General features: G+C 39.6%; 36 protein-coding genes and 1 tRNA gene (1 of these 37 running past the window's edge). 25 read left to right on the forward strand and 12 right to left on the reverse strand.

Features of this window, described 5'->3' with window-relative positions; translation table 11 throughout:
• The 3 genes from HY841_01610 to HY841_01620 form a co-directional block, all read left to right on the forward strand.
• A partial coding sequence (locus tag HY841_01610) for a PKD domain-containing protein (GenBank protein MBI4929429.1) occupies positions 1-9,492 on the forward strand: 9,492 nt, incomplete at its 5' end.
• 12 nt (positions 9,493-9,504) lie between these two features.
• Positions 9,505-10,608, forward strand: coding sequence for a PorP/SprF family type IX secretion system membrane protein (locus tag HY841_01615; GenBank protein ID MBI4929430.1), 1,104 nt, complete (start codon positions 9,505-9,507; stop codon positions 10,606-10,608).
• 347 nt (positions 10,609-10,955) lie between these two features.
• Positions 10,956-15,182, forward strand: a complete 4,227-nt coding sequence (locus HY841_01620) for a gliding motility-associated C-terminal domain-containing protein (GenBank protein MBI4929431.1) — start codon at positions 10,956-10,958, stop codon at positions 15,180-15,182.
• Between the two features lie 100 nt (positions 15,183-15,282).
• On the opposite strand, the gene HY841_01625 is transcribed toward HY841_01620, so the two are convergent.
• Complete coding sequence (locus HY841_01625; GenBank protein MBI4929432.1) at positions 15,283-18,024, reverse strand: 2-oxoglutarate dehydrogenase E1 component; 2,742 nt, start codon at positions 18,022-18,024, stop codon at positions 15,283-15,285.
• A gap of 350 nt (positions 18,025-18,374) precedes the next feature.
• Here HY841_01625 and HY841_01630 point away from each other — a divergent pair, with 350 nt between their 5' ends.
• The 9 genes from HY841_01630 to HY841_01670 all read left to right on the forward strand — a co-directional run bounded on the left by HY841_01630 (position 18,375) and on the right by HY841_01670 (position 29,959).
• Positions 18,375-19,607, forward strand: a complete 1,233-nt coding sequence (locus tag HY841_01630; GenBank protein MBI4929433.1) for a site-specific integrase — start codon at positions 18,375-18,377, stop codon at positions 19,605-19,607.
• A 32-nt stretch (positions 19,608-19,639) separates the two neighbouring features.
• Positions 19,640-20,032: a HEPN domain-containing protein gene (locus tag HY841_01635; GenBank protein ID MBI4929434.1), complete on the forward strand. Its 393-nt coding sequence runs from the start codon at positions 19,640-19,642 to the stop codon at positions 20,030-20,032.
• Positions 20,008-20,322 (forward strand): nucleotidyltransferase domain-containing protein, encoded by a 315-nt coding sequence (locus tag HY841_01640; GenBank protein ID MBI4929435.1) that lies wholly within the window; start codon positions 20,008-20,010, stop codon positions 20,320-20,322. The genes HY841_01635 and HY841_01640 overlap by 25 nt, the downstream gene beginning before the upstream one ends.
• A 99-nt stretch (positions 20,323-20,421) precedes the next feature.
• Positions 20,422-20,970 carry a hypothetical protein gene (locus HY841_01645; protein ID MBI4929436.1) on the forward strand — a complete coding sequence of 183 codons (549 nt, stop codon included), beginning with the start codon at positions 20,422-20,424 and terminating at the stop codon, positions 20,968-20,970.
• Between the two features lie 223 nt (positions 20,971-21,193).
• Positions 21,194-22,246, forward strand: a complete 1,053-nt coding sequence (locus HY841_01650) for a hypothetical protein (protein MBI4929437.1) — start codon at positions 21,194-21,196, stop codon at positions 22,244-22,246.
• 101 nt (positions 22,247-22,347) lie between these two features.
• The gene (locus HY841_01655; GenBank protein ID MBI4929438.1) at positions 22,348-22,638 is read left to right on the forward strand and encodes a helix-turn-helix domain-containing protein; all 291 of its coding nucleotides are present in this window, start codon (positions 22,348-22,350) and stop codon (positions 22,636-22,638) included.
• A complete protein-coding gene (locus tag HY841_01660) occupies positions 22,635-24,605 on the forward strand; it encodes a PriCT-2 domain-containing protein (protein MBI4929439.1) in 1,971 nt (656 codons plus the stop codon). The genes HY841_01655 and HY841_01660 overlap by 4 nt, the downstream gene beginning before the upstream one ends.
• 891 nt (positions 24,606-25,496) lie before the next feature.
• Entirely contained in the window at positions 25,497-27,398 is a 1,902-nt protein-coding gene (locus HY841_01665) for a site-specific DNA-methyltransferase (GenBank protein ID MBI4929440.1), read from the forward strand.
• A 2-nt stretch (positions 27,399-27,400) separates the two neighbouring features.
• Entirely contained in the window at positions 27,401-29,959 is a 2,559-nt protein-coding gene (locus HY841_01670) for a DEAD/DEAH box helicase family protein (protein MBI4929441.1), read from the forward strand.
• 80 nt (positions 29,960-30,039) lie between these two features.
• On the opposite strand, the gene HY841_01675 is transcribed toward HY841_01670, so the two are convergent.
• Both HY841_01675 and HY841_01680 read right to left on the reverse strand, forming a co-directional pair.
• Positions 30,040-30,111, reverse strand: a tRNA-Glu gene (locus tag HY841_01675).
• A gap of 118 nt (positions 30,112-30,229) precedes the next feature.
• On the reverse strand, positions 30,230-30,922 hold the full coding sequence (locus tag HY841_01680; protein ID MBI4929442.1) for a hypothetical protein: 693 nt from the start codon (positions 30,920-30,922) through the stop codon (positions 30,230-30,232).
• A gap of 85 nt (positions 30,923-31,007) precedes the next feature.
• Between HY841_01680 and HY841_01685 the strand changes: the two genes are divergently transcribed.
• A complete protein-coding gene (locus HY841_01685; GenBank protein MBI4929443.1) occupies positions 31,008-33,398 on the forward strand; it encodes a T9SS type A sorting domain-containing protein in 2,391 nt (796 codons plus the stop codon).
• Here HY841_01685 and mtgA read toward each other — a convergent pair whose 3' ends face one another.
• From mtgA to HY841_01720, 7 genes are all read right to left on the reverse strand, one after another.
• A complete protein-coding gene (gene mtgA, locus HY841_01690) occupies positions 33,399-34,115 on the reverse strand; it encodes a monofunctional biosynthetic peptidoglycan transglycosylase (protein ID MBI4929444.1) in 717 nt (238 codons plus the stop codon).
• 36 nt (positions 34,116-34,151) lie between these two features.
• On the reverse strand, positions 34,152-35,123 hold the full coding sequence (locus HY841_01695) for a PorP/SprF family type IX secretion system membrane protein (protein ID MBI4929445.1): 972 nt from the start codon (positions 35,121-35,123) through the stop codon (positions 34,152-34,154).
• Positions 35,124-35,133: 10 nt separating this feature from the next.
• Complete coding sequence (locus HY841_01700; GenBank protein MBI4929446.1) at positions 35,134-35,928, reverse strand: gliding motility-associated C-terminal domain-containing protein; 795 nt, start codon at positions 35,926-35,928, stop codon at positions 35,134-35,136.
• The gene (locus tag HY841_01705) at positions 35,925-36,650 is read right to left on the reverse strand and encodes a tetratricopeptide repeat protein (GenBank protein ID MBI4929447.1); all 726 of its coding nucleotides are present in this window, start codon (positions 36,648-36,650) and stop codon (positions 35,925-35,927) included. Before HY841_01705 ends, HY841_01700 begins: the two co-directional genes overlap by 4 nt.
• A 2-nt stretch (positions 36,651-36,652) precedes the next feature.
• On the reverse strand, positions 36,653-38,884 hold the full coding sequence (purL, locus tag HY841_01710) for a phosphoribosylformylglycinamidine synthase subunit PurL (protein ID MBI4929448.1): 2,232 nt from the start codon (positions 38,882-38,884) through the stop codon (positions 36,653-36,655).
• A gap of 75 nt (positions 38,885-38,959) precedes the next feature.
• A complete protein-coding gene (locus HY841_01715) occupies positions 38,960-41,044 on the reverse strand; it encodes a DUF2225 domain-containing protein (GenBank protein ID MBI4929449.1) in 2,085 nt (694 codons plus the stop codon).
• Positions 41,045-41,096: 52 nt separating this feature from the next.
• Positions 41,097-42,215, reverse strand: a complete 1,119-nt coding sequence (locus HY841_01720) for a glycosyltransferase (GenBank protein MBI4929450.1) — start codon at positions 42,213-42,215, stop codon at positions 41,097-41,099.
• Positions 42,216-42,308: 93 nt separating this feature from the next.
• Between HY841_01720 and HY841_01725 the strand changes: the two genes are divergently transcribed.
• The 5 genes from HY841_01725 to HY841_01745 are packed head-to-tail and all read left to right on the forward strand — an operon-like array spanning position 42,309 to position 48,709.
• Positions 42,309-43,817: a DUF2142 domain-containing protein gene (locus HY841_01725; GenBank protein MBI4929451.1), complete on the forward strand. Its 1,509-nt coding sequence runs from the start codon at positions 42,309-42,311 to the stop codon at positions 43,815-43,817.
• A 36-nt stretch (positions 43,818-43,853) separates the two neighbouring features.
• Positions 43,854-45,593 carry an amino acid permease gene (locus HY841_01730; protein MBI4929452.1) on the forward strand — a complete coding sequence of 580 codons (1,740 nt, stop codon included), beginning with the start codon at positions 43,854-43,856 and terminating at the stop codon, positions 45,591-45,593.
• Complete coding sequence (locus HY841_01735) at positions 45,590-46,348, forward strand: SDR family NAD(P)-dependent oxidoreductase (protein MBI4929453.1); 759 nt, start codon at positions 45,590-45,592, stop codon at positions 46,346-46,348. The genes HY841_01730 and HY841_01735 overlap by 4 nt, the downstream gene beginning before the upstream one ends.
• On the forward strand, positions 46,348-48,057 hold the full coding sequence (locus HY841_01740) for an amidohydrolase (protein MBI4929454.1): 1,710 nt from the start codon (positions 46,348-46,350) through the stop codon (positions 48,055-48,057). The genes HY841_01735 and HY841_01740 overlap by 1 nt, the downstream gene beginning before the upstream one ends.
• A 7-nt stretch (positions 48,058-48,064) precedes the next feature.
• Entirely contained in the window at positions 48,065-48,709 is a 645-nt protein-coding gene (locus tag HY841_01745; protein MBI4929455.1) for a CAP domain-containing protein, read from the forward strand.
• Here the strand turns inward: HY841_01745 and HY841_01750 are convergent.
• Positions 48,702-50,483 carry a tetratricopeptide repeat protein gene (locus HY841_01750; GenBank protein MBI4929456.1) on the reverse strand — a complete coding sequence of 594 codons (1,782 nt, stop codon included), beginning with the start codon at positions 50,481-50,483 and terminating at the stop codon, positions 48,702-48,704. The two genes, HY841_01745 and HY841_01750, sit on opposite strands and share 8 nt — an antisense overlap.
• On the reverse strand, positions 50,480-51,142 hold the full coding sequence (gene mqnB / locus HY841_01755) for a futalosine hydrolase (GenBank protein ID MBI4929457.1): 663 nt from the start codon (positions 51,140-51,142) through the stop codon (positions 50,480-50,482). The genes HY841_01750 and mqnB overlap by 4 nt, the downstream gene beginning before the upstream one ends.
• A gap of 92 nt (positions 51,143-51,234) precedes the next feature.
• Between mqnB and HY841_01760 the strand changes: the two genes are divergently transcribed.
• The 7 genes from HY841_01760 to HY841_01790 form a co-directional block, all read left to right on the forward strand.
• Positions 51,235-51,648, forward strand: coding sequence for a 6-carboxytetrahydropterin synthase (locus tag HY841_01760; GenBank protein MBI4929458.1), 414 nt, complete (start codon positions 51,235-51,237; stop codon positions 51,646-51,648).
• Positions 51,649-51,650: 2 nt separating this feature from the next.
• Positions 51,651-52,253, forward strand: a complete 603-nt coding sequence (gene folE / locus HY841_01765; GenBank protein MBI4929459.1) for a GTP cyclohydrolase I FolE — start codon at positions 51,651-51,653, stop codon at positions 52,251-52,253.
• 3 nt (positions 52,254-52,256) lie between these two features.
• Positions 52,257-53,969: a hypothetical protein gene (locus HY841_01770; GenBank protein ID MBI4929460.1), complete on the forward strand. Its 1,713-nt coding sequence runs from the start codon at positions 52,257-52,259 to the stop codon at positions 53,967-53,969.
• Positions 53,970-54,082: 113 nt separating this feature from the next.
• Positions 54,083-55,381, forward strand: coding sequence for a caspase family protein (locus HY841_01775; GenBank protein MBI4929461.1), 1,299 nt, complete (start codon positions 54,083-54,085; stop codon positions 55,379-55,381).
• Positions 55,382-55,506: 125 nt separating this feature from the next.
• On the forward strand, positions 55,507-56,391 hold the full coding sequence (gene fabD / locus HY841_01780) for an ACP S-malonyltransferase (GenBank protein MBI4929462.1): 885 nt from the start codon (positions 55,507-55,509) through the stop codon (positions 56,389-56,391).
• Positions 56,392-56,400: 9 nt separating this feature from the next.
• Entirely contained in the window at positions 56,401-57,054 is a 654-nt protein-coding gene (locus HY841_01785) for a hypothetical protein (GenBank protein MBI4929463.1), read from the forward strand.
• A 44-nt stretch (positions 57,055-57,098) separates the two neighbouring features.
• Positions 57,099-57,671 carry the 5' portion of a hypothetical protein gene (locus tag HY841_01790; protein ID MBI4929464.1) on the forward strand. It continues 1,155 nt past the right edge of the window, so the window shows 573 of its 1,728 coding nt (coding positions 1-573); its start codon is at positions 57,099-57,101; its stop codon lies beyond the right edge, outside the window.

Genomic DNA, 57,671 nt, shown 5'->3' on the forward strand with positions numbered 1-57,671 from the left:
ACTTTATCGCTCACCTCCAATACCATTGCCAGCGCTTCTTATAACTGGACAGGACCGAACAGTTTTACTTCCACGCTGGAAGACCCGGTCATTGCCGCTGCCACTGTTGCCGCTACAGGAACGTATTCCGTGAACGTTACCGTGGCCGGTTGTGCGGGTCCTTCGGCTACCACTTCGGTAACCGTCAATCCCATTCCGGCCGCGCCTGTGCCGGGCAGCAACACTCCTATCTGCGCGGGACAAACTTTATCGCTCACCTCCAATACCATTGCCAGCGCTTCTTATAACTGGACAGGACCGAACAGTTTTACTTCCACGCTGGAAGACCCGGTCATTGCCGCTGCCACTGTTGCCGCTACAGGAACGTATTCCGTCAATGTGACTGTGGCTGGCTGTGCGGGTCCTTCGGCTACCACTTCGGTAACCGTCAATCCCATTCCGGCTGCCCCTGTGCCGGGCAGCAACACTCCTATCTGCGCGGGACAGACTTTATCGCTCACTTCCAATACCATTGCCAGCGCTTCTTATAACTGGACAGGACCGAACAGTTTCACTTCCACTTCGGAAGACCCGGTCATTGCTGCTGCCACTACTGCCGCTTCCGGAACGTATTCCGTCAATGTGACCGTGGCCGGCTGCGCGGGGCCTTCGGCTACTACTTCGGTAACCGTCAATCCCATTCCGGCCGCGCCTACTCCGGGTAGCAACACTCCGGTTTGTTCAGGAAATGATTTGAGTTTGACAGCTAGCAGCACCGGAACAACTTATTCATGGAGCGGACCAAATAGTTTTACTTCCGCTTCCCAAAATCCTACGATAGCAGGAGTAACCACTGCTGCTTCGGGAACTTACTCGGTTACCGCAACTACCAGCGGCTGCACAAGCACAGCAGCAACTACAAGTGTTACAATAAACCAAACTCCGGTTGCACCTGTTGCAGGAAACAACAGCCCGATTTGCGTGGGAATTAATTTAAGTTTAACAGCATCTTCGACAGGAAGTACTTATAATTGGAACGGACCTAACAGTTTCACTTCCACTTCTCAGAATCCTGTTATTGCTGCAGCGGGAACAATTAATTCAGGCACCTATTCTGTAACTGCAACTTCTGCCGCAGGATGCGCAAGCCCTGTTGCAACAACCAGCGTTGTGGTGAATCCTCCGCCTTCAGCGCCAACAGCAGGAAGCAACTCTCCTGTGTGTTCGGGACAAACTCTTTCTCTTACTTCAAGCACAGTTGTGGGAGCAACTTATTTCTGGAGCGGGCCGAACAGTTTCACTGCTGCTTCTCAAAATCCTACGATAATAGGAGTAACCACGGCTGCTTCGGGAACTTATTCACTGATTGCAACTGTTGCGGGTTGTCCGCCTCTTACCACTCAAACAATTTCTGTAACGATAAATCAAACTCCAACTGCGCCAACGGCAGGAAGCAATTCTCCTGTTTGCTTGGGAGGAAATATCAGTTTAACAGCAAGTGCAACAGGAGCAACTTATAACTGGACAGGACCCAACAGTTTTACTTCTACTTCTCAGAATCCAGTTATCACCCCTGCGGCAACGATTAATGCAGGCACCTATTCTGTAACTGCCACTTCGGCTGCGGGATGCATAAGCACAGTCAGCACTACAAGTGTTGTTGTAAATCCTCCACCTCCGCCTCCTGCTGCCGGCAGCAACAGTCCGGTTTGTTCAGGTCAAACTATTTCACTTACTGTTGCCACCATTATAAGTGCCACGTATTCATGGACGGGACCGAACAGTTTTACTTCCACGGTTCAAAACCCCATAATCGGAGCTGCCACAACTCTCGCATCAGGAACTTATTCTATTATTGCTACTGTACCAGGATGCGGTCCAAGTTCTACCGGAACAGTGGCTGTAACTGTAAATGAAACACCTGTTGCTCCTTCTGCCGGAAGTAATTCTCCTGTTTGTTCAGGCAACGATATCAGTTTGACAGCAAGCGGAACAGGTGTTTCTTATACTTGGACAGGTCCGGGCGGATTTACTTCCACTACGCAGAATCCTGTAATCACTCCTGCAACAACAAGTAATTCCGGAACCTACTCTGTTACCACTACTTCTGCTGCCGGATGTACAAGTGTGCGAAACACAGTTGCTGTTACCGTAAATCAAACACCTGCTCCCCCTGTTGCGGGTAGCAATTCACCGGTTTGCTCAGGGCAAATATTAAGTTTGACTGCATCGAGCGTTGGAACTTCTTATTCATGGAGCGGACCAAATGGATTTACTTCCACTTCACAAAATCCAACAATAGGAGGTGTTACAACTTTAGCTACAGGAACCTATTCGGTTATTGCAACAGCAAGCGGATGCACGGGACCTGCGGGAACAGTTTCAGTTACCATCAATCAAACTCCTGTCGCGCCCGCTCCGGGAAGCAACAGCCCTATTTGTGCGGGAACTGATTTGAGCTTGACAGCAAGTTCAACTGGAACTTCTTATAATTGGAACGGACCCAATAGCTTTACTTCTACTTCTCAGAATCCGGTTATCACTGCTGCCGGAACTGTTGCTGCAGGAACTTATTCGGTCACTGCTACTGAAAACGGATGCACATGTCCTGCCGGAACTGTTTCGGTTACCATCAATCCTGCTCCTGCTACTCCCACAGCGGGAAGCAACAGCCCTGTTTGTGTTGGAAATACTATTTCTCTCACGGCAAGCACCATTGGCGGCACAACTTATTCATGGAGCGGACCAAATAGTTTCACTTCCACATCACAAAATCCAACTATACCAGGCGTAACCACGGATAATGCAGGCACTTATTCTGTAAGCGTAACATCCATTGCAACCGGCTGTGTAAGCACGGTAAACACAACTACCGTTATAGTGAATCCTCCGCCTTCTGCACCAACAGTAGGAAGCAATTCTCCTGTGTGTTCGGGGCAAACGCTGAGTTTGACTTCAAGCACGGTAGCAGGCGCAACGTATTCATGGACAGGACCGAATAGCTTTACCTCCTCTTCGCAGAATCCGGCAATCGGTATCGTAACTACTTCCGCAACGGGAACCTATTCACTGATTGCAACTGTTGGAGGATGTCCGCCTTTGCCAACACAAACAGTATCTGTTATTATTAATCAAACTCCCGCAGTGCCGGTAGCAGGAGGCAACACACCTGTTTGCGTTGGAAATGATATTTCACTTACAGCAAGTGCTACAGGAGCAACCTATAACTGGAGCGGACCAAACAGTTTTACTTCCACTACTCAGAATCCTGTCATCACTCCTGCTGCAACAACAAACTCCGGCACTTATTCTGTAACTGCCACTTCGGTTGACGGCTGTACAAGCACCGCGGGCACTGTTGCTATTGTTGTCAATGCTCCGCCATCCACACCAATTGCGGGAAGCAACAGCCCTTTCTGTTCAGGGCAAACACTTTCACTTACTTCGAATACTATTTCAGGAGCAACTTATTCCTGGAGCGGACCGAACAGTTTCACTTCTACTTCTCAGAATCCTATTATAGCAGGTGCGACCACTGCGGCATCCGGAACGTATTCTGTTGTCGCCATTGTTCCCGGATGTAGTACAAGTCCTGCGGGAACTGTTTCCGTAACAGTTAATGAAATTCCATCTGCGCCAACTGCCGGAAGCAACAGCCCGATTTGTTCGGGACAAGATTTAAGTTTGACAGCAAACACAGTTGGTGGAGCGACATATTCATGGAATGGACCAAATGGATTTACTTCGACTTCTCAAAACCCTGTCATCTCTCCTGCCTCCACAACAGATGCCGGAACTTATACGGTGAACTTAACCGCAAGCGGATGTACAAGTCCGGATGCAACTGTGAGCATTACCATCAATCAAACTCCTGCCATACCTGCAGCGGGAAGCAACAGTCCGATTTGCGAAGGACAAAATCTTAGTTTGACAGCTACCGCTGGCGGAAGCCCGACTTATTCATGGAATGGACCGAACAGCTTTACTTCCACTTTACAAAATCCTACCATCGCTGGAGCAACAACTGCTGATGCGGGTACATATACTGTGAACGTGACGGAAAACGGATGTACCAGTGTTGATTCAACAGTCAACGTTATTATCAATCAGACTCCGGCTGCTCCTGCCGCTGGCAGCAACACTCCTGTTTGCTCCGGGCAAACTTTATCGCTTACAGCAAGCACCATTGTGGGAGTAACTTATTCGTGGAGCGGACCAAACGGATTTACTTCCACTGCGCAAAATCCAACAATCATAAATGTTACCGTTGCTGCTTCGGGAACTTATTCTGTATTTGCATCCATTGGCGGATGCACAGGACCTGTGGGAATAACTTCTGTAACGGTGAATCCAACACCTAATCCCGCTGTAGGAAGCAACTCGCCTGTTTGCGAAGGAAATATTTTATCACTCACTTCAAGCGCTGTAGCAGGGGCCACTTACAGTTGGAGCGGACCGAATGGATTTACTTCCACTTCACAAAATCCAAGCATTGCGGGAGTCACTTCGTCAAATGCCGGAACATATACACTTACAGTTACTTCCTCTCTCGGATGCGTAAGTAATCCTAAAACAACTGTAGTTACAATTACACCTCCAATCCTAGTAAGTGCGGGTGCGGACCAAACTGTTTGCGCGAACAATGCAACAGTTACCTTGAATGGTTCTGTTTCGGGAGGAACAACCACAGGCAACTGGACAACTTCAGGCACCGGAACTTTCGTACCAACCAGCACAACGCTTAATGCTGATTACATTCCAAGTTCATTAGATACAGCAACCGGAATTCTAACGTTTACACTTACTTCAACCGGCAATGGCGGATGCACAGCGCAAACTGCTGTAATGACTCTTACAATTACGGACGCTCCAACTGCCAACGCTGGCGCTGACCAGACTCTTTGTGCAAACAATGATACGGTTATCCTCAACGGTTCTGTGAATGCGGCTGCATCTGGTGGAATATGGATTTCCTCCGGAACAGGAACTTTCTCTCCTGATAATTTATCACTCAGCACAACTTATATTCCTGATGCAACTGATACTCTTAACGGAAGTGTTACAATCGTACTGGTTACAACCGGAATCGGAACATGCCTTGCTGATACTGATACGGTTATTGTGACAATCACTCCCGCGCCCATCGTCAACGCTGGCATCAGCACAGTGGCTTGCAAGAACAATGCAAATGTTCCTCTCAACGGAACTTCTTCCACAGGTTCCGGAATATGGACAACATTGGGAACAGGAACTTTTGTGCCAACTCCAACAACACTGAATGCAATATATAATTCAAGCACTCCAGATACAATTTCCGGCTCGGTGATTTTGATTCTTACTTCCACAGGAAACGGAGGATGCAATCCCGTTACTGACACCATTGTCATCACTTATATTGACAAGCCGATTGTAAATGCAGGCGCGGATGTTACCGTTTGCGGAAACAATGCGAGCGTTGCTCTCAGCGGAACTTCCAACACTGGAAGCGGAACATGGGCAGCCATTGGCGGAGGCGGTACATTCGTCCCGAATTCGCTGAACTCCACTTTCACTCCGAGCGGGGCTCAAATCACTGCCGGAACAGCAACCCTTATTCTTACTTCCGCAAACAACGGAACATGCAATTCAGTAAAAGATACGTTGATTGTTACCATAACTCCTGCTCCTACTGTGAATGCAGGTGCTGACCAAACTGTTTGCGCAAACAATTCTGTTGTTACACTCAGCGGTTCATTCACCACTTCAACCGGTGCAGGATGGACAACTTTGGGAAGTGGAACATTTTCGCCTGATACATTCTCAATGGGTGTAACCTATACTCCAAGTCCTGCGGATACTTTTGCCGGAAGTGTAACAATTATTCTTACTTCAACAGGAAACGGGCTTTGCAATGCTGTTACAGACACAATGATTATTACAATTACTCCTGCTCCTGTTGTAAATGCGGGACCTGACATAATTCTCTGCTTCTCAAATCTCGTAGCAACGCTTAACGGAACTTCTTCCACCGGAAGCGGAACATGGTCAACTCCCAACGGAAGCGGAACATTCGGCAATGCATCTTCCCTTGTTACAACTTATACTGCAACTCCTGCCGACACGACTGCGGACAGTGTAATCATTGTTCTTACTTCTGCAGGAAATGGACTTTGCAATCCGGTTACCGATACGATGATTATTACTTTCGACAACTTCCCTTCTGTGAATGCGGGCAGCGATGTAACTGTCTGTGCGAATGCAGATACAGTTTTCCTCAATGGAAGTTCAACAACCGGTTCGGGCGTGTGGACAACAAGCGGAACAGGAACTTTCTCTCCTGATTCCATCACCTTAAATGCTTTTTATATTCCGAGCGATAGTGATACGATTGCCGGAACTGTTACGCTTACGCTGACATCCCTCAATGGATGCGCGCCTGTTGCCGATTCCATCATCGTAACTATCACTCCTGCTCCTGTTGTAAATGCGGGTCCCAACCAAACTATTTGTGCAACTCAAAATACAGTTTCCCTCAATGGTTCTGTTTCATCAGGCGCTACTACCGGACAATGGACAACACTTGGTTCCGGAACATTCTCTCCGGATGATTTAACATTGAATGCAACTTATAGTATAAGTACGACTGACAGTGCTGCCGGAAATGTTACGCTCATACTTACTTCTACCAACAATGGAAATTGTCTTGCCGTTTCCGATACTGTTAAATTATTTTTCTTGCAACCTCCCGTTGCAAATGCGGGAGCCGACCAAACTGTTTGTGCAAACAATGCCGCTCAACTGAATGGAACAATTACCGGAGGAAGCGGAACCGGAATCTGGACAACTCCTAATGGCAGCGGAATATTTGCTCCGGGCAATACCTCACTCAACGGAACTTATACGCCAAGCATCAATGATGCATTAACAGGAAATATTATTCTTGTTCTTACATCTACAAACAATGGCGGCTGTACTCCATCAACAGATACTGTAATAATATATGTAAATCCAGGCCCCATAGTGGGTGCCGGTACGGATCAGTTTGTATGCTCAGGCAGCGACTCAATAACTCTTAATGGAACTGTATTGAATTCAACTGGTGGTCAATGGACTACTTCCGGAAACGGAACATTCTCTCCCAATGATTCCACCCTTAATGGAAATTATATTTTCGGAAGCAATGACACAAGCACTGTAACGCTCGTGCTCACATCCACCGGAAACGGACAATGCGTTGCGGTAACAGATACGATGATTCTCATTATCGGAAGAACTCCTGTTGCGGCATTCTCCGGTTCTTCGGCTTGCACAGGGCAAACGGTTACATTCACTGATGCTTCCACTATTGTAAATGATACGATCGTTTCATGGGACTGGATAATTGACGGAGGAACAGATACACTTCAAAATCCAATTCATACGTATACTATTTCCGGCACAGATACTGTCACTCTTATTGTAACCACAAATATCGGCTGCACGGATACTGTGGTGCATGTAATAAATATAAATCCAACTCCTGCCGCATCATTCAGTTTCACGGTTGATTGCGTGAAGGATTCTGTATTCTTCACTGATAATTCTTCCATCGCCTCCGGAAATATTATTTCATGGAACTGGAATTTCGGTGACGCTACTACAAGTCCATTGCAAAATCCCGTTCACTCCTACTCCACTTCAGGAACATTTACGGTAACGCTTACTATTTCTTCCGATTCAGGATGCACGGCAACCGCTGTTGATACAGTTGTTTCATGCACAAATGTAATTGCCGGTTTTGTTTCTTCGGATTCTTCTGTTTGCACAGGGCAGACAATAGCATTTACCGATACATCCACCGTAATGGCTGGTGACAGTATTATTTCATGGATCTGGAATTTTGGAGATGGCGGAACAGATACAGTAAAGAATCCTTCCTACTCTTATTCTCTGGCAGGAACATATACCGTAACGCTTATTGTTGGTACAAATGCCGGTTCATCGGATACAGCGGTGCATATAATAAATGTAAATCCAACACCTGTTGCTTCGTTCAGTTACATCACAACTTGCCTGAGTGATTCTGTTTACTTCAACGACCTTTCTGCTATTTCTCTTCCCGGAAATATTATTTCATGGAGTTGGGATTTCGGTGACGCAACTACAAGCACACTCCAAAACCCTGTTCACTCCTACACCACTTCAGGTACTGTTACCGTAACGCTTACAGTCACTTCTGATTCCGGCTGTACTTCAACCTATATTGATTCATTGATTCCCGGCAAACCTGTCATCGCATTGTTTGCATCGGCTTCTTCCGCTTGTGCCGGGCAGACAATTATATTTACAGATACCTCTATAGCAATTAATGATACTATCATTTCATGGAACTGGAACTTTGGTGATGGTGGAATAGATTCCATACCGATTGTAAACTATACCTACACGCTTGCAGGAACCTACAGCGTAGCATTAATTGTTACAGATAGTGTGGGATGTTCTGATACGTTAACAAAAATAATTACCATTAACCCAACACCTGTTGCGTCATTCACAGTTCTTACAACCTGCTCGCTTGATTCAGTTTTCTTCTTCAGCACATCAACCATCTCCAGCGGAACTATTAGTTCATGGAGTTGGAACTTTGGCGATCCTGCTTCCGGTGCAAATAATATTTCTTCTCTTGCGAATCCTTCTCACTATTATGATTCTCTCGGAGTATATGTTGTTTCGCTCACCGTTACTTCTGATTCAGGATGCACTTCCGCATTTAGCGATACCATTATTCCTGTCAAAGGAATTATTCCCGGATTTAATTATTCAGGCGATTGCTGGTTCGCATATACATTCAGCGATTCTTCCGGTGTGGGAACGGGAGACAGCATCACAACCTGCTTCTGGAATTTTGGAGATGGCACCACTGATTCTACATGCAATCCTATACACTCATATTCCGTTGCCGGCACATATACCGTAACACATATTGTAACCAATGCAGGCGGATGTTCAGACACGCTTACAAATGTCATCACCATTCTGCCGCTCCCGATGGCTGATTTCAATCCTACGAACGGAATTTATTATACCACACAGGCAGTTGCCTTCACTGACCTCTCCACCAATGCGGTATCATGGGTATGGAATTTTGGTGATGGAGTAAGTGATAATGCGCAAAACCCCTCTCATAGTTTTAACGACAACGGATCGTTTGATGTAATGCTCATCGTAACAAACACGGATGGCTGTCTGGATACTGTGAAGCATTCATTTACTGTTAAAACATTTGTAGTATCCGTTCCCTCTGCATTCACACCCAATGGTGACGGGCAAAATGATGTGCTGTCCGTTCGCGGTGGACCTATGAAAGAAATGGACTGGAGAATTTACAATGAATGGGGCAACGAAATCTTCCATGCAACTTCACAAGACAACGGATGGGATGGAACGTACAAAGGAAAACTTCAGCCCTCGGCAAGATATGTTTACATACTTACAGGAATAACTTATGGAGAGGATGTAGTAGATATTCATGGAGATGTAACCATCCTTAAGTAAAAAAAGAAAAACATGAAAACTAAAAAAGAAGTTTACGGTTTATGGTCTGCTGTTTACGGTTTTTTCAACTATAAACTTATTTTGTTTTTATTTGTAGTAACTGCAAACTGCAAACTGGAGACTGCAAACTGTTTTGCGCAGGACTTCCACCTCACGCAGTTTGATGCCGCTCCGCATTATTATAATCCCGCAATAACCGGAGTCTATTTCGGAGAGCAAGCCAACTATAAAATTTATGGCGATTACCGCTCACAATGGAAGGCGTTCGGAACAAAACCCTATTCAACAACCTATCTGGCGTATGATATGCCATACAATAACTGGGGCAAAGAATTTGGAGTGGGCGGTTATTTAATTCACAGCCGAAACGGCAAAGGCGGCTTGAACACACTCAACTTCATGCCATCAATTGCTTATAAAATCACAAATGATGTGAGCGGACCTCACAACCTTTCTGTTGGTTTGCAAATGGGCATTCTTTATAAAAGCTTTGACCCGAACAATTTCACCTATGACAATCAGTATAATCCTGATGCAGACGGAGGTTTTGATGTCAATACTTCAAGCGGAGAGAATTTTGAAAAAACAAGCTGGCTGAAATTTGACGCCAACATGGGTGTCTTTTACAAATACAAAAAACCGGAATGGAAAGCGCAGCCATGGGGTGGCTTTTCAATTTATCATGCAACAAAACCAAAACAAACTTTTACAAACGTTACAAAAGACCGCATGCCCATGCACTTCATCTTGCAGGCAGGCGCTGATTATAAAATAAATGAGGATATAAAAATTATTCCATCCCTCCTTTTTATGAAACAGGCAAAAGCGTATGAGTTTACTATCGGCAGTCTTGGTTTTTATAAAATGAAAGAAACCCCCTACGAAATTATCGGTGGATTAAATTACCGCTGGAAAGACGCCTTCATTATCCAGGCAGGAATGAAATACGAACAGCATATCTTTAAACTTTCATACGATATTAATACATCCTACCTTAATAATTACACCAACGGAAGAGGCGCGTTTGAATTTTCTCTGGTGCTTACCGGCATAAACGGCAAACCCCTCTTCAATCCAAAATTCTTTCAGGGAAAAGGAACGAACAAATCGCTCTGAGATTTCCTTTCCTCTCCTGTGGGAGAGGGGCAGACCTGTCCCGATCGAACTTGTCCCGACCGGAGCGTCAGGAGCATCGGGGGCTGAGGGCTTCTGGAGTTAACGCCACTTTTATTTCTCCCCACTTTGAAGAGTGCCCTCCTCCCATCCTTGTGCAAGGAGGGGACACAGGGGTGGTTGCTTTCTCCGTAGGAGAAAAATAGTAAAAAGAATTCCCACACAAAACATTCCCCTCTCTTCCCCTAAAATCTCCTGCACACGGGCAAGCGCGAAAACCGTTTCCATAGAAACCTAATCTTTAAATAATAATAATAAAATCTACGATAAATTAATTTAACTTTGTACCGATGAAAGTACATTTACTTTTTATTTCTTATTTGTTTTCTGCAATCATACTCCCCTCTCTTTCAGGAGAGAGATTAGGGAGTAAGGTCTCCGCCCAGCAATGCGATATTATTTATGTAACGGTTAATGGCGCAGCAAGCGGAGCAGCAGGCACGCAAGCCAATCCCGCTGACTTAACGTACGGATTAACTCTCGTCACCGCCACCGCCAACCAACTCTGGCTCGCCACAGGAACTTATACCATTTCAACTCCGCTTTTTATTCCTTCCAACGTAACCATCGAAGGCGGGTTCAATGCAGTAACATGGGCAAAAAGCAACGGTACGCCAAGTATTATTTACCGCGATGCGAATAACCCTGCCGGTCCTCCTGCCAATGCGTTGTTCGCACTGGTAGGAACAAGTGTTTCAGGTTTTCGTTTGCAGGATTTGACCATCAACACTGCCAACGCTCCCGGAAACGGAACCACTGTCTACGGAATTTATCTCGATGGATGCTCAAATTATAATATCACCCGTTGCGAAGTATCAACCGGTTCAGGCGCACCCGGTTTTCCAAGCGTCAACGGAACTCCCGGAACTCCCGGTGGAAATGGTTCTCCCGGTAATGCCGGAATGGCAGAGCCCGGTCCAATACCCGGAGGAGCAGGAGGAATCGGCACACTTTACAATGGCGGCAACGGAGCAAACACCACCGGATACGATAACCAATCTGCCGGTGCAGCAGGTGCAGGAGCATGCGGAGGTGCGGGCGGTGCAGGTGGAACAGGTCCATCCTGTTCTGCCGGATGTTTTTTTGGTCCTCCAAGTTGCGGTAGCACAACACCCGGTCAGCCCGGTCAGCCCGGAGGAAACGGAACAGTTGGAACAACAGGTACAGTAGGAACACCGGGAAGTATTGCTGGATGTTATTTTGTTCCTGGCGGTGCAGGAGGAAACGGAGGAAACGGAACGGATGGATGCGGTGGAGGCGGTGGTGGTGCAGGAGGAGGAAGACAGGAAAACGGAGCGGATGATTGGGGCGGATCTGGAGGTGGAGGCGGTGGCGGTGGCAGTGGCGGAACAGGAGGAACGGGCGGCACCGGTGGCGGAGGAAGTTTTGCGGTGTTCCTTTGCAACAACGGAGCAGGAGGAATTATACAAGATTGTTTTCTTAATCCCGGTGCGGGAGGAACAGGCGGCTTCGGCACAGGAGGAGCAGGTGGTGCAGGTGGAATTGGCGGTGCGGGTGGTGCTGCTGGAGTTTGCTCTAACGGTGTAGGAGGAAATGGCGGCAACGGAGGAAACGGTGGTGCAGGTGGAGACGGAGGTCCCGGAGCAACCGGACTCAGCATAGTACTCAGCGAAAACGGAGGAACACCCGTTACAAATCTTGGCGTTACTTCTGTGCCCGGAAACCCTCCGGTCATCACAGTGATGAATCACGGATGCACCAATTCAGAAGTTGTGTTCACTGCGGCAAGTTCTGCCACATGGAATTTCGGAGCAGGCGCATCTCCGGCAACAGGCAACGGAGCAGGACCCATTTCAGTTTATTACTCTTCTCTCGGAAGAAAAACCATTTCGTTCTCAGGAACAAACTTTACCGACTTCATAAATATTTTTCAGAACGGACCGGCTCTTCCGAGCATCTCTACTGCCAGCACAACAATTGCCTCAGGATGTCCTACCCTCTTCAGCACTTCTTTAACCGGAACGTATTACCAATGGTATTTCCCTTCTTCCGCAAATCCTGATTCAGTAGTGGGAGCATCGGCAACCAGCGCAAACAATATTATTTTCTTTTCTACCGGAACGTACACGATTTATTTGTATGTAACCACCGCCTGCTGCGGAAGAGTGAAAGATTCGTTAACGGTCACTGTTCTTCCAAGCGCACTGAATATTTCTTTGAACCCCTCCCCTGCTTCTGTTTGTGCGGGAAGTTCTCTTACGTTCACTGCCACTCCTCCGGGATATACGGGGTACAACTTTTTTCTTAACGGAGTTTCTGTTCAGAACGGTGCAGGCAACACGTTCACTTCTTCCACACTTCTGAATGGAGACAGCATAATGGTGATGGTAACGAACGGAACTTGCTTCAACGGTACAAATGCAATGGTGGTTACTGTCAATCCTGTGCCGGTCGCAAACATTTCTGCACAGGCAAATGTACTCTGCTTCGGAGGAAACAATGGTTCAGCAACTGCATCAGTTACAGTCGGCGGTTCCCCGTTCACTTATTTGTGGAGCAATTCACAATCAGGAGCAACCGCAAGCAATCTTACAGCAGGAAATTATTCAGTACTCATTACGGATGCGAACGGATGCACCACTTCTCAAAGCGTATCCATCACGCAACCGGCAGCATCACTTTCGTCTTCGGTTACTTCAACAAATATTACCTGCAATGGAATGAATGACGGAACAGCATTTGTTAATGCAAACGGAGGAACCGGAAGTTATACGTACAACTGGTCGCCCAGCGGAGGAAGTGCTGCTTCTGCTACAGGATTAATTGCCGGAAATTATACTGCTACTGTGACCGATGCGAACGGCTGCACAAACACAAATACATTTACGATTACTCAACCCGCAGTGCTCACGGCTTCGGTAACATCAACAAATGTTACCTGCTTTGGATTTAATAACGGAACAAGTACAGTAACCGCAGCAGGAGGAACAGGTGCTTATACCTACGCATGGTTTCCATCAGGAGGAAATTCTTCTGCAGCTTCAAATCTGTCTCCCGGAAATTATACAATAACCGTAACGGATGTGAACGGATGCACAAATACAAATTCAATAACCATCACACAACCGGGAGCAGCGCTCACTGCTTCGGTAACGTCCACAAATATTTCCTGCAACGGGGCGAATGATGGAACTGCATCTGTGAATGCAAATGGAGGAACTGTTGGTTACACCTACAACTGGTCGCCAAGCGGAGGAACTTCTTCTTCAGCATCAGGATTAACTGCCGGAAATTACACAACAACTGTAACAGATGCTAACGGATGCACAAACACAAACACATTTACTATTATTGAGCCACCGGCAATTACTGTAATCACATTTCAAAACAATGTTACCTGCAACGGGTTGAGTAACGGGCAATCCTTTGCTGTTGTGAATGGGGGAACTCCCGGTTATTCTTATTTGTGGAGCAACGGGCAAACTACTCAAACTGCTACGGGTTTTTCTGCGGGAAATTATTCTCTTACCGTTACTGATGCAAGCGGATGTACAACCACATTTGCCCTCACTATCACTCAACCCTTAGTAATTTCACCCAACACCTCTCAATCAATTGCCACCTGCGGAAATAATGATGGAACCGCAACTTCAAATACATCAGGAGGTACTCCGGCTTATACTTATTCATGGAACAACGGACAAACCACACAAACAGCAAGCGGGCTTACTCCCTATACAATTTACACCGTCACAATTACTGATTCGTATGGATGCACTGCATCAGATACTGTTTCGGTGGGACAGGCAGGTCCACCGGTTGCAAACATCACAGGCAATACAATTATCTGCAATGGAAACAATACAGCGCTTACTGCATCGGGCGGATTAACATATGTCTGGAATACGTTTGCCACCACAACATCCATTACCGTTTCTCCCAACGCTTCAACAAATTATTCTGTGGTTGCGACAAACGGTGCCTGCTCAGATACTGCTTTTATTTCCGTAACCGTAAATCCTACGCCAACCGCAAGTGCAGGAACAGACACCACCATTATGCAGTTTGAATCTACAACGCTTAATGGAAATGGCGGAACAAGTTATCAATGGTTTCCTCCAACTGATTTGTCATGCCTGAATTGTCAAAACCCATCTGCTTCGCCAAACGCTACCACTACTTATATAGTCATTGTTACGGATGCAAACGGATGCACAGCGATTGACTCTGTAACAATTTTTGTTACACCGATAGAATGTAATGATCCGTATTTGCCAAACGCTTTTTCACCAAATGGCGATGGAGAAAATGATGTGTTGAAAATTTACAGCAAAGTTCCCGAATGTATTGTTGATGTAAAACTTGTGATTTACAACCGCTGGGGAGAAAAAGTTTTCCAGACCGAAGATCCCACCTTTGAATGGGACGGAACGTATAACCGAGCCATTCTGAATAACCACCTGGCGGGAACAGAAGTGTTTGTTTACAAGTTGGAGGTGACGGTTTTTCCAGACAAACAATTTAAGAAAACCGGAAATATTTCACTGGTACAATAAATTCGGAATCTATAACATTGTTGAGTCCCAGCCTGCTTTAGGAAGTTAGGTGTGATGGTTATTCTATTAGGATTAAAATTATAGCTGCGAGAGGGGGAATTTAATTCTCAAATTCTTTTGAAAAACTTCTTTCCATTAAGGCAGATTGTTCGCGCTCATGTGCAAGATGAGATCCTGTAGCAGGGCTTGCACTTGCATGTCTTGAAATTAATTTTAACGAAACACCCTTAACCGTGCGAAGTATATAGTTCCATGCTCCCATATTCTCAGGTTCTTCCTGAGTCCAAACCCATTCTGAAACATTTTTGTATTTTGAAATCACTTGCTGGAATTGTTTTTCCGGAAAGGGATATAATTGTTCCAGACGTATAATGGCAATATGATCTGCTTTATCTTTCTCTTTACGTTCAAGTAATTCGAAATAAATTTTTCCCGAACAAAAAATCACGCGGGATATTTGTTTTGCATCGGTAGAAACATCATCAATGATTTCTTTAAAGCTACCTTTCACCATATCCTCCATGGTGGAAACGCAACGCGGGTGGCGCAACAAACTCTTCGGGGTAAATACAATCAGCGGTTTTCTGAAATCTCTTTTCATTTGCCTTCTCAAAACATGAAAAAAATTAGCGGGAGTAGTACAGTTTACTATCTGCATGTTTTCTTCAGCGCATAATTGCAAAAATCTTTCCAGCCTTGCGCTTGAGTGCTCAGCTCCCTGGCCTTCATAACCGTGCGGAAGCAGCAAAACAATACCGTTCATCAGTTTCCATTTATCTTCTGCATTACTTATGTATTGGTCAATGATTACCTGGGCACCATTGTTAAAATCTCCGAACTGCGCTTCCCAGATAACGAGTGTGTTTGGAGAAGACAATGCATATCCATATTCAAAACCGAGCACGGCATATTCGCTAAGCAAGCTGTTGCAGATATAAAAAGCCGCTTGCCCTTTTTTTACATTGTTCAAGGGGCTGTATTGTTCTTCGCTGTCTTCCACAGGAACCACAGCATGACGGTGAGAAAATGTTCCTCGCTCAACATCCTGCCCGCTGAACCAAACAGGAAATCCTTCGGATACCAAAGAACCGTAGGCTAGCAGTTCAGCCATAGCCCAGTTTATATTTTCCCCCTTCTGAATCATTGCTTTTCTGTCAGCAAATAATTTGGTCGTTTTGTTAAAGAATTTTTTTTCTGAAGGCAAATCGGTAATGCGTTCTCCTATTTCAAGCAACGTATTTTTATCCACTCCTGTTTCGGGCGAAGCTTCAAAATCTTTTTTCTCCGCCACACGAAATCCTTTCCATTTCCCTTTTGGGTATTCTTCCGAATCGGGGCTGCTCATTTCCTTTGCTAATTTGGCAACTTCCATATTTTTCTGAAGCAGTTTTTTAAACTCCAGTTCTATCTCTTTCACCTGATCAGCTTCAATGTCGCCTTGTTGCAATAATTTTTTGGAATATATCTCCAAAAGATTCGGGTGTGCAGCAATGGCTTTGTACAATAAGGGTTGTGTGAAGCGCGGCTCATCGTTTTCATTGTGCCCATATTTCCGGAAACCCAAAATATCTATGAACACATCGCGATGAAATTTCTGTCGGAATTCCATCGCCAGTTGAATGGTATACACCAGCGCTTCCACATCATCACTATTCACGTGGAAGACAGGCGATAAGGTTACTTTTGCCACATCGGTGCAATAGGTGGATGAGCGTCCATCAATGTAATTGGTCGTAAAACCAATTTGGTTATTCACTACAATGTGAATGGTCCCTCCTGTTTTGAATCCGCGAAGTTGCGACATCTGAATAACTTCATACACAACGCCCTGAGCTGCGATGGCGGCATCGCCATGAATGAGAATAGGCGCAATCCATTTCTCATTCCCGCCCTCTGTGTTATCCATTTTGGAACGAACGATTCCCTGCACCACAGGATCAACAGCTTCCAGATGTGATGGATTGGGCGCTAAACTTAAATGAACTTTCTTTCCTGTATTTGTAAGAACATCGCTGGAAAATCCCAGATGATATTTTACATCTCCGGCAAAAGTGATGTTGTCGTATTCCAATCCTTCAAACTCTGTAAATATTTCTTCGTATGATTTGCCTAAAATATTTGCCAGCACACTCAATCTTCCGCGATGCGACATGCCGATAACAAATTCTTTAATACCCATTTCAGCACCGCAATCAATCACAGCATCCAATGCGGGAATGAGTGCTTCGCATCCTTCAAGTGAAAAACTTTTTTGACCTACAAATTTTGTGTGAATAAAACTCTCGAAAGCTACCGCCTCGCTCACCTTTTTCAGAATGCGTTTTTTTTCTTCGGCAGAAAAGTTTTTTGAATTACGCGTGCTTTCCATTTTCTGCTCCAGCCAATCCACCACTTCGGGTGTGCGGATGTATTTATATTCGGCACCAACACTTTCGCAATAGGTTGCGTCCAGATGAGCTATGATATCTTTCAGCGTTGCGTCCCCAATGCCGAGCATTGAACCCGCATGAAAAACAGTTTCAAGGTCGTTAGGTGTAAGTCCGAAATTTTCTATTTCGAGTGTGGGAGAATATTTTCTGCGTGTTCGAACCGGATTTGTTTTGGTGAATAAATGTCCGCGCGAACGATATCCGTTGATGAGGTTAATGACTTTAAATTCCGCCTGAATATTTTTTCCACCCGATGACAAAGTATCAGGAGGATGTTTTAATTGTGCAAATTCAAAGCCTTCAAAAAATATACGCCAGTTATCATCTACTGATTCAGGGTTTTGAAGATATTGTTTATACAACGATTCAATCTTTGAATTTTCATCCATGCTTAGGTTATTATATTCCTCCATGATGCAAAGTTAATTATCGCGCAGAATGTTCGTTAATCATTATTCTGCACCCCATCGGGCAAGAACAGGAATTACATCCTCTCCATATACCGAACTAAAAACAAAAAACACCTGTAAGTATTAAACTCACAAGTGTTTCTGTGATGGATTCGTAGCCCGTAGGGGACTTTTAAATGTCTTTTCTGCCTTTTCTTCTTTTGCCTTCATTTGTTGTATTACACTATGGTTTTAGAGTGAAATTTGTTGATTAAGCACAAAGTAAGATAAAGAGCAAAGAACTAAAAAGTGTCCCCCAAAGTGTCCCCCAATATAAGTTTCTTTTACCTTTACCATAACTAAATAATATTATCATGGCAAAAGTAAACTTTTATTTAAAAGACAAAAAGGCAAAAACAGAAACTTTGGTTTATCTGTTTTTTAGTTACAACAATGAACGCCTGAAATATTCCACAGGCGAAAAGATACATCCTAAGAATTGGAACTTTGACAATCAAAGGGTGAAAAAATCTTTTTCAGGCAGTTTAGAGATGAACAATTTATTTGACCGTATAGGAGAAGGGGTACAAAAAATACACAGAGTTGCAATAACTGAAAATCACAATCTAACAAACGAATATCTCAAAGGAAAACTTGATAAACAAATTAACCCCGATAGAAATTTGCCAAAGGATTTTTTTGATTTCCTGAGTGAATTTATTGAAGTAAACAAAGTATCTAAGACACATCGCACCATTCAGAAATACAAAACATTAGAAAATCACTTGAAAGATTTTCAAACCAAGAAAAATTTTAAACTCTCCTTTGAAAAAATTGATGCAAGGTTTTACGAACAATTAACAGCATACTTCATAGGTGATTTAAAACTTTTAAACAATTCAAGTGCCAAATACATAAAAACACTAAAAACATTTTTGCATTGGGCAACTGAAAGAGGGTATAACGCAAATCTTTCTTTCGTAAAATTTAAAGCACAGGAAAGGGACGCTGATATTATTTATCTCACAGAAGAAGAACTTTTACGCCTATACAATTTTGACCTTTCTAAAAAAACTGCACAGGAAAATGTAAGGGATGTATTTTGTTTTGGTTGCTTTACTGGATTAAGATACTCAGATATTATTCGAGTAAAAAAGGAACACATTAAAGGGGATGAATTGCATTTTATATCTGAGAAAACAACCGACCGTTTAATTATTCCTTTAAGTAACTACGCAAAAGCAATTCTCAAAAAGCATAAATATTCTTTACCAGTTGTTTCAAATCAAAAAACAAACGAACACTTAAAAGAAATAGGCAAGTTGGAAGGGATAGAGATAGACGAACCCATTGTCTTGACAAAGTTTCGTGGTGTGGAAGAAATTCAGATTAGAAAACCGAAACATGAATTTCTTTCTTCGCACACAGCAAGACGAACTTTTGTAACTCTTTCACTTGAAAAAGGAATGAGACCTGAAACGGTGATGAGCATAACAGGACACAAGGAGTACGCTACTTTCAAAAAGTATATTAAAATTACAAGCAAGGTTAAACTTGTTGAAATGAAAAGGATTTGGAACAGACCGCAACTAAAAGCAGTATCCTAATCTTTACCCTTTTTTATTTACCTTTGCTCTAATTGAGCAAGCAGAAACATATTGACCATTGGTTAGCAAGCGCAGACAAGGACTGGGATGTGTTGCTCCACTTGATAAAAGGCAAAAAATATGTTCATGCTTTGTTTTTCGGACATCTCTATTTGGAAAAACTTTCTAAAGCATTATGGGTACAAAACAATTCTGAAAACCATCCACCGAGAACACACAATTTGTTAAAGTTGCTGAATGAAGCAAATGTTTCACTGGGTGAAAATGACCAACTGTTTTTACTCAAACTCAACAAATATCAGATTGAAGGACGTTACCCCGAAGACATTGAAAAACTTTATGCCATCACGCACAAAGAATTAGCAACCGAATACATTAAAACAATTAAACAACTTCAACTATGGCTGCGAAAACAACTGCGATAAACTATTCAAAAAGATTTTTGAACGCCTGCAAGGAACTACCCATTAAAATTGACAGGGCAATTCTTTTCGGCTCTGTGGCGCGGGGTAAAGCAACTTCCGATTCAGATATTGATTTGGCTTTATTTTCGGATAGTTTTTCAAATAACATTCTGAAAAATATTGACTTGCTCGGCAAGGTGCTGATTCATTATCCCGAATTAGATGTGCATACTTTCCCTTCACACAGCCAGAAGAAAGATAGCATGATGGAAGATGAAATAAAACAAACAGGCATTGCAATAAAAGTTTGAAGTCAGTTGAGTAGATAAGTTGCACAGCATTTTCACAGATAAAAGTTTTGATGTAAATAGAAAACTTCACTTTTCTATACAACTTTTTTATTTTTTTGCATGAAACAACAACAAACATCAGGATTGTTAAACTGGAATCCGACAAAAGGAAATCCATTTGATTATCAAATCCACAATTACAAAGACACTATTTCAAATGATACGGAATGGAAGATTGAAAAGCGAACAAACACCAAAGAGAAACCAATCAAACAAATTTATTTTTTTCATCATTTGAAAACTCTTGCAAGTTTGAATTTAAAATTTATTGAATTGCTGAATGGCGTTGATAAGGGTAATATAGTTACGCTTCTTGATAAGCAATACATTGATTGCACAAAACCGATAGTGGTATGGTTTACTTATCCCTTTAGCCAAAACGTAAAAGCAACCATCTATCCGCTTGTAAGAACATTTGATGAAAGCAAACAACAAATCATATCTGAACACGCAGGATATTTAATATGGCAGATTGCAAGAGTATATGCCGAAATTTATCAAAATCATTGGGAAAGTGTTGGCATATATGGACACGGATTTGCAGATTTATATTTGGAAGGACTTGAGTTCTTCAAAAACAATGAAGTTGAATTGCTGATGGGCGCATAGATTTTTTTCTTGCTTCTTTGTTGGTGAAAATATTTTTTTCACGCAAAAGAAAACAAAAACGAAAAAAAATAAAAACTTGAAAACTTGAAAACTTGAAAAAAATAAAAAAACACAAGAAACAGCATTGTATTGAAAAAAAAGCAAAAAAAGAAACATAGAAACGAAAAAAAGAAACAGAAATAAAAAACTAAAAAAAAGAAAATCCAAAAATAAAAAATTTAAAATGCTTAGAAAAGTTGATAAGCCAGACCAATTTGATGAGTTTATGGAAGCAATCATGCTTCTTGGCAAAGCATCAGTTGAAAATTCTAAGTATTACGAAACAAAAAGAAAAACACTTTACACAGAATTAGAAAAACTTAAAACACCAGAAGAAAAAATAAAGTTTTTGGAAAACGAAAAAATAAAAAACCATGACGACCTAATTGAAAAAAAGAAAAAATATTACAATAATGAAAATGTAAACATGGTAAGTATTGAACATTTGTATAAAAGGTTTGATAAGGAAATTTCAGGCGAGATTGCTAAATATGAACCTTTAATAAAAACAAAACAAAAAAATACAATGAATCCTCTTTCTAATGACGAAATTATTTCTTCTGGTCTTTTAAATAAAGCAATAGAGAATCATAAATTCTATTTAGATGAAAAACAAAAACGATTTCAGGAATTAAAAAAGAGAAAAACATACTATGAAAAATGCGAATATTTAATGACGAACAAAGCAAACCTAATTGAACTTGCACAGGAACATCAAAACGAAATATTAAAAACTTCAACCGCAGACGAAAGGGCTTATGATATTGATGTAATGGCAGGAGTGTTGGAAAGATTAAAATACGAAAATGAATCCTTATTACAGGAATACAAACCCTTCCTTGCTTTAGAAATCGAAAATAATAAACAAAAAGAAAAAAAGGAAAATTCAGAAAACGAGAAAAATAAAAATGCAGATGAATTAGATTTAACGGAACAAATTTTACTTATCAGTTATTTGCAGGACGAGGGATTATTTGTTAAACGCAAACCACAGCAAACCGAAAAAAATATACAGGATTTAATTGCACTTCTTTTGAACCAAAATTATGAAACTATAAAATCAAAATTTCAAGATATTAAAACCATAAAAGAAGGTAGAATTACCTCCGCACAAGCAAGACATAAAATAAAAAATCTAAAAAATATTTCCGAAATTTTTAAAACAATTAGCGCAGATAATACCTACAAAAAAATAAACGAGCGAATAACAGAATTAGAAAAAATTGCTAATTCTTAACTCATTTTTTCTTTTCTTAAAGTTCGGGGCTACCCCGAACCCTACCCCCGCAGTTAAGCAGACATACCTTTGGCAAAGAATTTCAAAAAATACTTTGTCAAATGGAAAACCAATTAATCGTTACCCTGAAAGTTGATGAACTGAAAGGAATCATCAACGAAAGCGTGTCAAACGCTATCTCAAAAATCCCACACCAACCCAAAGAAGATGATTCTTTGTTACGAAGAAAAGACGTAGCAAAATTATTTTCTGTTTCGCTTGTAACTATTTCCGCATGGATGAAAAGTGGAAAGTTGCCGTATCACCGCATCAATTCCAGAATCTTCTTTAAAAGGAAAGAAGTAATGGAAGCAATGCAATCCACACAAAAATATAAACGCTTACATAAATGAAAAAGCCCCATCTCGACAACGGGGCTTCAATCACGGAAAATAATTTTCCTTTGGAAATTCAGCAAGACAAAGGTAAAGATTTCCCGATTAACGCCAAGCCGTTTGTTTCCATTTATGAAACAGTAACGGATTCGGCCCCGAAACAAATTTCCATTTACGAAGCCCTGAGTAAAGTTTCTTCGGGCGAACTGGAAAAACAAATACTTGCGATACGCGAATGTAAAATCAAAGAAGAAAGAGATAAACTGAAACGGAACTTACCTTCTATTACTGTTTCGGGAACTTTCAGCAAGGGACACGCGAAAGAAAACATTACAGAGCATAGCGGATTAATTCAAATTGATTTTGATTCGGTAGAAAATCCTGCCAAGACGAAAGAAATTTTTAGGAATGATGTTTTCACATTCGCAACCTTTATCAGCCCATCGGGAACAGGTGTAAAAGTTATTGTAAAAGTTTCTCCTGAAAAACATTCTGAAAGTTTTTTGTTACTGAAAAAGTTTTATGCAGAAAAATATGGTCTAAAACTTGACGAAAAATGCAAGGACGTAAGCCGTTTGATGTTTTTAAGCCATGACAAAAATATTTTCGTCAATCCGAACTCTGTTTTATTCGATTCTGTTAGCCGAGATGTAGAAAAAATTATTTTGCATATAGAAAAAAATAAAATTGATATTAGCCCTGATTATGATAACTGGTTAAAAATTGGCTTTGCTTTTTCTTCTTACTTTGGAGAAACAGGAAAAAACTTTTTTCACCGCATAAGTAAATTTTATACGAAATACTCTTTTTTAGATTGCGAAAAACAATATAATAACTGTTTGCGGGAAGAAAAAACCGCAAAGACGCAAGAAAAACGAGGGGTTTCTATAAAAAGTTTCTTCGCAATAGCAAAAAGTTTCAGTATAAACATTTCTTCAGAAACGAAGAAAACAAAACCAGAAGAACCAGAAACAGAAAAGACAGAAGAAACAACAAAAGGAAGAAACGAAACAAAAACTAAAAACGAAACATCAAAGTTTTTTCTTGTAGAAAAGTTTATCAGTAGTCGTTACGAAATTCGATATAACGAGGTATCAAATGAAGTAGAATGTAAAACGAAAAATGAAACAGAGTATAAAGCCCTAAATGAAAATAATCTTTTCAGAGAACTACAATTAAACAATATTTATTTCCCGCAAAACAATTTACTTGCTTTGCTTCGTTCTGATTTTGTTTCGTCCTATAATCCAATAAAAAAATATTTTGATGAATTGCCTGAATGGGATAATACTACCGACCACATCAAAAAATTATGCAGTTATATCACAGTAAAAGACCAAGAAAGATTCAACAGGCAGTTCAAAAAAATGCTTGTTCGCTGTATTGCTTGCGCCCTGCATGGTATTTTCAATAAACACGCTTTTATCTTAATTGGCGGGCAGAGTAGCGGAAAAACAACCATTACACGCTGGTTATGTCCGCCAAAATTGAAAAACTACATGGCGGAAAATATTTCTACTGATAAGGACAGTTTAATTGCGCTATCAGAAAATTTTTTCATCGTACTGGATGAAATTGCTTCCCTGCATAAGACGGAACAAACCGCGCTGAAAAGTGTTTTCACGAAAGACAAAATAAAAATCAGGCGACCATTTGACCGAAAACCAACTGTAAGTATACGAAGGGCAAATTTTATCGGTTCAACAAATAAATATGAATTTCTAAATGATGAAACTGGCTCTGTGCGCTGGCTTTCTTTCGTGATTGAAAAAATTGATTTTAATTACTCACAGGAAATAAATATTGATTTGGTCTGGGCGCAGGCGTACACACTTTTTAAAAGCGGATTCAAATACGAATTAACGCTTGATGAAGTATTTGAAAACGAAAATTCAAACTCCGAACATCAGCAAACTTCAGTCGAAGTGGATTTGATTCAAAAACATTTTGCACTGCAACAAAAGAGGGCTACGATAAATATTTAACGGCAACCGATATTCTTAGTTGTCTTGCCCAGCAATATCCGCATTTATTAAAACAAAGCAATAAAATAGGAATCGGGAAAGCACTTACCTATCTCGGTTTCAAAAAAATTTCTTTTCGGGAAGCGAACAGGCAACCGAAGTACGTTTATTATATAAAAATTGTAGAAGCACTACCTACACTTACTACAATAACGCAACACATTCAAACTGATAATTTAGAGATGTAGTAAGATATATTTATTTTATCTTACTACATCTAACTACTTACTACTATATGACATTTTTTGTAGTCAGTAGTAAGAGTAGTAAGAGGTTTCCGCATCGTTACAACAACGCTACAACACCGTTACAACATGGCTACAACATGGCTACAACATGGCTGCGGACTGGTTAAATAACGTAAAATAACAGTTGCAACACAGTTAATAATGTCTGTAAATCTTTAACTGCTCCTTATCCTTATCAAATCAAATCTTCAAAAATTCAAATCTTCTTCAAATCATTCCCATATCTTTTCCTTGACTTTATCATGTCGGTTGTAGAAACGCCTTGATACTTCTTTGATACTTCCTTGATAATGCTTTAATAATCCTGAAAGCACACGCCTTACTTTACTTTACAAAACTTATCCGTGAAAAGAATATATTTGCTCTCAACAAAAATAAAAACCATTAAAGTATAGAAACATAATACAGTTCAAATAAAGAATTTGCGTTAAGCCAATTTTCGTATCAGGAAACTGCTAATTTTCAAAGTACACGAAAGAAAGGTGAAACGCTCACGCAATGCGTGGGCTTTTGCTTTTTTCGTGTACTGGGATAGCAGTCCCTCTGATACGGATTAGTAGAATGTCCCACGCAGGTTTTTTTGTGGCTGCTAACACAAAAAAATATGACTGAACTTATTTGGGAAGGAAAGTACAAGGACAATAAAAAAGTTGCGCCTGTACGGATTGCCCTTCCATTTCAAACGATTGAAACAGTAAACGAGAGCGCACAGCAACGGCAAAAGACACTTGATTTTTTCGCAAGCGGAAAAACTACCGAGTGGCGCAACCGACTTATTTGGGGCGACAAAAAATATGTTCTCCCTTCTTTGTTGCCAGAGTTTGCAGGAAAAGTAAACCTCATTTACATTGACCCTCCGTTTAATGTTGGTTCTGATTTTTCTTTTACCGCTACAATTCCCGATAATCCTGAAACAGAACAAGACGAAACAATTTCGTTTACAAAAGAGCCAAACGTTATAGAACAAAAAGCATACAGAGATACTTGGGGTAGAGGTCTTGACAGTTACTTGCAATGGTTTTACGAAACAATATTATTGTTGAGGGAATTACTTTCTGAAAACGGAAGTATTTATGTTCATCTTGATTGGCGTTTGGCTCATTATGCTAAAACGGTTTTAGATGAAGTCTTTGGCTACGAAAATTTCAGAAATGATTTACGATGGAAAAGGCAACCAGTAAGAGGTGCAAAAGCAACAGGTAATCAATATGCAAGAAATTCTGATATTATTCTTTTCTATTCTAAATCTGAAAAATATATTTGGAATAACGCATACAAACCTTATGACCCTAATTTTATTAAGGAAAAATTTAGACCTGATAAAAAAGGTCGTTTATATCGTGATTCAGATTTAGGAGATTATTCGGAAGAATCCATTGCTGAATTTGAAAAGCAAGGGAAAATATATCTCACAAAAAATGGCAATAAAAGATTGATTCGCTTTCTTGATGAAGAAAAAGGTGAAGCACTTGGTGATATGTGGGTTGATATTCCAGAAGTAAATTCACAGGCAAAAGAAAGAGTAAATTATCCTACACAAAAACCCGAAGAACTATTAGAAAGAGCGATTAATGCAAGTAGTAATCAAAATGATTTAGTCTTAGATTGCTTTTGTGGAAGTGGAACTACTGCAACTGTTTCTGAAAAATTAAATCGCAGATGGATTACTTGCGACTTAGGTAGATTTGCGATTCACACAGCAAGAAAAAGATTTTTAGAAATAAAAGATGTAAAACCTTTTGTAGTACAGAATCTCGGCAAGTATGAAAGGCAACAATGGGTGCAGGCAGAGTTTGAAAATACAGAGAACCGCACCGCACAGGAAAAAGCATATCGCAATTTTATTCTCGACCTCTATCACGCAAAATCCATTACTGGCTATGTATGGTTGCACGGCTCAAAGGCAGGTAGAATGGTTCACATTGGCAATGTGGACTCCCCTGTTTCAAATGGAGATGTAAAAGCAATCGTTCAGGAACTTTGGAAATCAGTTGGCAAAAAATCAGATATTAAAAATAACGGAATAGATATTCTCGGATGGGATTTCGCATTTGAACTGAATGAAACCGCAAAAGAATTTGCTTCAAAAAATAAAGTTGATTTGAAATTCAAAAAAATTCCTAACGAAGCGTTGGAAAAGAAAGCAGTTGAACAGGGAGATGTAAAATTTTATGAGTTGGCATATCTTGATGTGAAGGTGAAAAAAGAAAAGAAAAAAATTTCCCTCACGCTGAATAATTTTGTTGTCCCGCCTGACGATATACCAGAAGAGGTCTTGAAAAACATAACTCATTGGAGTCAATGGATTGACTATTGGGCTGTGGATTGGAATTACGGCAATGATACATTTCATAATGAATGGCAGAGTTACCGCACAAAACAAAATTCAAAAATTGAATTGAGCGCAACAAATACCTACGAGAAAACAGGAAAATATACTGTGATTGTAAAAGTGATTGATATACTCGGAAATGATACAACAAAGGCAGTAGAAATAGAAGTATAAAAATGGGAAGAAAGAAAAAACAAATAGCAAACGCTCCTGAACTATTTAATATTCAGGAACGGCTTTCAACTGCGCCCTGTGTTCCTGCAATCCGCAGTGAAATAAAAAAATGGAGAGATAACGGCTACAAAGGGATTACAGATACTACCAGAGAACTATTGAATTACTGGTTTTATACTGACCACCCGAACCGTTTTAAATATCACCTTGCCCAACAAGAAGCGATTGAAACGCTGATTTACATTTACGAAGTAAAAAAGATTCGCACACGAAAAGAGTTGCTTGAAAAATATGCTATCAATCAAAAGGACTTGCGTTTGCCTCCTTATGACAATTTTGCTCGGTACTGTATTAAAATGGCAACTGGCAGCGGAAAAACAAAAGTGATGTCATTAGCAATCGCTTGGCAGTATTTTAATGCAGTAAGAGAAGATGAAAAAGAATACGCAAAGAATTTTTTGATTATTGCCCCGAATATAATTGTGTTTGACCGATTGAAAACTGATTTTGAAAGTGGACGTATTTTTAAAACCGACCCTCTTTATCCCCGACACTTTGAACTATTTTGGAATTTTGATTTTTATATGCGTGGAGATGGAGAGCGTACTAATAGTGATGGCGGATTATACCTTACAAACATTCAGCAATTTTATGAAAGAGATAACGGAAAATCGGATGAGCCAGATGTTATGACACAAATGCTCGGCAGTAAACCACCCGCAAGCAAATCTGAAATATCCGATTTCGCAAGCAGAATAGTTAAGCGCGATGGATTAGTAATGCTATTGAACGATGAAGCGCACCACACACACGAAGAAGATAACGAATGGAATAATTTTATCCGCACACTTAACGAGAAGAAAACACTTTCAGCGCAAGTAGATTTTTCCGCTACTCCACGATATTCTAAAGGTTCTCTTTTCGCTTGGACAATTTTTGATTACCCCCTTAAACAAGCAATAGTGGACAGAATAGTTAAACGTCCGATAAAAGGAATTTCAAAAATTGATGAAGCAAAATCTACTACTGCAAGTATCAGATACAAAGGATTCTTAACCGCAGGGGTTGAGCGATGGAAAGAATACACAGAGCAACTTTCTCCCCTAAAGAAAAAACCGATTCTGTTTGTAATGATGAACAATACGGATGAAGCGGATGAGGTTGGCGACTGGTTAAAGACGAAATATCCTTCGCATTTTGGAGGAGATAAAACACTTATCATTCATACTGATAAATCAGGGGATGTATCAAAAAAGGATTTGGAAGAAGCGAGAAAACTTGCTCGTGAAGTAGATGATGAAAAATCACCTGTGAACACAATTATTTCCGTGCTAATGCTTCGTGAAGGTTGGGACGTGCAGAATGTAACAGTAGTAGTAGGATTGCGCCCTTATTCAGCAAAAGCAAACATACTTCCAGAGCAAACCATCGGCAGAGGACTTCGCCTTATGTTCAGGGGATTAGTAGATGATTACCAAGAGCGTGTAGATATTATCGGCAATAAGGCATTTATGGATTTTGTTTCCGAACTTGAAAGATTAGAGAATATAAAATTTGAAACCTATGACATCGGAAAAGACAAATTAAAGATTATCACCATTGAGGCAGACGAAAAAAAAATAAAAATGGATATTGGTATTCCCGATATTTCGCCTTTGCTTGAAAGAAAAAAATCTTTAGCGGATGAAATAGGAAAACTTGACGTAACAAAATTCAATATTCCAAAACTTCCTTTGCGCGGAAAAGATATTGAGGACTTAAAAACTTTTATTTATGAAGGGAAAGACATTTTAACCGATGAAAAATTATTTGAACGTACATACACCATTCCACCTGTACAAACTCCAGAGGAAGTAATAGGATATTATGCCCGCAGGATTGCTAAGGATATTAAATTGCCTTCGCAGTTTGCCTCACTTGTACCGAAGATTAGAGATTTTTTTGAAGTGAAAGCATTTGGAAAAAAAGTTGATTTGAATGATGAAAATGTAATAAAGGCAATGAGTAGCAACGTAGCAAGTTTTGTAGTCATAAAAGAATTTGAAAAAGCATTACGAGATATTGTTGTAGAAGTAAGAACACCCGAACTCATAACAGAGAAACGGCAACTATCTTCAACCGCACCTTTTCCGTTCTCTCGTTTGGCGTATGAATCAAAGAAAACAGTATTTAATTACGTTGCTTGCAGTAATGAATACGAAAGAGACTTTGCAAAATTTCTTCATGGCGCAGGTGATGTAAAAGCATTTGCAAAACTCCCAGAGCAATTCGGATTTTGTATTCAGTACACCGATAAGTTGGCAAACATCAGAAATTACTATCCTGATTTTATTGTTGTCTTAAAAGACGGCTCACATTGGATTGCAGAAACGAAAGGCAGGGAAGACGTAGAAGTTGCGTTAAAAGATAACTCTGCGCTTCTCTGGTGCAAGAACGCAACGGAACTCACAGGAACAAATTGGAATTACATTAAAGTTCTGCAAAAAGAGTTTGAATCACTCAACCCAAGTGAGTTTGAAGATTTGAATGTGCTTTCTGCACAGACGGAAATAGAGTATTAAAGTCATTAAAAGTGTCCCCCATAGTGTCCCCTATAAAACAAAAAACTCCCAACTTCGATATGAAGTTAAGAGTTTATCAGTAGCCCGTAGGGGAATCGGACCCCTGTTTCCAGGATGAAAACCTGGCGTACTAACCCCTATACGAACGGGCCATTAAGAAATTTAGGATTATGGATTTGCGATTTAAGAATTATATTGCAAATACAAAATCTCTATAAAAGAACGGGTTGCAAAACTAAAAAAAATATCTTATGCAGTGGAAGAACCAGATTACTCAATCTTGTCTGAATCTGCCTGAAAACGGAAGCCGAGGCGCTTGCCTGTTTTAATGCGCATGTTTTCGCTGGTCTCCAGAATTTGTGAAACGCTTACTTCCTGCATTTCGTCAAAGGGAGGTGTGAAAAGATCGAAGTCGAGCGCGTAAATAATTGCTGACTCAACAATATTTTTCAATGCCTGTCGGTCTATAACCTTATTCGGAAAATCGTTGTAGAGAAAACCGAGCTGGCGTTTTCCTTCTACAAAATAATGCAGTTCGTTATTGATGAAGAGGCGGGCAATCATATAGCCCACATCGTTCACGCGGTTGTATTTGAATGAATCTGCCAAAAAATTATAGATGTATATCATTCCGCAAAAAGAGCGCGTTGGATGGTCGCGCACATAGGATGTTTTCCACATCGGGTGGCTTTTGTCAAACTCGAAAATATTTGTGTGCATGTGAAAGAACAACACATCGCCCGCCACTTTCAGTTCTATTTCATAGGGACCTTTTTCCCTGTAATCAACGAGGATCCGCTTGTCGATTTTTTCGGCATCGCGTTTCAAATCAGCTACCACTTCTTTTATCACTTCTTTCATTTCTTCGAACACTTTTATGTTCTTATAAAAAACATCCTGCTTGAGAGAAGATTTTTCCTTCAGCACTTTCAGTATCAGTTCTTTGCCTGTTGGTTTTGACATAACACAAAAATAAAGATTATTTCTATCTTTACCCTGTTGGATATAAAAAAAATCCTGTACGGTTAACTGACACAAATTCCATATCATGAAAAATCTTTCTACTTTATTCGTTCTTATTCTTGTGTCTGCAGTTTGTTTTTCACAGATAACACACAAGAGCATTCATCAGGAACAGTCGGAAACCTATTCAAAATATAATTTCACATCCGAAAAAGAATGGGATGCATTACGAGTTGCTGAGAGCGAAAAATCTTCTGAACTTAAAAAAAATGAAACGCCTCAGATATGCACGCTGAACAAAAGAGTTTTCGGATGGAATCCTTACTGGGCGGGAAGCGCGTATAACAATTACCGGTGGAATCTGCTTTCGGACCTCTGCCATTTTTCGTATGAAGTAGATGCCGCTACAGGTAACGCAATTTCCACTCACGGATGGGCAACGGATGCTGCAGTGACCACAGCGAAAAACAACGGAGTGAAGATTCATCTGTGTGCAACACTATTTTCAAATCATGCTACCTTCCTGACAAACTCTACAGCAAAACAGACTTTCATTACCAATATGATAAATCTTATGCAGTCGCGCGGAGGGAACGGTGTGAATATAGATTTTGAAGCAGCGCCCGCTTCACAAAGCGCGAACATTACCGCTTTTATGATCGATCTATGCAATCAAATGCATGCTGCAAATCCAAACTATGAAGTTTCCATCGCCCTTCCATCCGTTGACTGGAGCGCGGTTTGGGATGTGAATGCCATGAAAAATTATGTTGACCTGTTCATCATCATGGGCTACGATTATTATTACAGCGGAAGCGCCACCGCAGGACCCTCTGACCCACTTTATAATTTTCAAACTTCTTATAACTATACGCATACAAAATCCATTTCATATTATTTAAACAAAGGTGTTCCGAATGCAAAACTTTTGCTGGGGCTTCCTTATTATGGGGAAGAATGGCCGACCAGCGCTCTGACCATTCCATCTGCGACAACCGGAACCGGTTCTGCCCGTTTTTTTTACCAGGTTAAAGCAAATTCAAACGGATATTATTCCAACCCGCAATGGGATGCAAACAGTTATTCCGTTTACTACGCATTTAACAATGGAGGAAACCGGCAACTTTTCCTCAACAGCGGATATAGTCTGGGAAAAAGATTTGATGTTGTGAACCAATTTGGCATAGGAGGAATCGGCATCTGGGCGTTGAGTTATGATGACGGATATACGGATTACTGGGATAAAATCAGAGATAAATTTTCTGACTGCGGAACAGTTGCCTGCGTGGATACTATTTTTGACATGGGCGGACCCAACCGAAATTATTACGACAATGAAAAATATACTTACACCATTGCTCCAACAGGAGCAACTTCTGTTTCACTTGTGTTCAGTTCATTCAGCACAGAAGTAAATTATGATTCTCTTTGGATTTATGATGGCACTTCAACCGCTTCGCCTTTAATTGGAAGTTATACAGGAACAAATTCTCCTGGCACAATTAATTCAACAGGAGCAGCACTAACACTTCGCTGGAAATCAGACGGGTCAACTGTTAACTCGGGATGGAAAGCTACCTGGAACTGCGCATCATCTCCACCGTCAAATCTTTCTGTCACGCAAAATAATTGCCCGAGCATCGGAGTTGTACTCAACTGGAACAATTCCGGCAACGGATGGTTTGTGGATGTTACTGACGACCCGACTTTTACCAATTTCTGGAACAAGGATGTTTCTTCGATTACTACAATCGGGTGTCCGGGCGGGTTTGCAAATATTAATGTGCCGACCAATTATCTGCAGTTCAAACCCAATACAATTTACTATTGGAGAATATGGAATGGAAGCACCTATACAAACGGGACAAGTTTCACTACGCCAGTTTGTGCAACTACTGATACAGTCTGCTCAGGAACATTGGATGATTCAGGAGGACCCTCTGCTTCCTATGGAGGGAATGAAGATTACACGTATACCATCGCGCCTGTGTTTGCCACTTCTGTTTCAATAAATTTTACAAGTTTTGATTTGGAAAATGGTTATGATTCTCTATACATTCATGATGGAACTTCAACTGCTTCTCCTTTGATTGGCGGATACACAGGCACAACTTCTCCGGGAACAATCAATTCAACAGGTGGTGCACTCACCGTTCATTTTGTTTCTGATCCATTTGTGAACAATGCTGGATTTACTTCCACATGGACGTGTGTGCAGAATACAGGATTGGAACCGGTTATCGGCAATCAGTTGTCGGTGGAGGTTTATCCGAATCCTTCTCACGGGGAGTTTACTGTTTATGGTTTACGGTCTACGGTTGACTTAGAAGTGTATAATGTTCTTGGAGAAAGAATATTTTTCAAAACTACAAACAGCAAACAAGAAACTGTAAACTTGAGTGGAGCCAGTGGAATTTATTTTCTGAAATTAAAGAACGAACAGAGTGAAAAGATTTTAAAACTGGTGACAGAATAATTATTTTTTCTCTTTCTCTTCTTCATCAAACTTTAACTCCCCGAAGTTTTCCATCTGCCCTAAAATCCATTGCTGCCTCCTTCGCACATAAGGTGAAGGATTTTTTACAGAGAATTTTTTAGGAGCAGGGAGAACAGCCGCTAACAAAGCTGCCTGCTCACGCGATAACTTTTTCGCAGATATGTGGAAAAATTCCTGCGAGGCAGCTTCGGCTCCATACACTCCATCGCCAAACTCAATCACATTCAGGTAGGCTTTCATTATTCTTTCCTTGTTCCAGAAAAGTTCTATCATGAAAGTGAAATACACTTCAAATCCTTTTCGAATCCAGTTTCTGCCATCGTAGAGAAAAACATTTTTTGCCGTTTGCTGGCTGATGGTGCTGGCTCCGCGCTTGCGCTTGTGATTTTTGTTATGCTTCACAGCTTTTTCTATCGCGTCAAAATCAAAACCATTATGTTCCAAAAAATTCTGGTCTTCAGAACAAACAACTGCTAATAGGAGGTTGGGAGAAATTTCTTCCAACGAAACCCAATCTTTTTTCAGTTTTACCTCGCGCTTGCTGTCAAACATTTGCTCCACGCATTGCACCAACATGAAAGGCGTGTATGGAATCGGAATCCACCGGAATAAAATTACCGACACCACACTGATGATGAAAAACCATTTCAGAAATCTGAGAAAGAAACGCCAGATTTTTTTCAGAAAATTTTTCATTAAAGAGATTGCTTCGCTCGCAATGACGAGTTACAATTAGTACTGAAATGTCGGACACTCGGCTGTGCGGTAATGCCCTCCCCCCTGATCGCTGCCGCCATAATAAGGGGAAGGAGAAAGCCCGACCATGAGTTCCTGCGAGTTTGCAAACCCAATCCGGTAAGGCGCAATGGTGTAATCGTAGGCAATGCCAATCACTAATTTATCATAGCGGAACTGCACGATGCCTGCAACTGCATCAAGATGGCGGTAAGATATTCCTACAGCAAAATTTTTATTCAGATAAGCGAGCATATTGTAATCTGTCGATGGCAAAGAGGAGAAATTATATTTCAGATGAAGAGATTGCATAACAAGCAAATGAGGTCGCGCCCACCACTTGCGCGAAGCAGTAAAATAAAGATGAGGAGGAAGTTTTGCCGGAGAACCCACCCTGTTTCCTCCCTGTTTCACTTTGTATTTGTACAATTGCTTTACTGACAAATCAAACGTCCATGTGCTGTTATAAAATTTCACGCCAGGAATAAAATCAGGATAAAGCCATAGGTTTTTGCTGTTGAGGGCAGGGTCATTAATGTCTGTTATTCGAAAACCATACCTTCTCACTCCTGCTGCCAGTCCAAATGCAATGTAGCCGAATCGCATCAGGCGCAAGTGGTATGTGTAAGAGCCATAAAAATCATCTGTCTTAATAATGTTTCCCATATTATCACCTTGCCAATAAGCACCTACTCCGTGAAATCCACGGCTGAAACTTGCTTTCTTGCCAACAAGCATATTATAATTAAAAAAAGAAGTCGTGGGAGAATTTGGAAAACCCACCCATTGCCTCCGCACACCTGCAAGCACTTCAATTTTGTTGTTTGAAATTCCGCATGCAGCGGGGTTCAAGCCGTAATTGTTGAGCATGTATTGTGTGTACTGAGGAGTTTGCTGAGACATGGCACATGGCATATGACATATGGCATATGGCAAACAGCAAATAATAATAATTAATTTATACTTCATGATTTCATTTTTATCTCATGATGGTTACGCTTCCGCTTTTAGAATTTTTTTGCTTGTCATCTTTTTCCTGATAAAAGAAATAATAATATACAGCAACAGGAACGGAAATGCCAAGATAACTTTTTCCATTCCATGGTTCATAGGTACCGCGTTGTTCATGAACGCGTGTTCCCCAACGGTCAAAAACAATCACATGGGCATTATCAAAATATTGTGCATTGGAAATAAACCAAGTATCGTTAATTCCGTCCCCATTCGGAGTGAAGTACGGTTCAGGAGTTACAAAACATTCGGTTTCTGTAAGCGGGTAAGAATATGTAACAGAACAATTATTTGCATCAGTAACAACTACGGAATAAACTCCTTCTCCAATACTTGTGATGCTTTGATTTGTACTGCCTGTGCTCCATGAAAATTGATAAGGTGCAGTTCCTCCTATTGGAATGAGAACAATATGACCGTTACTTGTACAAAAGGGCGATTGAATGTCTGCATTGTCAGCAAAAGGTGTCGGACCTACTACATAAGATGCTGTTGAACTGCTTCCTATATTATCAGTTACCGTAATAGAATAAGTTCCGGGAGAAATTCCTGTTATAGAAGAAGTTGTTTGCAAATCAGGAAGCCACTGATATGTATAAGGCGTTGTGCCTCCAGAAACAATAACAGATATGCTTCCATTTGATGAATCAGGACAGGTTGCATTTGTTACAGAGGGAGTAATGGCTAATTGCGCTAAAGAAGAAATAGAACTAAGAATGATGAAACAGAAAACAAGAAATAAATATTTATTTAATGCACTCATTTACAAAATATATTACTGAGTTCCTCCGCCTTGATGCTTCCTATTTCAATTGCCTTTTTTAAATCCTCGCAGGCGGATTGTTTTTCATTGTTCATGTATTTCACGGTTGCCATGCCGATATACGCTTCAATATGCTTTGGATTCAATTCAATTACTTTTTTATAATCATCAATTGCCTCGTAATAGCTTCCGCTCACATCCTGCCAGTAGGCGCGGCTGTAATACGCTTCAATATAATCAGGTTTTAATTTTATTGCTTCGGTTAAATCTTCCACAGCATCTGCGTAATCCGACATATAGGCCTCTGCAATGGCCCGGTTATAAAATGATTTTGGATTCGTAGGATTCAGTTCTATCGCTCGGCTTAAGTCTTTTACTGCTCCTATATAATCTTCATGTGATGCTTTTAGAATTCCTCTGAATGAATGTGCATCAGAATATTTCGGATTAATCTTTACTGCCTTGTTAAAATCGGAAGATGCATTTTTCATATCGCCTGTTTTGAGATACGCAAGTCCTCTCAAACAATAGGCACTGTCAAAATCGGCTTTCAGGGAAATTGCTTTAGAACAATCTTCAACCATTCCTTTGAAGTCCTTTACCTCTTCTTTCTGTTTGGCGGATTTTAAAAGAGAAGAAGGAGTATCCTGGGAAAAGGAAATTAAAAAAGAAAAAATAAAAAATAAAAATAGAAGAAATAATATTTTAAAAAAATATTTCAAGATTATTTCAATAGATTTTCCAGCGAAATGTTGTATAAATTTTTTGCTTCTTCAACTTTCAGAAATATTTCTTCATCTATCACCATTTCATCTCCCATCACCGTTCCGAGAGAACTGAAATCCACATCGCGTTCCATCATTTCATGAAGAAAATTGTCTTCATCTCCAGGACGAACCGTCACTACTATCCTGCTTTGCCCTTCTCCGAAAAGAAAAGCATCTGTGCGGATGGATTCATCGGTGCTGATGTCAAATCCGAACCCTGAGTAAATAGAGGATTCTGCAAGTGTGATAAACAACCCACCATCAGAAATGTCGTGTGCTGATTGAATAAGATTTTTCTTTATCACTTCTTTCACAGCTTCTTGAACTTTGAATTCTTCCTCCAAATTAAAATATGGAGCCGGAGAAAGTTTCACTTTTTGGTAAGAATAAAGATATTCAGAACAGGAAATATTATCACGCATTTCTCCTATGAGATAAATCAAATCTCCTTCCTGCTTAAAGTCAAGAGTCATTTTATTTTTCTTGTCAAGTATTCCAAGCATTCCGATTACAGGCGTTGGAAAAACAGGTCCTTCATAAGACGACTGGTTATAGAAACTTACATTTCCCCCAGTAACAGGAGTATTAAATTTTTTGCAAGCCTCTCCCATTCCTTTTATCACGCTCACAAACTGCCAAAATACTTCTGGGTTGTACGGGTTGCCGAAGTTCAAACAGTTTGTAATCGCAAGTGGTTCTCCGCCAGAACAGACAATATTTCTTGCCGCCTCTGAAACTGCTATGGCTGCGCCCATTTCAGGGTCGGCATAAACATATCTTGAATTGCAATCAACCTTAAACGCAAGCGCACATTCCGTTTCTTTCAAGTTAACAATCGCAGCATCAGATGGAGAATTGGTACTTTGATTCACCGTGCCTACCATCGAATCATACTGATGATACACCCAGCGCTTGGAACAAATATTCGGATGAGAAAGCAAAAACTTTCCTGCTTCTATTAAATCTTTTGGCTCATTAATTTTTTCTGCAGAAAACTTTTTCGCCTCGGAAAAATAAGCGGGTTCTTTTGATTCGCGCGAGTAAACAGGAGCTCCTCCACCAAGCACAAGCGACTCAGCAGGAACATCTGCAATTAACTCTCCATCCAGAAAATATTCTAACCTTTTTGTATCCGTAACAACTCCAATTACAGCGTAAGGAATATCCCATTTGTCAAGAATCTGCTCAACAATTTTTTCTTTTCCTTTCTTTGTTACCATCAGCATTCTTTCCTGCGATTCCGAGAGAAGAATTTCCCATGCAGCCATATTTTGCTGGCGGAGCGGGACTTTGTCGAGATAAATTTTCATTCCATGTTCTCCTTTTGCCGACATTTCAGAAGTGGAGCAGGTAATTCCCGCAGCACCCATGTCCTGCATTCCGATGAGTGCACCTGTCTTCGCCACTTCAAGTGATGCTTCCAATAAAATTTTTTCCTGGAACGGATCTCCCACTTGAACAGAAGGCAAGTCATCAGCAGAATTTTCTGTAATGTCTTTTGAAGCGAAAGCAGCACCGTGAATTCCATCCTTGCCTGTAGCGGATCCAACGATGTAAATTTTATTGCCAACTCCATGCGATGTCGCAGAAACAGTTTCACCCACTTTAACAATTCCAGCACTCATCGCATTCACAAGAGGATTTACATTGTAGCATTCGTCAAAATAAACTTCCCCACCAACAGTAGGAATTCCAAAAGCATTTCCGTAATCACCAATCCCTTTCACAACACCTTTCACCAGCCACTTTGTTTTTTCGAGCTGTAAATCTCCGAAGCGCAAAGAATTTAATTGTGCAATCGGGCGCGCGCCCATGGTAAAAATATCGCGATTGATTCCTCCTACGCCAGTTGCCGCACCTTGATAGGGTTCAATCGCAGAAGGATGATTGTGTGATTCTATTTTGAACGCGCAGGCAAGCCCGTTTCCAATATCAACCAATCCAGCATTTTCCTCTCCTGCTTTTGCCAGCAAATTTTTGCCTTCACGCGGAAGTGTTTTCAGCCACTTAATAGAATTTTTGTAAGAGCAATGCTCACTCCACATCACGGAATAAATACTGAGCTCCGTAAAATTTGGGTTTCTGCCAAGAACCTTTTTTATTTTTTCAAATTCTTCAGGTAGAAGTCCGAGTTCTTTTGCTGTTTCTACAGTTACTTCAATTTCTTTTTCTTTCACAAGTGCTGACATAGTTATTGATTCCAAAAATTGAAAAGCCAAATATAAAATTTTGGGAAATAAAACTTCACACCAGTTACTAACATATTATACTCTGATTCCGATTATCAGAATGTCATCCACCTGCTCACGGCTTCCCTTCCATTTTTCAATTGTATTGTCAAGAAGTTTTTCCTGTTCTGGCATTGTGAGATTAGCATTGGCTAGCAGAAGCTCTTTAAAATTTTTGCTCATGAGTTTTTTTCCATTCGTTCCTCCAAACTGGTCGGAATAACCATCGGAAGAAATATAAATCACGTCTCCATTTTGCAGATTCAAAGTATGATTTGTAAATTTTTTGTCCTCGTTTGCTTCCACACCTCCTATGGGAAATTTATCAGCTTTAATTTCTTTGAGTGTGCCATTCGAAACCAAATACAGTGGACGGTGAGCACCAGCAAATTCTATACTATTATTTTCATTAAAACAGCAAAGTGCTATGTCCATTCCATCTGCTTGTTTCTTTTGCTCTTCCTGTTTGAGAACATTACGAACTCCTTTATGAAGCTGATTTAATATTTCTGCAGGCTGAAGTATTCCGTTCGTAAGGACAATCTCATTCAACAGGTGATTGCCGATGATGCTCATGAATGCGCCAGGCACCCCGTGTCCTGTGCAATCCACCGCAGCGATAAATCGTTTTCCGTTTTTTTCAGCGAACCAGTAAAAATCGCCACTAACAATATCACGGGGTTTGAAATACACAAAGGCATCAGGAAATAATCTGTATTTAATTTCTTTTTCGGAGAAAACTGCTTCCTGAATTTTCTGTGCATAGTTGATGCTATCGGTTATGTCTTTGTTTTTCAGGTCAACAATTGTTTTCTGCACAGCTAATTCCTCGCTTGTTTTTTTCTTCGCTTTGTATTCCTTCCAAATCATGAATGCCATCGCAAGGAAAATAATCATTCCGATAAGAGATGAAAACAAAAGCACGCGTTGAAGTTTGATGTCAGATGCCTGTTTTGCTATTTCTAAATTTTGTAATTCGATTTGTTGTTCTTTTTTCCCGGTTTCATAGAGCGATTGCATTTCACTCACTTGCTTAATACTTTCTTCTGAAGTTAAGCTGTCATTCAAATCGTTATATTTCTGATTGTATTCAAACGCTTCTTTATATTTTTTCAAACCAGCATACGCTTTTGCCAGAATGTTGTAAGAACTTTTTTCCTGAGCCCTGTAATTTACTTCCCGGGCAAACATCAGGGACTTTTCCGCATAATACAAAACTGAATCATAATTTTTTTCTTCTAAAAAAATATCTCCAAAAGTTGTATACGTTTCCGCAATCCGCACTTTTTGATTTGCCTCCGAAAAAATCGCAAACGCTTTGCGGACATATTGCTTTGCAAGAATCGGGTCATGATTATTTGAATAGGCAATGGCGAGATTTGCGTAAAGGATGGCAAGGCCTTCTCGTTTACCTGTATTTTTCAGAACATCCAAAGCGCTGAGAAAAAAACGGAGAGACAGTTTATGATTTTTCTTGTAGCCATAGAGCGTACCCATATCGCTGTAGAGAATAGCAGTTTGAATAGTGTCCTTAACTTCCCGATATAAATCCAGCGACTTTTGAAAAAAACTCAGCGCCTGTTCGTAATTCTGCTGGCGATTGTACACCCAGCCAATATTCCTATAGCACATCGCGATTCCTTTTTTATTGCCTAACTTTTCATTTATTTTCAGTGCATTGAAATAATTTTCCAACGCGTGCTGATAATCGGAAAGCCACCAGTATATATCACCGATTTTATTCAGCGTGGAGGAAACATTTTTCTTGTCATTGATTTCATTATAGGCTTTGAGAGCTTTATTGAGATAAGAAATCGCTTCGCCATATTTCGAATTATTTTCAGACAATTTTCCGAGATAAAAATTACTCTCAGCTATTCCTTTTTTAAAAGATAATTTTTCAGAAAGTGCTAAGCTTTCCTTAATGTATGATTCAGCTTTTGTAGTGTTATCATCAACTAGTATTGCAACAACTTCAAGAAGAGTGTTGATGCGACCGGTATCTTCTTGAACAATCTTAAGTTTTTGTTCAAGAGAATCTATTCGTGATTTTTGAGCAAAAGAAAAAACTCCAATAACGAATATGAAAGATGTTAAAGTGATGGTTTTGTTCAGAAGCATCGCAATAGAAAATTTGTCAAGGATAAAAGTAAGTATTTACCAGAGAAGGTGTTCAAAGAAATTGGGAATATATCTCATTCAAAATATATTCCTCATTCTGCCAGCAGAATTCTTTTGAAGCAAGAAGACAGTTTTCTTTCCACATTTTTCTTATTTCGGAATCATTCAGCATGAAAATTATTTTTTCAGCAATGTGTTTAGGGTTATGATTTTCAACCATCTCTCCAATTTCGTGTTTATCAACTATTTTTTTGATCTCAACAAGATTGGAAGCAAGTACAGGAACCCCTGCATGGACAAAATCAAAAATCTTATTCGGGAGACTGAATCTGTAATTAATATTCGTGTCTTTGTCGAGAGAAATTCCCAGATCTGCATGTCTGGTATAATGCTTTAATTCATCAAATGGCACTTTCTTTTTAAAAAGAACTTTTTCATTTAGGTTTAATTGTAAAGCTTTTGCTTTTACTTTTTCAAGTATATCTCCATCACCGACAATCAAAAGCACGGCATCATTTACATATTGCATAGCTTCAACCGCTTCGAGCAGCCCTCTGTCCACATTTACCGAACCCTGATAAAGAATTATTTTTTTTTCTTCAGGAAGCTGTAATTCTTTTTTTGTTTTCAAAACTCTTTCTTCATTTTCTATGAGCAATGGAAAATTTCTGACCACTTTGACATCAACACCGTATGCATCTTTATATAATCTTGCTATGGAATCATTCACCGTATAAATGCTTTTCAGTTTTGGAAAAATCCTTCTCTCTATCCTTTTCCAAGTTTTTTTCGCAAAAGCTCTTCCTTCCAACTCGGGAACTCCCGTAAAATATTCGTGACTATCGTGAACAAGTTTACTTGATTTAAATTTTGATGCAAGATAATTTGCAAGAAGCGCATCCAAATCGTTTGCGACTAAAACATCCGCATTATGAAAAAGCAGGTAAAAAAATAATCTCAGGTTATATTCAGCATAGAACATTGGCCCGCTATCAAAAAAAAGAAACAAACGTTTCGTTTTATAAGGGCGATTTTCTAAGGGAAAACTGTTTCTCCTTAATCTGCCGACAAGCATTACATCAAAACCAAGATTTAAAAGAAACATACAAACCTTGTGTACACGCTGTTCTGAAGTGAGGTCGTTGGTAACGGAAAGAATAACCTTTTTCATGGTTTTAAGAATTACGAATATAGGCGAATTACGAATAATACATTTGATTTTCCTTTTTCAATCTCACATTATCTTCTCTCTTATCTTTGTCTTATGCTTGGAATCCTTCTTGCAATTACCTACACAGTACTGTTTATTTTTCTTATCTGGAAAATAAACTTCTTCAGGGATGAATCTATTTCAAGAAAAATTATTGTTTTTGTTTTTCTTTTAAAAATAGTTGCCGGAACTATTTTATGGCTTGTGTATACACGCATTTATCCCGATCGATTAACTGCAGACATCTTTAAATATTTTGATGACGGCAAAGTAATGTATAATGCACTTTTTTCTAAGCCGCTGGACTATTTCAAAATGCTTTTGGGCATTCCTGATGCATCCTTGTTGCATTATTATAATGATGATATGGGTCACTGGACAAGACCATTTAACCAAGGGATGTATGACGAAAACAGAACGTTAATCCGCTTCAACGCACTGGTAGATATTTTTTCATTCAGCAACTACCACGTTCATACAGTTTTCATTTGTTTTTTATCGCTCACAGGGTTGATGGGAATTTACAAATCATTCTCTTCGTTTCTTTCAAATAAGAAAAAAGAATTATTCGCTGCTATTTTTCTTTTACCCTCCGTTCTCTTCTGGGGTTCTGGCGTATTGAAAGAAGGTTTGATTGTGTTCTTTTTAGGCATGGTCATTTACCATTATCAAAAATTCATTCAAGAAGGAGTTTCTGCCAAACGACTTTGTTTGGTATTTATTTTTTTGTTTTTATTATCTATTACTAAAATTTATATCCTGCTTGTTCTTCTCCCCGCTCTCATAGCGCATACATGGGTTGTAAAAACAAAAAATCGTTTTTCGGAAATAAAATATGCTGTCGTCCTGATTATTTATTTTTCCATTGGGCTAGTGATTCCAAAATATCATTTTCCTTTTATGCTGATGGAAAAGCAGCGGCAGGGAATTTATATGGCGCAAGGAGGCAGCTATCTGGGAAATCAGAAACTGAACAAATTTGTTTACATATATCCGAATATTGAAAAACGTATTATCCGCCTGAAAAATAATCCCGGATTCTGCAAAATAGTTCCGGGCATTGCATATACATCATGGAATTTAACAACTCATCTTGATTCAATGTATGTGCATAGTTCCTCTGACACTTCTACTTATTGGATTTTCTATGACCAGCCGGCCGCAGGGAGTTACATTAAAATTCCTCTTATAGAACCCACCATTCCAAGCATTATCAAAAACGCACCGCTTGCTTTCTTCAATACAGCATTTCGACCACATCTTCTTGAAGCAAAAAACCCGTTGATGATTTTTTCTGCCATAGAAAATATTTTTATTTTATTATTTATTTTCATTTGCATGTTATTCGTTTCTCGGAAAATTCAAAATAGGAACATGATTTATTTCTGTTTTAGCATAACCGTTTTACTTTTTGCATTAATCGGACTAACAACACCTATTCTGGGAGCCGTAGTCAGGTATAAAATTCCTGCACTTCCTTTCTTTCTAATTACTTTTCTCTTACTACTTGACAAAGAAAAACTCCTGCATAAGTTTCCTTTTCTGAAAAAATTTATCGGATAGGAAATTTTCTACATTTGCCTCTCTTATTTTTCCCAAATGAATTTCTCCGACTTATTCCGAAAAAAATCAATTTCAGGTATTCTTAAGCAGATTGAAGCAGGAGAATCAGATGCCGAACATGTTTCACTCGCAAAACATCTTGGTGTTCGTGATTTAACAGCTTTCGGAATTGCCGCCATAATTGGAGCAGGAATTTTTTCCACCATTGGCACTGCCAGCGCTGACGGGGGTCCAGGAGTAATTTTTCTTTTTGCCTTCACAGCGATTGCCTGCGGATTTGCCGGTTTCGCCTATGCTGAATTTGCTTCGATGGTTCCTGTTTCCGGAAGCGCTTACACTTATTCTTACGTTGCGTTCGGAGAACTCATCGCATGGGTTATCGGATGGGCGCTCATTATGGAATATGCTGTGGGAAATGTTACAGTTGCAGTTTCCTGGTCGGATTATTTTACAGGTCTTCTTGATTCCATTCATATCGGCTCCATACAAGGCTTTCATGTCCCGGAATGGGCAAGCATTGATTATGTTTCTGCTTCAAGTCATTTTCAATCTGCAACAGATTCTCTCGCAATAGGAAAAACAATTACTCAGTTGCCCACGAGCATGCAAACAGGATACAACGCATGGGTGAATTCTCCATCCATGGGTGGATTTCATCTGATTGCAGACCTTCCGGCAATCGCAATAATTATTTTCATCACATGGTTGGTTTATATCGGAATCAAAGAAACCCGCAATGCAAGCAATGCAATGGTGGTAATAAAACTTTGTGTAGTTCTACTTGTGATTTCCGTTGGAATATTTCATGTAGATACTGAAAATTGGAATCCATTTTTACCGAATGGTGTGGGGGGAGTTCTTAAAGGAGTATCCTCTGTATTTTTTGCATACATCGGCTTTGATGCGATTTCAACTACTGCCGAAGAATGTAAAAATCCAAGACGTGATTTGCCGAGAGGAATGATGTATGCCATAATTATTTGTACTATACTTTATATTTTAGTGGCGCTCGTTCTCACCGGAATGGTGAAGTACGACCAACTTGCTGTTGGAGATCCGCTTGCTTTTGTTTTCGGAAGATTGAACATGCATTGGTTTTCAGGAATCATTGCTGTAAGCGCAGTAATAGCGATGACGAGCGTGCTTCTCGTTTTTCAAATGGGTCAGCCGAGAATATGGATGAGCATGAGCCGCGATGGATTGTTGCCAAAAAAATTCGCAAAGATTCACAGGAAATATAAAACTCCCTCTTTTGCTACAGTCGTAACTGGATTTGTGGTTGCTATTCCTACTTTATTTATTCCGAGTGAAGAAGTATTGAACCTTTGCTCGATGGGAACTTTGTTTGCGTTTGTGCTTGTATGTGCAGGCGTCCTGAAACTCCGGAATAACCCTGAAGCACCAAAGGGAAAATTCAAAACTCCATACCTGAACGCAAAATTCATCATGCCTGCTCTATCCGTTCTCTCCGGAGTTTTGGTTTTTATTTACGCGAAGAATTGGATGGATAATTTTCTTTCCTTCGGTGATTGGGGTTCTTTCAAAGATAAAATCCCTATGTGGTTATTTTTAATTCTTGCTTTAATAATGTCGGTTTTATCTTTTACGAAGAATCTTTCACTCATTCCTGTTCTCGGATTGATTTTCTGTTTCTACATGATGGCACAAATTCCGCTTTCAAGCTGGTTCGGATTTATGATTTGGTTGATAATTGGATTGGTAATTTATTTTTCATTTGGAATCAGGAATAGCAAATTAAATAAAACAGCAGCATGATTACACTCATCACAGGAGCAACATCGGGTATCGGCAAAGCATCTGCAGAAATTTTCGCGAAGAACGGCTATGACTTAATTATTACAGGCAGAAGAAAAGACCGATTGGAAAAACTTTCCGATGAGTTCAAGAAAAAATTCAAAGTAAAAGTTCTTGCGCTTAATTTTGATGTCCGGTATCTGAAAGAAGTTCAGAAAAATCTTTCATTGCTTCCTAAAGAGTGGAAAAAAATTGATGTACTCATCAACAACGCTGGACTTGCTTCAGGTCTTGGACTGATTCAAGAAGGAGATATTGAAGATTGGGAAAAAATGATTGACACAAATGTGAAAGGACTTTTATATGTAACGCGCCACATCGCACCGCTAATGATTGAAAACGAAAAAGGACATATAATAAATGTAGCATCACTCGCGGGCAAACAGGCATACCCGAAAGGAAATGTTTACTGTGCCACTAAGTTTGCCGTGGATGCGCTCAGCCAGAGTATGCGCATTGATATGCTCGAACATGGAATCCGCGTGACGAACATTGCTCCTGGTTTAGTGGAGACAGAATTTTCACTTGTGAGATTTAAAGGAGATGCTGACCGCGCAAAAAAAACTTATGAAAAAATAAATCCGCTAACTGCCGAAGACATCGCTGAAATAATTTTCTGGACTGCTTCTCGCCCTGCTCATGTAAACATTAATGATGTGGTGATTACTCCAACCGCACAGGCAAATGCTTATATTGTAAACAGAAATAATTCCTGATGAAAATAATTGTATTCCTTGTTTCATTTGCCACATTTCTTTTTTCCTGTTCATCTCCTCAAAAAGAAAAAGTTGACTTGATTGTACACAATGCGATTATTTACACCGTTGATTCATCTTTTTCAACTTCCGAATGCTTCGCGGTGAAGGATGGAAAAATTATTGCAGTAGGAACAAATGATTCCATCCTTGCTAAATACGATGGAGAAAAAATAGACGCGCAAGGCAAAGCGGTTTTTCCAGGACTCATTGATGCACACTGTCATTTTTATAGTTATGGAAAAGGGCTGAATCAGGCAGATCTTGTAGGAACAAAATCTTTTGATGAAGTTATTCAGCGTGTTATAGATTTTTCAAAAACCAAAAAAAGAGAATGGATTTTAGGCAGAGGTTGGGATCAGAATGACTGGGAAGTAAAAGAATTTCCCACAAAAGATAAACTCGATTCCCTTTTTCCGAATACTCCTGTTTTTCTAAAACGCATTGACGGTCATGCAGTGCTGGTAAACTCCGAAGCCATGCGCAGAGCAGGAATCACCAACAATACAAAAATTGATGGTGGAAGCATTGAGCATTACAAAAGCGGGTTTGCTAAAAAAGGAGAACTTGAATCAACCGATAATCTTACCGGAGTTTTAATTGACAATGCCGTTGATTTGGTTGCTAATAAAATTCCTACAGAAAGCAAACCTGAAGCAAGAGACGCATTACTTGCTGCTCAGAAAAATTGTTTTGCAGTTGGATTGACAACCGTTGATGATGCTGGTCTTGAAAAACAAATTGTGGATTTGATGGATGAAATGCAAAAAAAAGGCGAACTGAAAATGCGTGTGTACGCTATGCTCACCGACAATAAAGAAAATCTGAATTACTATTTGGATCATGGAATTTATAAAACAGAAAAATTAAACGTACGCTCATTTAAATTTTATGCCGATGGCGCACTTGGTTCTCGTGGCGCTTGCTTGTTGGAAGATTATTCTGATAAAAAAAGTTGGCGGGGATTTTTATTAAGCAAACCGGAATATTTTAAAGAGATGGCACAGACAATGCTTGATAAAGGTTTTCAGATGAATACACATTGTATAGGCGACTCTGCAGATAGATTATTAATTAATACGTATGGGAAATATTGTTTTCAGTTTAAATATTCCCTCCTTAATATGAGATGGAGAATTGAGCATTTTCAAGTCACGGCAGCAAATGATATAAAATTGCTTTCACAAATAAATTCACTTGCAAAGCAAGATTACCGTCTTATCCCTTCTATCCAACCTACCCACGCAACTTCCGATATGTACTGGGCAAAAGACAGATTGGGAGAAGAACGTGTGAAATACGCTTATGCTTATAAAGATTTATTGAAAGCAGCCGGAATGATTGCGCTTGGAACAGATTTCCCTGTGGAGAATATTAATCCCATGTACACATTTTATGCTGCGGTTGCGAGAAAAGATTTGAAAGGATTTCCCGAAGGAGGTTTCCAAATGGAAAATGCGCTGACAAGAGAAGAAACTATGAAAGGTATGACCATTTGGGCGGCTTATGCGAACTTCGAAGAAAAGGAAAAGGGAAGCCTTGAGCCCGGCAAGTTTGCCGATTTTGTAATATTAGACAAAGACATTATGAAAATAAATATTGATGAAGTGCCAAATGTGAAAGTTTTGGCAACATATTTGAACGGAGAAAAAGTATATTCAATAAAATAACATATCTATGAAAAAAATATTTCCCCTTTTGTCAGCAACAATATTACTCTTCTCATTTGGAAAACCATGCGAAGATTATCCATTTTCAAAATGGGATGCAGCCACACTTGAAAAAGCAAACACAGCAAAAGATGAAATAAATTATACGGCTGAAGAAAAGAAAGTGATTTACTATATGAATCTCGTACGCATGAAACCTGAACTTTTCTGCAAAACCTATTTTCAGAAATACATGGATTCCACCAAAACAAAATTCACTTCATTCGCAAGTTCGCTAAAGAATGATTTGCAGGTAAAATACAAGCCCATGGATGTTCTCACTGTAAAACAGGATTTGACTGAAGAAGCAGTTGACCATGCAAAGGATACTGGCAAAAAAGGAAATCTCGGGCATTTTACTTCGGATGGAAAAAGTTATGATTTCCGAATGAAAAAATTTAAAGAAACTTATTCTTCCACTGCTGAAAATTGCGATTACGGATTTGACAAGGCGCTTTCAATCGTTATGCATTTGCTGATTGACGAAGGACAGGGAACTGTTGAACATCGAAAAACCATAATGGATAAAAACCTGCAGTACGCAGGAGTTTCCATTCAGCCGCACAAAAAAGAAAAATGGACTTGTGTGATTGAGTTTGCGAATACTAAATAGAATTTTGTTCCACAAAATACATTTCAATTTCGCCTTTGTTCTTAGCAGGAATTTTTCCTCTGAATTGACAACTGAATTTATTTTTGATTAACTCTTGAGTTGTTCCTGAGATATTAATCTTTCCAGCTTTGCCTGATGATTCCATTCTACTCGCTGTATTAACTGTATCTCCCCAAATGTCGTAAGCGAATTTTTTATCTCCAACTACTCCAGCTGTAACAGAACCTGTATGAATTCCTATTCTAAGGCTCCATTTATTACTTTGTCCTTTCATCCAATTTTGTATTTCCATCGCTGCTTTCACAACATCCATCGCATTCGTTGTGTTTGCTGTCGGCAATCCACCCACACACATATACGCATCTCCGATGGTTTTTATTTTTTCTATTGGGTATTTGGAAATTACTTCATCAAACTTCTTAAAAAGAAAATCTAACTCGCTCACCAATTCTTCTGCAGAAAGTTTTTCGGAAATGTCAGTGAAATTTTTAAAATCAGTGAACATTACTGTTACATTTTCATAATGTTTTGCCGTTGCTTTGCCGTGTTGTTTCAATTCTCTCGCTGTTTCAGCAGGAAGAATGTTCAACAGAAGTTTTTCAGATTTTCTTCTTTCACGAAAAATAAATACTGAAAGAATCAAAGCAACTAATAATCCTGCTGCCACTGACCAGATTATTATTTTCTGGCGATTCATTTGTGCGTCCTGAAGTTCTTTATCCTTATTTAATAAAGCAATCTGCTGTTCTTTTTTCTCCGTTTCATATTTGGTTTGCATTTCGGTGATTTGTTTAGAGGATTCCTGATTCAACAATGTATCCTTCATTTCAGAATAGAATTTATGATATTCATATGCTTTCTTCCAGCTGCCCACATCTTGACCAAAAGCTTTCTGAGCCTTTAAAGAATAAATGTCCGCCAGTAATTTTGCTGCTCTTGCAATAAACTCAGGATAATTATTTTCCTGTGCAATTTTTAGCGCTTCTTCAGAATATTCAATTGCTTTTTTTTCATCGCCAAGCTTATGGTATACCGCTCCGATATTGTTAAGCGAATTCCCAACTCCAAACATATTTCTAATCTCTTTTTGCAGTTCCAACCCTTTGTGATAATACTGCAGGGCATCCAGTAAATTATTTTTGATGTAATAGCAAAACCCAATATTATTTAATGCAGTCGAAATACCTTCTATATGTTTTGCACTCTCCCATGCATCAAGACTTTGCATAAAATACACGAGTGCTTTATCAAGGTTTCCCATGATTTTATATTCAACCCCGATATTATTCAAGGAATATCCAATATCTTTTTTATCACCAAGCTTCATTCTGATTGTCAGACTCTTTTCATACGACTCAAGCGCTTTATCTCTTCGACCGGTTGCATCATAAATAAATCCCAGTTCATTCAGTGCGGTTGCAATTCCTTTTTTATCATCTAACTCCTCCCAGATTTTCATACTCTTTAAGTAATATTCCAACGCTTCATCCATTTTCCCAAAATTGGCATAGACGTATCCCAAATTATTCAGCGAACTTGCAACTCCTCTTTTGTCATAAAGTTTTTCCGAAAGCCGCAATGCTTCTTCAGAATATTTAAGCATATTCTTTTCATCACAATTCTCAAATAGCTGCAATAAAATACTGATTTTACCAGTATCTTCATTCGAATTTCCAAGAGCAGTTAAAAGCGAGTCTTCGATTGATTTTTGTGAAAAGCAGATAGAAAGAAAAGAAGAAAGTTGAAAACAGAGCAAAAAAAATCCGGACTTCATTGAATATCGCTTAATATTTTCTCAAGAGCAGCTGAAAGGTTAGAAACAGCAAGTTTAATATTCCAGTTTTTCTTGTTTCTTCTCACAACATAATTTGAAATGGCTCGAATCTGAACGCAGGAAATTTTTTCATGATTGCAAGCAAGAAAAAAAGCAGCACCTTCCATGCTTTCAATATCAGGATTGAATTTTTTGATAACCTTTTTTATGCTGACAGAATTTCCATGAGCCGTGTTGACTGTAATTCCTTTTACTTTTGGAAGAACAGATAAAACTCTTCTTATCTTATCGCTTCTGACTTCTGACTTCTGACTTCTGACTTCCGGCATTCCCATTTCCTTCAGTGCCAAAAACTTTTCGCCATCCTCCGCACCCAAATCTGCAAAACAATCACTTGTTACGTTCACAACGGTTCCTAGTGGAATATTTTTTTTAAAACTTCCTGCAATCCCAGCGTTAATTGCCAAGTCATATTTTTTATTCAGAATTTTTCCTAAATGAAATGCCGTTGCGGTCATTCCAACTCCTGTAATCAAAACGTCAATGGATTGTTCCCCGAACCGAAAAGATGAAATATTTTCTTTAGCAGAAATTTTTCTGAACTTTTTCAGCAGAGGAGTAATCTCAAATTTGGTTGCAGAAACAAGCAGGATTTTCATTTGTCAAATATACTGATGTATTTTATCTGTCTGAACTCATTCTATCAGTATGAATCTGTACTTTTCTATATTTGCAGTTCTAAAAAATCAAGATGGTATTTATCACTCGCAGGGAGCAGTTTTCAGCAGCGCATAAATTGTTTCGCGAGGATTGGTCTGCTGAGAAAAACGTTGAAGTGTTCGGCAAATGCGCTAATCCAAACTGGCATGGACACAACTACCAATTATTTGTAACAGTGAAGGGAAAACAAAATACGGATACAAGTTTTGTAACGAATTTATCTGGCGTGAGCAATGTTATACGTGAAAAAGTGATTTCAAAGCTTGATCACAAAAATGTGAATATTGATGTGGATTTCATGAAAGGAAAACTTGCCAGCACTGAAAATCTAGCTGTGGAAATCTGGAAACAGATTGAATCACCCATAAAAAAACTTGGCTGCGAACTTTACTGTGTAAAAATCCAAGAAACGGAAAATAATTATGTAGAATATTTTGGAGAATAATTATGAGCAATTACAAAAAAGTGGATGAGTATAATGCTGAAAATACCGAAAAACTTTCGGATTATTACAGACAGATATTAATACTTGCGGGAGAAGATATAAAACGCGAAGGCATTTTGAAAACTCCGGAGCGCGCTGCAAAATCCATCCAATTTCTTACGCATGGCAATTGTCTCAACCCCGCTGAAATTCTCAGCTCGGCTTTATTCAAAGATGATTACAAACAAATGGTTCTTGTAAAGGATATTGAAATTTATTCTTTATGCGAACATCATCTGCTTCCATTTTTCGGGAAAGCGCACATTGCATACATTCCAAATGGGAAAATAGTTGGACTCAGCAAAATTCCGCGCGTGGTGGATGCATTCGCAAGAAGATTGCAGGTGCAGGAGCGATTGACTACACAAATCCGAGACTGCATACAGGAAACACTGAATCCGCTTGGCGTTGCGGTGGTAATTGAAGCAAAACATTTGTGCATGCTCATGCGCGGAGTGCAGAAACAAAATTCAGTTGCAACAACTTCGGCATTTACGGGAGCATTTCTGAACAATGAAAAAACAAGAGAAGAGTTTGTTCATTTGATTTCAGGAAAATTACATTGAAAAATGAAAAATATTTTTCATTACTTCATTTCTTTTTTCACTTTCCACTTTCTGTTCTCTACTTGTTACTCTCAGGATTACCTTGGCATTGCCAACAGCGCCTTTGCTGGAGTAAATGGAATTGATGTAAACCCTGCAAGCATTGTAAACAATCCCCGCAAATGGGATGTAACCATTATTGGATTAAATGTAGCCGTGGCAAATAATTATGTCGGGCTGAACTCAAAAGGGAGCAAGCATCTTAAATCCATGAATCCTGATCCTTTTGATCAGGCAAATTTTCTCACCTTGGGTTCAAATGGAAAAACTGTTTCAGTTTTTGCCGGAGTTAATATTACACTTCCCTCATTTATGTTTACCCGCCCGAAACACAAGGACGCATTTGCTTTCACCTGCAAGAGCAGGATTTACGCAGAGTTGGATGGCATTGATCCGACACTTGCTGATATTATGATTAACGGACAAAATGATAGCGCGCTTTTCAACCAGGATTTATCTGCATTAAGAATCAGCGCACAGGCAATGGTGTGGAACGAATACGGAATCACATACGGAAAAACTGTTATGCAAACAAACAACGAACGGTTGAATGTGGCAGGACGACTGAAATATCTTCAGGGAATTGCCGCCATGTATCTTTTTGTGAAGGATATAAAATATAATTTTTATACTAAAGACAGTATTGGTGTTGAAAGTTCACTTATTCATTACGGTCATTCCGATAATCTTGAATTCAATAAGGAATCTGCAAAATTTAAAGCCGGTGGAAAACCATCTTTTGGTCTTGACCTTGGCGCTACCTATGAATTTCACCCGCTGACGGATGTTCACTCCCGTACAAAATCACAATCCAAAACAACTCCGCTTCAGCATGAATACAAATACAAAATCGGTTTGTCTGTTCAGGATTTGGGCTGGATAAAATATTTGAAGCCCGCAGATGCGCGAGATTTCAAAGCGGAAGTACAAGGAAATGTTGATTTTAACACACTGCAAAGTTCCGGAACAAATCCGCTTGCTTCGGCAGATGATTCGCTGAAATTTAAATTCAAGATGGTTCCGGATGATGATAAATTCAGGATGAACCTTCCTACGCTTATCAGCGCACAAGGCGACTATTACGCAGGAAAAAATATTTATGTGAATTCAACTTTCAATTATGCTTTTCAGTTTAAGAATAATGAAGATAAAATTCATGAAGTAACCACTTTCAGCATCACTCCGCGCTGGGACTGGAAATGGCTGGGTGCGTATGTTCCTTTTTCATACAACAAATATTCACATGTGCGCGCTGGAGCATCTCTTCGCATTGGTCCGCTGATTTTCGGAACAGCCGATCTGCTTCCTCTTCTTTCCAAACGCGATATAAAAGGCATTGATTTTCATTTCATGCTTAAGGTTCCGCATATTCATTTCGGAAAGAAAGATAAAAAACCAAGAAGCAAGAGCAAGTTTGACGTGAACAGAAAAAAAGATAAGAAACCGAAAAAGCAAAAACAGGGCAAGACAGACATGCCGAAAAAAGATACTACTGCTACGAAACATAAACAACCCAAGCCTGAAAAGAAAAAGAAAAAAGAACATGACATCAAGACCGTAAAACAGAAAAAGAAAACAAAAAAACATATCTTCCCCAGAGTTCACATTTTCAAAAAGAAAAACAAACACACCGCAAATCCGGAAGACCGCGACCACATTATTTATTTTAAATTGTAAAACACCAATAGATTTTTTTCAAAAACTGTACCTTTATAGCTGTATTATTCGTTTCCTTATTGTTTGTATCTTTAGCATGAAATTTGTTTAGGGTGTTTCAAATTCACAACGTCATGAAAAAAAAATTCTTATCCGCTTTGCTCTTTCTTACTTCGCTCTGTGCTTTCTCTCAAAAATCCAATTTTGTTTTCTTTTCAGAAAACGGAGAGCCATTTTCCCTGATGTTAAATGGAATCACTTATAATAGTTCTCCTCAATCCAATGTAAAAGCAGAGCGCCTTGCATCCGGAATTTACTCTGCGAAAATTACTTTCTCCGACCCTTCGCTGGGGAATATAATAGAACAATTATCTCTTGACGGAGGTGTTGAAGTAACTTTTATGATATCGCTGGCAAAAAAAACTGGCGTTGAAAAAGAAGTTCAGAAATTCGGCAAAGGATTTTTTTCCACCAAGCCCGACTCTGTTGTAGAAAAAGAAAAAGAAAAAATTGATAATACTGTTGGAAAATATGTGCTCGTGTTTCTTTCAAAAACAAAAATTTCAGAATCAGAATCAACTTCTTCCAATACAGCCAATACCTCCAGAACTCAAACCAATGCCGATGCGATGCCTGAACAGGGGCAATACCGCGGTAGCGGTGACCCTTTAAAAGGATTGAATGTTACCAAGTCAAAAGACATGCTCATAGGAAATTATTATGCCGTTATTATTGGAATTGATAAGTACAAAGGCAAATGGTTGCCTTTGCAAAATGCAGTGAATGACGCCAAGACAATTGAAACAACACTCAAATCAAAATACAAGTTTGACAGTTTCCACACGCTATATAATGAACAGGCAACCCGAAAAGCAATCATTGCTGAACTGGAGTGGCTGGTGAAAAATGTAGAAGAAGAAGATAATGTATTGATTTATTATTCCGGACACGGAGAATATAAAAAGGAATTGAACAAAGGATTCTGGGTTCCTGCTGATGCTCTTTCAAGTACAACAGCTGATTATATTTCCAATAATGATATTCAAACTTATCTCAGCGGCATTAAATCAAAACACACATTGCTGGTTGCCGATGCCTGCTTCAGCGGAGATTTGTTCAGAGGAAATACCGTATCGGTTCCTTTCGAAAATTCTGAAAAATATTACAAGGAAGTTCACGGACTGGCTTCCCGACAGGCATTTACTTCGGGCGGTATCGAACCGGTGATGGATGGAGGAAAAAACGGACATTCTGTTTTTGCATATTATTTTTTAAAGTCATTAAGTGAAAATGAAAGTAAATATTTTGATGCGAGCCAGTTATATGATAAAATAAAAATTCCTGTTGTAAATAATTCTGAGCAAACACCCAAGCTTTCCCCTCTCAAAGATACAGGCGATGAAGGCGGGCAGTTTATTTTTATTAAGAAATAAAAAAGACCAATCCCTTTTTACAAAAGAAGTTATCGACACAATCCTTTGTTGATATTTCCATTTTTCATTTTCTTTTTCATTTGGTTCTCGTTCGTACATTCGTGAAAATTCTTAATTCGTAGTTTATGAAAGCATATATTTTCCCAGGACAAGGCTCACAGTTTTCAGGAATGGGCAAAGACCTTTTTGAAAGCTCAGTTATTGCCAGAGAACTTTTTGAAAAAGCAAATACTCTTCTTGGTTTCCACATAACCGGAACTATGTTTGGCGGAACCGATGAAGAACTCAAGCAAACACAAATCACACAGCCCGCAATTTTTCTGCACTCTGTAATTCTTGCAAAAACTCTGGATGGAAATTTAAAACCCGATGCTGTGGCAGGACATTCGCTCGGAGAATTTTCTGCTTTGGTTTCAGCAAACGCAATGACATTTGAAGACGGACTTTCTCTTGTTTACAAACGCGCAATAGCGATGCAAAAAGCCTGCGAAGCAAATCCTTCCACCATGGCGGCAATTTTAAATCTTGACGATAAAATTGTAGAGAATATTTGTGCGGAGATTTCAAACTCAGGCGAAGTGGTGGTTGCGGCAAACTATAATTGTCCCGGGCAATTGGTTATTTCTGGTTCCATCAAAGGCGTGAACATTGCCTGCGAAAAATTAAAAGCAGCGGGAGCAAAGCGTGCATTGCTGCTGCCCGTGGGCGGTGCTTTTCATTCTCCGTTGATGGAGTCCGCAAAAAAAGAGTTGGAAGCCGCCATCAACGCTACAAATTTTTCTACACCTATTTGTCCTGTTTATCAGAATGTGAATGCAAGTCCTGTCACTGACCCATCTGAAATAAAAAAGAATTTAATCGCGCAACTCACATCTCCCGTTCGCTGGACACAAACCATTCAGCGCATGACAGCCGATGGAATAAATTCTTACGTGGAAGTGGGTCCGGGAAAAGTTTTGCAGGGATTAGTTAAGAAAGTGAATAAAGACGCAGAAGCAATTTCGGCATAAAATCATTTAATGAAAAAGCGCATCCTAATTCTTCTTGGTTCTTGGTTTTTGGTGCTTGGTTCTGCTCAAGCACAGTTCTTCCAAGGTATTGGCATCACGGGCGGTGTAACGCTGGCAAAACAAAAATGGTTTCTTACCAACTCGATTGATGGAATTGATATTGTTAAAAAGAAAAATATTTTTGGCTTCAACGGTTCAGTAAGAGCGGAGTTTATTGATAATGATGTGATGCGATGGGTAACTGAATTTCAATTCAACCAAAAAGGATGTAAAGACAAAACTGACGCTGCCACTTTCAGAAACCGGCTGAATTATATCTGCTGGAATAATTTTTTGAAATTCCAATACGAAACATTTGATGGTTTTCCTTATATGTTGCTTGGACCAAGAGTTGAATACACGCTCACGCAGGCAACAAATTCCCCCGCCATCACTGGCGCATTTAATAAATTAAATTTCAGCTGGGGAATTGCTGCAGGTTTTGAAAAAATTGTTTACAGTTATTTCAAGCCCTTCATTGAAGTGCATTTCAATCCTGACACTCCTTTTTATTACGCATACAACGAAGAAACATTCAGAATTCGCAACCGCGCATGGGAATTGCGCATTGGTTTGATTTACCGCCCGGGCGGACATGATTCTTGCCCAGCTGTTATCTATTAACTTCTTCAAACAATATTTTCCGCCAATCATCGTATCTTTATTTCATGAAACGGATTTTGTTGGTTTTCTTTTTCTTTCCGCATATTCTTTTTTCTCAAAAGCTTCTTACGCTTGAAATAAAAGGAAATGCTGAAACTGAAATCATTTCAAAACTTCCCTGTAAAAAATCTTTCGCCACAAAACAAGAGCGCGATAAGGAAATTCAGAATATGCTTTTTTCCCTTTATGATAACGCATATCTCACCGCCTCTATTGACAGCGCAATAACAGATTCTCTTAAAGAAATTGTATTCATTAAAGCTGGCAAAGAGTATAAATGGGCAAACCTCAGAAAAGGAAATGCGGAGGAGGGAATACTGAGCGAAGTTGGCTACCGCGAAAAGTTGTATAAAGACAAACCTTTCTCCTACAAAGAAACCAGAAAAGTTCAAGAAATAATTCTTTCTTATTGCGAGAATAACGGCTATCCTTTTGCTTCTATAAAATTAGACAGCATTATTATTACAGGAACTTCCCTTTCTGCATCGCTCAATCTTCAGAAAAATAATCTCATTAAAATTGACAGCGTAGTGAATCACGGCAAAGGGAAAATTTCTCCTGTATATCTGCAGAGTTAT

This window comes from Bacteroidota bacterium (assembly GCA_016213405.1).
Taxonomy (GTDB): domain Bacteria; phylum Bacteroidota; class Bacteroidia; order Palsa-948; family Palsa-948; genus Palsa-948.

Bases quoted from the DNA above. Each gene is read 5' to 3' on its own strand.
- HY841_01670 (MBI4929441.1), top strand. From the start codon at position 27,401: ATGGGAAGAAAGAAAAAACAAATAGCAAACGCTCCTGAACTATTTAAT.
- folE (MBI4929459.1), top strand. From the start codon at position 51,651: ATGAGCAATTACAAAAAAGTGGATGAGTATAATGCTGAAAATACCGAA.
- HY841_01700 (MBI4929446.1), bottom strand. From the start codon at position 35,928: ATGAGTGCATTAAATAAATATTTATTTCTTGTTTTCTGTTTCATCATT.
- HY841_01725 (MBI4929451.1), top strand. From the start codon at position 42,309: ATGCTTGGAATCCTTCTTGCAATTACCTACACAGTACTGTTTATTTTT.
- HY841_01655 (MBI4929438.1), top strand. From the start codon at position 22,348: ATGGAAAACCAATTAATCGTTACCCTGAAAGTTGATGAACTGAAAGGA.
- HY841_01645 (MBI4929436.1), top strand. From the start codon at position 20,422: ATGAAACAACAACAAACATCAGGATTGTTAAACTGGAATCCGACAAAA.
- HY841_01760 (MBI4929458.1), top strand. From the start codon at position 51,235: ATGGTATTTATCACTCGCAGGGAGCAGTTTTCAGCAGCGCATAAATTG.
- purL (MBI4929448.1), bottom strand. From the start codon at position 38,884: ATGTCAGCACTTGTGAAAGAAAAAGAAATTGAAGTAACTGTAGAAACA.
- HY841_01660 (MBI4929439.1), top strand. From the start codon at position 22,635: ATGAAAAAGCCCCATCTCGACAACGGGGCTTCAATCACGGAAAATAAT.
- HY841_01785 (MBI4929463.1), top strand. From the start codon at position 56,401: ATGAAAAAGCGCATCCTAATTCTTCTTGGTTCTTGGTTTTTGGTGCTT.
- HY841_01715 (MBI4929449.1), bottom strand. From the start codon at position 41,044: ATGCTTCTGAACAAAACCATCACTTTAACATCTTTCATATTCGTTATT.
- HY841_01685 (MBI4929443.1), top strand. From the start codon at position 31,008: ATGAAAAATCTTTCTACTTTATTCGTTCTTATTCTTGTGTCTGCAGTT.
- fabD (MBI4929462.1), top strand. From the start codon at position 55,507: ATGAAAGCATATATTTTCCCAGGACAAGGCTCACAGTTTTCAGGAATG.
- HY841_01745 (MBI4929455.1), top strand. From the start codon at position 48,065: ATGAAAAAAATATTTCCCCTTTTGTCAGCAACAATATTACTCTTCTCA.
- HY841_01740 (MBI4929454.1), top strand. From the start codon at position 46,348: ATGAAAATAATTGTATTCCTTGTTTCATTTGCCACATTTCTTTTTTCC.
- HY841_01615 (MBI4929430.1), top strand. From the start codon at position 9,505: ATGAAAACTAAAAAAGAAGTTTACGGTTTATGGTCTGCTGTTTACGGT.
- HY841_01775 (MBI4929461.1), top strand. From the start codon at position 54,083: ATGAAAAAAAAATTCTTATCCGCTTTGCTCTTTCTTACTTCGCTCTGT.
- HY841_01640 (MBI4929435.1), top strand. From the start codon at position 20,008: ATGGCTGCGAAAACAACTGCGATAAACTATTCAAAAAGATTTTTGAAC.
- HY841_01620 (MBI4929431.1), top strand. From the start codon at position 10,956: ATGAAAGTACATTTACTTTTTATTTCTTATTTGTTTTCTGCAATCATA.
- HY841_01770 (MBI4929460.1), top strand. From the start codon at position 52,257: ATGAAAAATATTTTTCATTACTTCATTTCTTTTTTCACTTTCCACTTT.
- HY841_01695 (MBI4929445.1), bottom strand. From the start codon at position 35,123: ATGAAGTATAAATTAATTATTATTATTTGCTGTTTGCCATATGCCATA.
- mqnB (MBI4929457.1), bottom strand. From the start codon at position 51,142: ATGAAAATCCTGCTTGTTTCTGCAACCAAATTTGAGATTACTCCTCTG.
- HY841_01625 (MBI4929432.1), bottom strand. From the start codon at position 18,024: ATGGAGGAATATAATAACCTAAGCATGGATGAAAATTCAAAGATTGAA.
- HY841_01680 (MBI4929442.1), bottom strand. From the start codon at position 30,922: ATGTCAAAACCAACAGGCAAAGAACTGATACTGAAAGTGCTGAAGGAA.
- HY841_01735 (MBI4929453.1), top strand. From the start codon at position 45,590: ATGATTACACTCATCACAGGAGCAACATCGGGTATCGGCAAAGCATCT.
- mtgA (MBI4929444.1), bottom strand. From the start codon at position 34,115: ATGAAAAATTTTCTGAAAAAAATCTGGCGTTTCTTTCTCAGATTTCTG.
- HY841_01665 (MBI4929440.1), top strand. From the start codon at position 25,497: ATGACTGAACTTATTTGGGAAGGAAAGTACAAGGACAATAAAAAAGTT.
- HY841_01650 (MBI4929437.1), top strand. From the start codon at position 21,194: ATGCTTAGAAAAGTTGATAAGCCAGACCAATTTGATGAGTTTATGGAA.
- HY841_01630 (MBI4929433.1), top strand. From the start codon at position 18,375: ATGGCAAAAGTAAACTTTTATTTAAAAGACAAAAAGGCAAAAACAGAA.
- HY841_01750 (MBI4929456.1), bottom strand. From the start codon at position 50,483: ATGAAGTCCGGATTTTTTTTGCTCTGTTTTCAACTTTCTTCTTTTCTT.
- HY841_01730 (MBI4929452.1), top strand. From the start codon at position 43,854: ATGAATTTCTCCGACTTATTCCGAAAAAAATCAATTTCAGGTATTCTT.
- HY841_01720 (MBI4929450.1), bottom strand. From the start codon at position 42,215: ATGAAAAAGGTTATTCTTTCCGTTACCAACGACCTCACTTCAGAACAG.